We start from the raw sequence: 57,671 nt of genomic DNA, 5'->3' as shown, positions 1-57,671 counted from the left end.
AGTTCCCAGCCGATGCGCCAAGCCGCTCGACGTTGAAATTGGAAGAGGCGTTTCACGTGTTTATTCCTAAAGAAGAGTGGGATGAGCGCTTAGCATCAGGCATGTGGGGTGTTGACCTTGGTGCGTGTCCTGGTGGTTGGACATATCAGCTGGTTCGCCGCTCTATGTTCGTACATGCGATTGATAATGGTATGATGGCAGATAGCCTAATGGAAACCGGTCAGGTTAAGCACCACCAAGAAGATGGCTTTAAGTTTGAGCCACCACGTAAGAACGTCACTTGGTTGGTGTGCGACATGATTGAGAAACCGTCTCGCGTTGCGCAGCTAATGGGTGAGTGGTTGATTCGTGGCTGGGCGAAAGAGACTATCTTCAACCTTAAACTGCCAATGAAAGGCCGTTATGACGAGGTTCTGCAAGATATTGAGAACCTAAAGATCTTCCTGATTGAGAACAAGGTGAAGTTCAAGCTGCAAGCGAAGCACTTATACCATGACCGTGAAGAGATCACGGTGCACATTCAAGTGCTATCCAATATCTCGCCGCATTAATCTCGTCTAAAGCGTCTCTTAAAGGTCTAGGTGTTGCTGCCTAGACCTTCAAAACGAATATCCTGCAGGTTAAAACCAAGCTCAATATCTGTTTTGAGCGCCGATACTTGCTTTGATTTTCTCGCCATCTCAATGTGTTCATCGAGCTTCTTGCGATACTTAGCTGCAAGCTCATCAGAAGCATACGCAGACTCAATGTCGCTATACTCGGTCAAAATCTCTTTGGCAGCCTTAGGGCCAATACCTGCTACTCCCGGCACTTGAGAGGAGCTCACGCCCGTTAGTCCCCAATAGTCGGCAAGCTGCTCAGGTTTAACCCCAAATTCTTGTTCGATAAACGGAGCGTCGAGCCAGCGATGCTGAAAGTAGTCGCGAATTTGTAGCGTCGGAGAGAGCAGTTGGCAATAGCCTTTGTCAGTCGAAATAATGGTCACCTTTTCTCCATGACTCGCGACTTTCACCGCAAGGGTTGCTACTAAATCGTCCGCTTCATCCCCTTCTGATAGCAGCGAGTCAATGCCGAGTTGCCACCATGCATCTTGGATTTTATCGAGCCCATTGTAGAGCGGCTCAGGCATTGGCTTTCTGTTCTGTTTGTATTCAGGCAGGATGTCGCCACGCCAACCACGGTCTTGCTCGTGATGATCGAACACCGCAATGATATGAGTCGGCTGCGCTTCGTCGACGATACGACGTAAGGTGCGAGATGTGGTTTGAATGGTTCTTTCTATGTCATTTGGATCAGGTTGTACCGCATGTACACGGCGGATCAGGTTTAAAGCGTCGATGATAACAAGATGAATTGACATAAAAATAAAGCCACGGAGAAACGTGGCTTTATTGTAAATAAAACGCTACTGAGTTTCAGGTTTTATTCGCCATTAGCGATGCGATAACACGGAATGTACTCAGAGCCCGGCAGTTTCATGCGTTGCTGAGTCACAAAATCGCTCAGTAGTTTGTCCATTTTCTTCATCAAGGCTTTGTCACCATCAATGGTAAATGGACCATGTCTTTCGATTTCCCGAATGCCTTCGGCTTTCACATTACCTGCAACAATGCCGGAGAAGGCTTGGCGCAGCGCTGCCGCCAAGTCCTCTGGTCGTTGATTCATGTGCAGATCAAGCCCAGCCATGTTCTCATGAGTTGGGTCGAATGGTAGCTGGAATTCTGGCTCGATGTGCAGTGACCAGTTGTAGCTGTATGCATCGCCATTTTTCTTGCGGTGCTCTTTTACCGCTGGCATCGCCTGTTTCATTATCTTGGCGGCTTTTTCAGGGTCAGCTATGACTATCTCATAGTATTTAGTGGCTTCTTCACCCAGTGTTGCTCGAACAAACTCATCAATGGAGCGGAAGTATGCCTCACTCTCTTTAGGCCCCGTCAATACGATAGGCATTGGCTGTTCAGCGTTATTTGGGTGCATCATAATGCCCAAAATATAGAGCAGCTCTTCCGCGGTACCGGGACCTCCAGGGAAGATCACAATACCGTGAGCAATACGCACAAACGCCTCAAGACGCTTTTCAATGTCTGGCATGATGACCAATTCATTGACAATAGGGTTTGGCGGTTCAGCGGCGATAATAGAGGGTTCAGTTAGCCCTAAATAGCGCTGGTGGGTATAACGCTGCTTGGCGTGGCCAATGGCCGCCCCTTTCATTGGCCCTTCCATTGCGCCTGGTCCACAGCCGGTACAGATGTTTAGCTCACGAAGACCGAGTTCGTTGCCAACCTCCCGCGTGTATTGGTACTCGGTGGCGTTGATGGAGTGACCGCCCCAGCAGACGATCAGGTTTGGGTCGATCCCTGGGATCAGAGTACCTGCATTACGAAGAATACCAAATACCAGATTGGTGATGTGAGTCGAGTTGGTTAGGTTGAGACGTTGGTTATCAGCAAGGTGCATGTTGACGTAGACGATGTCACGTAGAACTGAAAACAGGTGCTCTTGAATACCCTTGATGATTTGACCGTCTACGAATGCATGCTCTGGCGGGTTAGTTAGCTCAAGCTTGATACCACGCTCACGGCGCATGACGTTGACGTCAAACGATTGGTGTTTATCCAGTAGCTCTTTTGAGTTGTCGGTGTGGCTACCGGAATTGAGTACCGCTAGCGTGCAGTTGCGATACAGTTGGTATAGGTCACTAGACGCGGTCTTTTTAAGGCGCTCAACCTCAAGTTGAGACAAAAGGTCCATACTGCCCGCGGGACTAATGTGAGTGATCATAAGCAAATTCCTTATCTAGAACCGAATGCCGCGACGTCCTGTGTTGGGCAAGGGAGAGTAGGGTGATGGAATGCCCACTGAAATGAGGTCGCAGGTTTTGTTTTGGGTTCGTTGTTATTGTTATTGGTCGAGTCTTTAATACGAGTTTTCTAAAGAGTTTAAAGTACACGACTATCTATTAGACTAGCAAATGTTAGCTATGTTGCTATAACTATTTGAAAAATATGATGAGATTATGGGTTCCAAGCCAGCTGGTTTGGACCAAGCTTTTGGGTATGAGACAGGGTTTTGTGAAGACGCTCTAGTACATCGTCAGGTGTATCGTTTTGTGTAAACACCGCGCTGGTCGCAGAGAGGGTAATGGTGATCAGTTGGTCGCGGAACTTAAACGGCAAGTTACTGATCTTAGTTTGAATTTCACGAACTTTAGCCAAGCTGGTCGCTTCGTTTTGCTCAGGCATGATCAGAATAAACTCTTCACCTGAGAATCGTGCTACGGTGTCGGTTTTGTCGACCGTGTTGGCAATGGTTTTCGCTATGATTTTCAGAGCCTTATCACCGGCACTGTAACCAAAGTTGTGGTTGATGCTTTTGAACTTGTCGATATCAAAGACGACAACCCATAGTGGGTGTTGGCTTTTTAGCCAGCGGCGATACTCAATCTCCAACTTATCGACAAGCGCCGTGCGGTTGTATACCTTGGTGAGTGGATCAAGCAGCATGCGCTGCGACTGATCTTCTAGTCGACGTCGGTAGTCTTGCGTGGTGTCGTATAACGACTCGAGCTGGTTCTTGTTATGAGCCATCTGATCCAGTAGAGCGGCTTCTCTCACCTCTGCATGTTGCAGCCGTTCAGTCAGAGAGGCCAGCTGGGCAAACAATGGATTCATTGCTCTTTTGGCTTCATCTAAATCTTTTACCGACTCAATGCCACGTTTGCCGCTCGATACTAGGGCGTGTAACTCCTGGCTCATGTTTTGGCGCTGTTCAAAGTAGATTTGGCTTTGGTCTAGATTTTGCGAGCTGCCTTTAAGAGAGGAGGAAAGTGAGCCGTTGACCTGCTCGAGGAACTGCTGAGAGGTTCTACGTTCATATTTGGTGGCATCAATCACCAGTCTCAGCACTTGCAGTGTGTGTTCTAAAAGCTGATTACCCGTCGAATCGGTGAGTAGCTTATAGCGGATCTCAAACAGCTGTTCACCCGGCTCGCCATCGAAATCTAGCTCGGTAATGAGGTTCTGTAGCTCGTCGTTCAAGCTCAGTAAAATACCACTGTTCTCACTCGGTTCTGGCTCTTTTGAAGCAAGCGCAGAGTTCGAGGTGATGATTTTTACTGCGCGCTCATAGATGGCGAGCAGCTTAACGGCGTTATCGGTAAGTTTGAGTGAGCTTTTGTCGTTGTAGGCTAGGACACTGCGAAGGTCACGTTTGATTTGAGCAGGCAGACCGCTGATGCGCTGCAGGGTCTCGCCACTGCGACGCGTCTGTTCCTCTAGTGAAACGTGTTGTTTTTCCATCGTGGCAGCCCTTTGACCAATCAAGCGCTCCAAGATGGCAAACTTGGGCACTAAAGAACTAATGTCTTTGTTATGCTCTAACTCTTGGCGGAGTTCAATCAGTTTGTCATCAATTCGCGAGTGGGAACCAATATGAGTGTTACTCAACGTCGAAATGAAACGTTTTAGGATAGTTTGTTCACGACGCGATTTGAGCGAAGCGTCGCGCTGAGCTAAACGTAATTGCTCCAACTGCACTTTCAGCTGATGGAGATGCTCTAATGTCTCGCTATCCTGTGAGCTCATAAATCCTATAAAAACAAACTAGATGGGAATCTTATTGATGTATTGATCGATAATATCAAAAAACATCACAACGTCACGTAATTCAATGTTCAAGTGCCGTTTTTTTACCCATTCATCAACGATTTTTTGAACCCGTCCTCATTCTGGGAAGAAGAATGAACTTTAATAAGCCCCTGTTTTATCGCTGTGCGACACGCTTGTCGGATATTGTCGGTCGCCAGACTCGCTGCTGGTGCATTGTCGATCGCTTTTAGATAGACCCAATGACTCTGACTCTCACGCATACTGACATCACGCGCCATATGCGTCGCTACCAATAGAATGTCGAGCAATTCTTTGTCATTGATAGCCGTGTAAGCGCGAGGCAGGAACGGGTAGTTGGCCATGCCAATACGTACGATGCGATTCATCTTGCGTTCTTGCTCAAACTCATTCACCCAACTTTGGATCTCATCAAAGAGGCTTTCAGCGGTCCTTGGCTTAATGCTTGGCTCGATGTAAAGCAGGTTGGCATCGGAAAAGTGATAAATACGAGCAGGTGATTCAACCTTGCTACGGATAAAGTCACCAAATGCGCGTTCGAGTTCGAGACCCGCCTTGTAACCGTTCTGCAGGTACATATTGCGTAGGAAAGGGAGGTCAATCATGACAAACCGCAGTCGGTCACTCAATGGTTCGTTGATAAGCTCACCCACCTGCCACTGCTCGAAGTAACGCTGAGTACGTTGCAGTGAGTTCGGTAGCTTGGCATTAAGTAGGCGCAAGTTTGGCAATCCAGAGCGAGCGTGTGTGAACAAGTTTTCGTTAAGCTCGTGAAGCTCAGTTTTGTTGCGGCGATACACGTAACTGAGGCGCATCACGATGAGCGCGAGTAACGCCGCAACACAGAACAGCCCCAAAGCGACTTTCTGGAACTTGTTTTGCTTTTCTGTCGCTTCACCTAACTCCTGCTCTTGAATATCGTAATGCAGGCCTTGCTCAACGAACTGTTTCTGCTTGCGGAAAGCTTCTTCGCTGATCTGGTTTAGCTGGTCTTGCTGGTAGATACGCAGCGAGTTGGCCTTTTTGATGTTGACCAAAGCATTCTTGAAATCCCCTTTTTGCTCATAACCGAGCGCAAGCAGTTGATAGGCTTGCTGTTCAAGAGAGGTTTGCTGCAGAGATTGGCTAAGCTCTAACGCTTTTTGTGCCTGTTCGAGTACTTTCTCGTTCTCTTGCTGATGATACGCAAGCCCTGCGTCAAGCAATGCTGCTCGTGCCTTTAACGCGGGTAAATCTGAGTAGTTAAGCAGCTTTTCTGCACGCACCAGGTATTGTTCTGCCAATGGGTAGTTGTAGAGCTGTAAATAAGTCGAAGCAAGGCTAAGGCGAATATCAATCACCTTTTGAATATTTTTACCGGTCGACTTGTGATCGATCACATTGAAGTAGTGGACCAGAGCCAGGTTGTATTTGCCTTGCAAGAAGTAGATGTCGCCCATCAATTTCAGGACATCGGCGAGGATTGGTGACTCTGGGTAATTACCGTAAAAGTCCGCTGCTTGAGATAGGTGTTCAAGTGCCTTATCGAGCACCTGCCTTTGCATGAAAAGCTGTGCCAGAAGCTGGTTGATATGGGCAAGTTGGTCACTGCTGTTGAGTTCAATTGCAGACCAGTAGGCAAGGAGCAGCTCGGACAGCGCTTCGTTGTAGCGTCGGTAACGAAGATAGTGGTTGCCATAAACGGTATGGAAGTCAATTTGCCATTTGGAGAGTTTCTCCTGTGGAACAAACGCTTTGGCTCTTTGATACATCTGCTCTGCGAGCTCATATTCATTCTCTGCAGAGGCAATCTCTGCTTGCAGAATCTTGATGCGATAGCTGGTGCGATTGGCGATGCTTTGCCCTTTGCGTATTGAATCTAGGTCGCGCTCTACGTCTTTTAGTGCGTTGAGTGCTTTTGCACCCTCACCAGTGGTTAGCCACTGCAATCGAGTTTTTAGGATGCGAACGTCCAGAGCCAGAAAGAGCAGCTGATACTTTTCTGTCATCGCTTGAGCAAGCTGCAAGGTTTGCAGCGCTGCTTGTTTATCACCGAGGTTAAACTGAGCCTGCGCTACGATAATGAGCGCGTTGACACTGCTAAGCGGTGTGCGAATACGTTGGTCGGTATCATCACGCGCCAGTTTCGGCAGCCTGTCATCGTTCGGCTCTGCAAATGTTCGATTGGTCAGGTAGTTGTTGGCGATCTCTAGGGCTTTCGCGGGCTCAATTTCGACCAGTTTGTCGGCCTCGACCAAGATTGGTGAGGTAAAGGTGGTGTTGGCATTGACCATGCCTGACATTACCGAGCAAACCAGCGCGAATACAATCCAAATTCTTGAGCCCATGAAGTCGTCCATTTTCCCTAATAGTGAGTGCTTATTGTCTTGCCATGCGCAAGTTGTGAGCTGGTGCGCTGTCTTGGTTTGAACGGTAAGGATTGATATCCAAACCGCCACGGCGCGTGTATCGCGCGTATACCGTCAGCTTGCTTGGCTTACAGTAGCTCATGATATCGGTAAAGATACGCTCAACACATTGCTCGTGGAACTCATTATGTTCACGGAACGAGACAAGGTAGCGTAGTAGGGCTTCACGGTCGATCTTTGCGCCGTGATATTGGATCTCGACACTGCCCCAATCAGGTTGATTAGTGATAAGACAGTTGGATTTTAGCAGGTGACTGTGCAGCGCTTCTTCAACCACTTCCTCTCCTGCAGCACCCTCAAGTAGCGCCGCGTCGAAGTCGTAGCTGTCGATACGAATATCTTGGTTGTCGATGCACTCGCCCTTCATGCCCACGATCTGAGTGTTTTCAAAGTCGCCCACTGGGATAAGTTTTACGGTTACGGTTTCACCAGCGCAGTTTGATAAGTCGCCAGCTATGGTGTTTTGTACTTCATCCCATGAATCAAATCGCGTTTGGTTGTAGCTATTGAGATACAGCTTAAATGACTTAGATTCGATAAGGTTGGCACTGGTTGCTGGGATGTAAGCTTCACCAACGGCGACCTGTGGCAAGCCATTGGCATTGAGCCAAGAAATCTCATACATAGTCCAAATATCACAGCCTTGGAATGGCAAGCTATCACCGAGTTCAAGGTCGTCACGGTTTAGGCTTCGTGGTACAGGTTGCAAAAGCGAAGCGTCATACTGGTTGGCATAATCGGTCTTTTGACCCAGAGTGAGCCCCGAAAGCTCTTTCGCGTTGGAATATTTGCTCATAATTGTGTGATATTTCGATTAGAATAAAACGAATTTTACGAGATCCCCGAATAGCTGTCATCCTTTGTGCTCGGAAATCGCCGAACAATTGAAGGATGAGTGGAGAGCATATGAATCAAAGTGTACAGCAAGCTTTAGAGGCGTTTTCACAGCGCTATCAACAAGCTTGGCAAGAAAAGCATCAAACACTACCGGCCAGCGAAGAGCTTCACGGTTTGGTATCCCCTTGTATTGACCGCAAAGATGACGAATCGGTGTATTGGCGTGCCTGCGTCCGTGACGTCCCTGAGCGCTTAGAAAACATTGAGCAAGGGATAGAGCTAACGTTACACGATGACATCAAAGCTTTCTATGGACACCAGTACAGCGCAGACATGAATGCCACATGGCAGGGCAACGAGCTGACGCTGTTGCAAGTGTGGAGCGATGATGATTTCACTCGTCTGCAAGAGAACATTTTGGGTCACCTGGTGACGCAGCGTCGCCTTAAACTCAAACCAACTGTATTTATTGCGGCCACTGATGCGGATATGGATGTGATTTCTATCTGTAACATCACCGGTAACGTGATTCTTGAGCGCCTAGGGACCGATCGCCGTGATGTGATTGCCGAAGATATCGAGACATTCCTTAACGGTCTGGAGCCTGACGTTTAATTATGTATGTGGTAGAGCTTCATTTTGAGTGTTTTGATAACACCACAATCAGCGCGGTAGAAAAGGGTATTAACGGCCTGATGGACGCGCTGCGCTATAACGGTCAAGTGTTAGGACGCGAGTTTCCGGTGGTGATGGGCGAGGGCGAGTTCTTTGTTCGTGCGGTATGCCCTGAGCAAGATAGCTTGCACCCAAGTAACCACTCAGATTTCGTAAAAGTGTGTTTAAAGCGCTTGTCGGATGCGTGTCTATTGGCACCCAAGGTTCGCCTTCTGGGGCGTGATATCAACTCAGAGCAAGCAGCAGAAGATGAAACGCCGAGCTGGCAAGTGCTGTACACCACCTATGTGCACACCTGTTCACCGCTTCGAAGTGGTGAAACCTTGTTGCCGATCCCGCTGTATCGTAACCCGCCAACACTCAATGGCGATCACAAGTCGGTGATTAAATGGCAAACAGAGTGGCAAGCGTGCGATGAAATTCAGATGGCGGGCGGTTGTAAAGCCGAGCACGCTGCGCTGCGAGAGCTGTCTGAGGTAGGCAGTGACCTGTTCCGTCGTGGCTGGGATATTCGCGGTCGTATCGAGTACATTACCCAAATCCCCACGTACTACTATTTGTACAAGGTAGGCGGTAAGAGTCTTGAGGAAGAAAAAGCACGTAAGTGCCCGAAATGTGGTGGAGAGTGGTTGCTTGATGAGCCGCTACACGACATCTTTTACTTCAAGTGCGACTCATGCCGAATCGTCTCCAATATTTCTTGGGATCATCTAAAGTAAACAGACTTATCGGGTGAAAATACAAAAGGGGTTGAAGCTAAGCTTCAACCCCTTTTTGATGCTTGGTGCAAAGGTGGTGAGATTACCAGCCTTTAACTACGCCACCTTTGAAGATATCAGAGGCTGCGTTGTACACATCTTCTGTTTGGTACGCTTTAACAAAGTTCTGAACGTTTTCTGCGTTCACATTGTCTTCACGCGCAACAATTAGGTTTACGTATGGAGATTCTTTGTCTTCTACGAATACACCGTCGCGTTGAGGTGTTAGGTCGATAGAGCTTGCGTAAGTTGTGTTGATGATAGATAGCGCTACGTCATCAAGAGAGCGTGGTAGCTGTGCAGCGTCTAGCTCAACGATAGTGATGTTCTTTGGATTTTCTTCGATATCACGAACTGTCGCCAGTAGACCAACACCTTCACGTAGAGTCAGTAGACCTTGCTGCTCAAGTAGTAGTAGAGAGCGACCTAGGTTTGTTGGGTCGTTTGGTACTGCGATACGCGCGCCGTCTTGGATTTCATCGACAGACTTCACTTGCTTCGAGTAGCCCGCGATTGGGTATACAAAGGTGTTACCTGCAATAGTCAGCTTGTAGTTACGATCCGCTACTTGTTGGTCTAGGTATGGCTTATGCTGGAATGCGTTGATATCGATAGAGCCATCATCAAGCGCTGCGTTTGGTGTTACGTAGTCAGTGAAGGTGACTAGCTCAACATCTAGACCGTATTGCTCTTTAGCAACTTTTGCCGCGACTTCTGCAACTTGTGCTTCCGCACCTGCCATCACACCGACTTTGATCTTGCTAGTGTCGACTTCTTTTTCACCACAGCCAGATAGAATAAGTGCTGATGCAGCGGCTGCAATTGCGAGTAAATTCTTAACGTTGAATTTCATGACTCTCTCCTTGTTATAAATCTTAAAATCTCGATTATCTGTGGTCTACGCGGCGGACAACGGCATCACCGATAGACTGAATAATTTGTACCAATACAATGAGCATCACCACAGTCACGGCCATAATGGTCACATCGTATCGGTGGAAACCATAGCGAATGGCTACGTCACCTAGACCGCCACCGCCGACGGTACCCGCCATTGCTGAGTAGCTTACTAGGGTCACTAGAGTGATTGTCACCGAATTGACAATCGTAGGTAATGCTTCTGGAAGCAGTACCTTAGTAATGATTTGGTATGGTGTTGCGCCCATTGATTGTGCCGCTTCTACCAGACCTGTTGGTACCTCAAGTAGTGCACCCTCAATAAGACGTGCCACAAATGGAATCGCGCCAACTGTTAGTGGAACGATTGCTGCTGTGGTACCGATAAAGGTGCCAATCAAAATCTTGGTCAGTGGAATGATCGCTACCATCAATACTAAGAATGGTACCGAGCGACCGACGTTAACAATGGCACCTAGCACACTGTTTAAACGCGTGTTTTCTAGCAAGCCACCTTTTTTAGTGGTATGCAGAATAACGCCCAGTGGAATACCCATGGCGAAGCCAACCACACCTGCTACTGCAACCATGTAAAGGGTTTCCCATGTTGCCCCTAATAGTAGGTTACTGTTTAGAGATAACCAGTCTGTGACAGTGTTAAAGGACATAACCAAGTACCTCTACTTTTACATTGTGGTCACGAAGATATTGAATCGCCGCGTTGTCGTCTTGCTCATTACCAAATAGTTCTGCCACCATCATGCCGAATTTTACACCGCCCGCGTAATCAAGATCGGAGCTTAGGATGCTGACATCAATATTGTATTTACGTGCAATTTGCGTCATTAGCGGCGCGTCTACAGTAGCACCGGTAAACTCTAAGCGAACAAGCGGGTAGCTGCCTTCAACACGCTCAGCTTGCAGCCTTGCTTGGTAGTCTTCTGGAATCGATAGGTCGAGTGTTGAACGAATGAATTCGTGTGCAAGCTCCGTTTTTGGATGAGCAAAGATTTCACCCACGGTGCCTTTTTCAACCAAGCGACCGTCGCCAATGATAGCGACCTCATGACAGATACTTTTTACCACGTCCATTTCGTGAGTAATCAGTAGCATGGTGATCTTTAGTTTGCGGTTGATTTCTTTCAGTAGTTCAAGAATCGATTGTGTCGTCGCAGGGTCAAGTGCGCTGGTGGCTTCATCACAAAGCAGCACCTTAGGGTCTGACGACAGTGCGCGAGCAATCGCAACACGCTGCTTTTGACCGCCACTTAGATTGGCAGGGTAGGTATCGCGCTTATCTGCCAGACCAACGAGCTTTAGAAGATCCGTCACTTTGGTTTCGATGTGCGAGCGCTCTTTGCCAGCAAGTTCAAGTGGCAGTGCGACGTTTTCAAATACGGTGCGAGATGAAAGCAAGTTAAAGTGCTGGAAAATCATGCCGATGTTGCGGCGCGCTTCTGACAGCTCTGATTTCGATAGCTTAGTCAGGTCAACACCATCAACGATGACTTCACCTGACGTTGGCGCTTCAAGCATGTTTACGCAGCGAATCAACGTACTCTTACCCGCACCAGAGGCGCCAATCACACCAAAGATGGTGCCTTCTGCAATATGCAGATTGATGTCTGCCAAGGCGTTGATTTCCTTAGCGCCTTGATAAAACACTTTGTTTACTTGATTAATTTCGATCATCTAAGCAACCTGAAGTCCGTGAGTAGCATAAAAGTTTGAACTACATCTCAATTGATAGAAGATGCTATGGTTTTCACCTTTTAGTGTCAATAGATATTTTTACGTCTAGACGTCTAAACGGCATTTTCATAGTGCCGTGACTATAAAAGCGTGTAATAATTCAGGTTATTAGCACCTATCTATAACAAGAGAGTGAACTGTGGCAAAACCAGCTGTTTTTTTGGATCGTGATGGCGTCATTAACGTTGATCACGGGTATGTGAGCGATGAACACGACTTTGAGTATGTTGAAGGCGTCTTTGAAGCGACGAAAAAACTGCAGGACATGGGCTATATGCTAGTGTTGGTGACCAACCAATCAGGCATTGCTCGCGGTATGTTCTCCGAAGATCGCTTCCTTTCTTTAACCCAATGGATGGATTGGAACTTCTCTGATAATGGCGTTGAGTTCGATGGTATCTATTACTGTCCACATCACCCAGAGCATGGTATTGGTGATTACAAGCAAGATTGTAACTGCCGTAAACCAAAGCCGGGCATGTTTATCTCTGCTCGTGACTTCCTAAAGATTGATATGGAAAACTCGGTCATGGTCGGTGATAAAGCCGAAGATATGATGGCAGCTGAAGCAGCTGGCGTTGGTACCAAGATCTTAGTTCGTACTGGCAAACCGGTGACTGAGCGCGGTGAGTCTGTCGCAACTGTGGTACTTGATAGTATCCGCGATGTGCCGCAATACTTAGCTAAGTAATCAGTCGACCCAAAAGGAGTCATTATGAATACTTACGTTAAATACGGATTGGTTGCCGCGTTGATGGTGGGTGGTTTGACAGCGTGCAGTAGCAAAGAACAGGCAGAGCCGCAAAACCCGTATCATGTTCTTCAGTATCAGTGCGATAACCAGAGTTTTCAGGTAACCCAGTTATCGAGCGAGCAGGTTCTGTTACTCATTGATGGCGAAGAGTATCACCTGCATCGTGTCCCTTCTGCATCTGGTACCAAATACTCACTCGATGGCCAGTCGCAAGCTGAGTCTGACATTGAGCTGTTTAGTAAAGGCAGAGAAGGTATGCTTACCATTGCCGGTGAAACCGATAAAAGCTGCATGATGACTACGCGAAGCGTACCAAAAAACGGATATTGAACCTTTAAGACACCCATGAGCAAAAAACTCACCATACTTGATATTGCCAAGCTGTCGGGAGTCGGTAAATCTACCGTCTCTCGAGTGCTGACTAACGATCCTAAAGTAAAACCCGAAACCCGCGAGAAAGTAGAGCGTGTGATTGCAGAGCATGGCTATGTGCCCTCTAAGTCGGCACAATCGATGCGTGGGGGCGGCGTGCAAAAGGTCATAGGTGTCATTATCTCTCGTCTCGACTCGCCTTCTGAGAACAAAGCGGTGAGCAGCATGCTTAATGTGCTTTACTCGGCAGGTTACGATGTGGTGATCATGGAGAGTCAGTTCGATCCCGAGAAAACCAACGAACACTTGAGCGTACTGCGTAAACGCAACGTTGAAGGTGTCATTGTGTTCGGTTTTACTGAGCTTGATATCGACAAGGTGTCCCAGTGGCAGGAGAAGGTTGTCGTCATCGCTATGGATACCGATCAAGTTTCTTCTATCAACTACGACAATCACGGATTAATCCGAGCGGTTTTGAATAAACTGCAGGCACAAGGCGTCAATCAGCTTGCTTACATTGGTGTGGATCCTAAGGATAAAACCACTGGCTTGGCTCGCCTCAACGCATTTCAAAAGTGGTGTGATGATAATGATCAGCATGCCGAGTATCGTACCGGTGAACTTCATCATGAGAGTGCCTACCAGCTTGTTGATGAGGTAGTGACGGACTCACTTCAAGCTATCGTGTGTGCCAGCGATACCTTAGCGCTTGGCACGATCAAACGCTTACAAGAGCTTGGCCGAGAAGATATTGTGGTGACGGGCGTTGGCGGTAATGAACTATTGTCTTTCCTGTTCCCTAATATCTACAGCATCGATCCTGGCTATCAGCAAGCGGGAGAGAAGGCAGCTAACCTATTGATAAGTCAGCTTACTGGTAATAGAACTATCTCTCATCTCACGCAAGAAGCGGTGTAATCACGGCTTCTTTTTCTTAGTAGCTCCCTTAATCAACTTGGTGTATTTATCAACAATTATTGTGATCACACTCAATTAATGGGACTGTTCCCATTTTTGTTTGAATCATTCCGTGGCACACTTTACGTAACTTTTGGGAATGTTCCCATTCGCATGTTGCGATATTATTAATACAACGAGACAAATGGACCTAGACGTCTTAACCCTACGTCTCTATATCAGTAAAAGGTGTACAAACGATGAGCAAAATAGCCCAGCAAGACATTGCAGCGATCATCGACGGTGTTGGCGGCGCTGACAACATTGCCAGTGTTAGCCACTGTTTAACTCGCTTAAGATTCGTTCTTAACGATACCGATAAAGCCGATAAGTCGGCATTAGAAAGCCTCAAGATTGTTAAAGGCTGCTTTACCAATGCCGGTCAGTTCCAAGTGGTAATTGGTACTGAGGTCGACGAAGTTTACAAAATGCTGATTGACTCAGCAGGTAAGAAGGCGGCGTCTAAAGACGATGCCAAGCTGGCCGCTCGTCAGAACATGAACTTTCTAGAGCGTGGTATTTCGCACCTAGCCGAAATTTTTGTTCCCCTTTTGCCGGCGATTATCACGGGTGGTTTGATTCTTGGTTTCCGCAACGTTATCGGCGACATCCGTATGTTCGATGGCAAAACCTTAGTGGAAATCAGCCAGTTCTGGGCAACCGTTCACTCGTTCTTGTGGCTAATTGGTGAGGCGATCTTCTTCTTCCTACCGGTTGGCGTGTGTTGGTCTACGGTGAAGAAGCTGGGCGGTACGCCAATTCTTGGTATCACGCTGGGTGTCACCTTGGTATCGCCTCAACTGATGAATGCCTATCTCATTGGTAAAGAAGTGCCAGAGGTTTGGGATTTCGGATTGTTTGTGATTGAGAAGGTGGGTTATCAGGCCCAGGTTATCCCGGCGATGCTCGCGGGTGTGGCATTGGCGCTTATTGAAACCAACCTAAAGCGCATTGTCCCAAGTTACCTGTATCTGGTTGTGGTGCCATTCGTTTCAATCATTCTGTCGGTCATTCTTGCTCACGCCTTCATCGGTCCGTTTGGTCGCGTGCTCGGTGATGGCGTTGCGTTTGCGGCTAAAGCGGCGATGACGGGTGATTTTGCAGTACTGGGTTCTATGGTGTTTGGCTTCTTGTACGCACCATTGGTGATTACTGGTATCCACCACACAACCAATGCTGTTGACCTTCAGCTTATGCAAGACCTAGGTGGCACGCCAATCTGGCCTCTGATTGCACTGTCTAATATCGCTCAAGCATCTGCGGTTGTTGGCATCATCATTATCAGTAAGCGTGAGGGTGAGCGTGATATCTCAGTTCCAGCCGCTATCTCGGCTTACTTAGGTGTCACAGAGCCAGCTATGTACGGCATTAACCTTAAGTACAAGTTCCCAATGCTCAGCGCAATGATTGGTAGCGCAATTGCAGCCGCTATCTGTGGCAGCGCTGGCGTGATGGCGAACGGTATCGGTGTGGGCGGTCTACCGGGCATCTTATCGATTCAGCCTCAATACTGGATGGTGTATCTCATGGCGATGTTAGTCGCAATGGCCGTGCCGATTATGCTTACTTTGTTCCTGTACAAACGCGCTCAATCAAAAGGTGAGCTAGAGCTTGCGAGCGCGTAACCCCCATTAGTGGCTCATCTTGAGCCACTTCTTTGCTTTTTATTTTGACGAATTTCCAAATTGGTAAGTGAGATTAAACCTATGAGTCAAACTGCTCAAAAAGACTGGTGGAAAACAGCCACGATTTATCAAATCTATCCGAAGAGTTTTTGCGATAGCGGTGATAAAGGGATGGGGGATATCAAAGGAATTACCTCGAAGCTTGATTACTTAGCGAAGTTAGGTGTAGACGCCATCTGGTTAACTCCAGTGTATGCCTCGCCAATGATAGATAATGGTTACGATATCTCCGATTACTACGCCATTAACCCTGACTTTGGCACCATGCAAGACTTTGATGAGCTGCTCGCAGCTGCCCATCAGAAAGGTATCCGCATCATTATGGATATCGTAGTCAACCACACCTCGACCGAGCATCAGTGGTTCCAGTCGGCATTGGGGGACAAACAAAGTCCGTACCGTGATTATTACATCTGGAAACCAAACGAAGGCAAACTACCTAATAACTGGCAGTCAAAGTTTGGTGGCTCTGCATGGGCATTGGACGAGGCCACCGATGAATACTATCTGCACCTATTTGCCAAAGAGCAGGCTGACCTTAACTGGGAAAACCCAAAAGTTCGCGAAGAAGTAAAACAGGTCATCGAGTTCTGGGCGCAGAAAGGGGTGGATGGCTTTAGGCTGGATGTGATCAACCTTATCTCAAAACAGCAAGACTTCGCTGATGATGATATTGGTGATGGCCGCCGTTTTTACACAGATGGTCCGCGCGTCCATGAGTATTTACAGGAAATCAGTGAAGCGGTATTCCAGAAGTACGGCTCGGTAACCGTTGGTGAAATGTCGTCTACGACGCTAGAGCATTGCCAGCAGTACAGTTCACTGGATGGCAAAGAGCTTTCGATGGTATTCAATTTCCACCACCTAAAAGTGGATTACCCTAATGGTGACAAGTGGACGAAGGCAGACTTCGACTTCCTGCAGCTAAAACAGATTTTCAACCACTGGCAAACAGGCCTAAATGGTCAAGGGTGGGGGGCGCTATTCTGGTGTAACCACGACCAACCTCGCGTAGTGAGTCGTCTTGGTAATGATCAGCAATACCGAAATGAGTCGGCAAAAATGTTGGCAGCCTCTGTCCATCTGATGCAAGGCACACCTTATATTTATCAAGGTGAAGAGATCGGCATGACCAATCCGGGCTTCACGGATATGAGCCAGTATCGTGATGTCGAAAGCCTTAATATGTATCAGCTGATGGTGGAACAGGGCGATACCTCTCATGAGGATATGATGGCTATCCTGAGACAGAAATCTCGAGATAACTCTCGCACCCCGATGCAGTGGAACGACAGCAAACACGCGGGCTTTACCCAAGGTACACCTTGGATTGGCGTTGCTGAAAACTATCCTCAGATCAACGCTGAGGCAGCGGTTGAAGATGAGCAGTCGGTATTCTACTTCTATCAAGAGCTTATCGCGCTTCGTAAGCAGTTAGCGGTGATTAATGATGGTAGCTATGTTGATTTGTTCCCAGAGCACTCTGAGGTTCATGGTTACTTGCGTGAGAGTGAGGATGCGATGCTGCTGTGTTTGAACAACTATTATGGTGAGGAGACTCGCGTGGTGTTGCCGGAGCAGTTTGATGGTTTGGTGAGTCGTGCTGTGTTGAGTAACTATGGGGTTGTTGGTGAGGTTGAGTTGATGGGTGAGGTGGTTTTGAGGCCTTATGAGGCGTTGGTGTTGTTGATTGGGAAAAACTAAGAGCAAGATCAAGAGCTTGACCCCCTCTAGCTCCCCCTTATAAAGGGGAGAACCAGTGCTCGTTACTTACGTAACATTGCACCTTTACATAAGGCGATGCGATAGCGAGCCAGTAGTTCCTCCCCTTTATAAGGGGAGGCTAGGAGGGGTAAACGAGCGAAGCGAGTAAAGCACCCACCTCACCCATAAGTCACCACATACCTCGTCGGCTTATGATTCATCGCCAGCACCAAATTCAACATCACCGCACCTAGTATCGAAATCCCAATAATCGATGGCGACACAAAGAAGAATGAAGCTACAAGAATGGCACAATCAATCGCCATCTGAGTTTTACCAACCGATATTCCAAACTTGTCCTGAATAAACAGACACAACACATTAAAGCCACCGAGGCTTGAGCGGTGCCTGAAGAGAATCAGCATACCAAGACCCATCAATAAGCCACCGGCGATCGCGCAGTAGATGGTATTGACGTTATCTAACGTGACCACTCGATGCATGTTGTCCGTAATAATAGACACCAAGGCACCAGAGATGGCGCTGCTGGCAGCAAAGCGTTTGCCAAAGCGTTTCCATGCAAGTAGGTAAAACGGGCTGTTTAGGGCGAAATAAAGCGTACCAAAAGAAATCGGTACAAACTGGCTCATAAGAAGGGCGAGACCTGTAGTTCCGCCAGTCAAAAGTTGAGCCGACTGAAGAAAGAATATTCCCTGAGCGACGATAAAGGTGCCAGTAAGAATCGCTATCCAGTCTTCTTTACGTGAGTGTTTTTGCATCAATTCTAAATTCTTCTAATCAATAAACGGCGCAATATTATTGAAAAGTTGATGTTTTCGGTAGCTTGAAGGGGAAATTTACGGTAAACCTATGTAATTCAATTTTTACACTGTGTAAATGGAATTATTGACACTTAGTGCCCGTGATAACGCCGATTTATCGGCGGATATGATGAAGCCTAAGGTTCACTATGAAAAAACTGCATGAGAAATTTCCAATTTTCTCTTTATGACCTAGATCAAATTATGTATGATGCAAGTCATCAAATGTGGTGACGAAAACGTTTGCTTTTGGTCATTGAGTGGTTTTTTTGAAACTTTCAGAACAATCTGAGTCAGGAGATACAGATGCTTAAGCGTGATATGAACATCGCTGATTACGATGCGGAGCTATTTGCAGCAATTCAAGAAGAGACACTACGTCAAGAAGAGCACATCGAGCTTATCGCTTCGGAAAACTACACTAGCCCTCGCGTAATGGAAGCGCAAGGCTCTCAGCTAACCAACAAGTATGCTGAAGGCTACCCAGGTAAGCGCTACTACGGTGGTTGTGAGTATGTTGATAAAGCGGAAGCACTAGCGATTGATCGTGCTTGTGAGCTATTTGGTTGTGAGTACGCGAACGTTCAGCCGCACTCTGGTTCTCAAGCGAACAGCGCAGTATACATGGCGCTACTTAACCCAGGCGACACAGTTCTAGGTATGAGCCTAGCGCACGGTGGTCACCTGACTCACGGTTCACCAGTAAACTTCTCTGGTAAGCACTACAACGTTATCCCTTACGGAATCGACGAAGCTGGCCAAATCAACTACGACGAGATGGAACAGCTTGCTGTTGAGCATAAGCCTAAGATGATCATCGGTGGTTTCTCTGCATACAGCCAAATTGTAGACTGGGCTCGCATGCGTGAGATCGCAGACAAGGTTGACGCTTACCTATTCGTTGATATGGCGCACGTAGCGGGTCTTATCGCTGCAGGTGTTTACCCAACGCCAGTGCCACACGCTCACGTGGTAACAACAACAACGCACAAGACTCTAGCAGGTCCGCGCGGTGGTCTTATCCTGTCTAACGCAGGTGAAGACATGTACAAGAAACTGAACTCTGCTGTATTCCCTGGTGGTCAGGGTGGTCCTCTAATGCACGTTATCGCTGGTAAAGCAGTGGCGTTCAAAGAAGCGATGGAGCCAGAGTTTAAAGAGTACCAAGCACGCGTTGTCAAGAATGCAAAAGCGATGGTTGCCCAGTTCCAAGAGCGCGGTTACAAGATCGTCTCTAACGGTACTGAAAACCACCTGTTCCTTGTTGACCTAATCGACAAAGACATCACTGGTAAAGAAGCAGATGCCGCGCTAGGTGCAGCAAACATCACTGTGAACAAGAACTCAGTACCAAATGACCCGCGTAGCCCATTCGTAACGTCTGGTATCCGTGTTGGTTCTCCTGCGATCACTCGCCGTGGCTTCACTGAAGCAGATGCGACTGAGCTTGCTAACTGGATGTGTGACGTTCTAGACAACATCAACGATGCATCAGTAATCGAAGCAACGAAAGCGAAAGTACTAGAGATCTGTAAGCGCCTACCTGTTTACGCGTAATTCTCTACTGCTGAAACGCAAAGAAAAAAGCGAGCTAAATGCTCGCTTTTTTAGTGCCTGAAACTTGAAGGTCACGGGGTATTACTTATTGATGTTAAGCAACGTGCCTGATTTGCATCGGAATGAGTAATACTTACGGCTCTCACTAAACTGACCCAAGCCTTCGCCATTACAGTAATCAATGTTGATATCACGCATGATATCCAATGTCTTCTCGCTGTTAAGGGCGAACTTAGCACCGTCCTTACAAACGATACGAACGCGACCATCGTCGCTGACCGAGTATAGGTTCACTTCAGTGTTACATAGCTCGAATGACGCTTCTAAATAGTTGTCTTGCTGAGTGTTTTGCGCACAACCTGCGATCACTGTTGCCGCTAGAATCGGCAAGCCAATTTTCAATAACTTCATGCTACATCCTTGATTGGGTGAAACTTTTTCTTTAAGCCTACCTAAAAATAGCAAAAATGCGAGTATGAGATTGTCATGTTGCATATTTTTCTCAAAAAAAACACGGATTGCTTCAACAGCGAACCCGTGTCTCTTGTTCCGAAAAAGGCAATGTTACTTCAAAGAAGCTATGTTCCTTCAAAAAGACAAAGCTATTTCACTTCTTCGCCTTTTGCTTGCAAGTCTGCATGGTAAGACGAGCGAACAAATGGACCACATGCTGCATGGGTAAAGCCCAGCTCTAATGCGATCTCTTTTAGCTCATCAAACTCTGATGGTGGCACGTAACGCTCTACGGGCAAGTGGTGACGACTTGGCGCTAGGTATTGGCCTAGAGTTAGCATGGTAACGCCGTGAGCGCGAAGATCTTTGAGTACTTCAACGATCTCTTCTTTGGTTTCACCTAGACCCATCATCAAGCCAGACTTGGTTGGTACGTCTGGATGCATCTCTTTAAATTTCTGAAGAAGTTGCAGTGACCATTTGTAGTTCGCACCTGGACGCGCTTTGCGATATAGGCGAGGCGCTGTCTCTAGGTTGTGGTTAAACACGTCTGGCGGGTTATCTTTTAGTGCCTCAAGCGCTACATCCATACGGCCGCGGAAGTCAGGTACCAAGGTCTCGATGCGGATCTCTGGGTTAAGTGCGCGGATTTCACGGTTACAGTCTGCAAAGTGCTGAGCGCCACCATCACGGAGGTCGTCACGGTCAACAGAGGTCACCACGACGTATTTAAGCTTCATATCTTTGATGGTTTGAGCAAGCTTTTGCGGCTCACCCGCTTCAGGTGCATTTGGACGGCCATGAGCTACATCGCAGAAAGGGCAACGACGAGTACAGATAGCACCAAGGATCATAAAAGTTGCCGTACCGTGGTTAAAACACTCAGCCAGGTTAGGGCATGATGCTTCCTCACATACCGAGTGAAGATCGTTTTTGCGCATCGCAGACTTGATGTCTTGAATACGTTGGCTGTCTGCTGGCAGCTTGATCTTCATCCATTCAGGTTTACGAAGGATTTCTTTTTGCTCGGTAGGCATGTTCTTTACGGGAATCAGTGCCATCTTGTCAGCGTCACGGTATTTGACGCCTTTTTCCATTTGGATAGGTTTGCTCATCGTCTTATGCTTCTTCGCTGAATTCTACTTGCTCGTAATCAAGTATTTCTAATAGTGCTTTGATCATTTGGTCTTCGACAGTCGAGACCTCTTTAGGACCACCCAGCTGGCTCACTTGAACCATTTCCATCCCAGCATAGCCACAAGGGTTGATACGAAGGAAAGGGGAGAGATCCATATTTATGTTGAGTGCCAGTCCGTGGAATGAGCACCCTTTACGGATACGCAGACCGAGCGAACAGACTTTTTTACCATCGACATACACTCCAGGGGCATCCGGTCGTGCTGCTGACTCAATATCATACGCGTTAAGTGTCTTGATAACGAGGTTTTCGATGTGCGTAACCAGCTCGCGAACGCCAAGCTTTTTACGACGTAAGTTGATAAGAAAGTAGGCCACGAGCTGACCAGGACCATGGTAGGTTACCTGACCGCCGCGATCGCTTTGAATGACGGGGATATCACCAGTATTGAGTAGGTGCTCTTCTTTTACCTGCTTGTCCCTGAGTAAAGACAGGGTTGTGTTCCACTAACCACACTTCGTCTCGTGTGTCGTCTGTTCGATTGTCAGTGAAATCATGCATGGCTTTCCAGACAGGTTCATAGTCTTTTCGCCCAAGCTTCCTTACAACTAGCTGATTTTCCACCAGTCACCTCGCTGCCACTTAATAAAGTATTCGCATTATAAACATGTTGATGGTTTTGAACTACCAATAAATAACGAATTCTTAACCAATGTATGATGCGGATTTTTTATCTTATTGATAAATAAAAAAGAAAGCAGCCTAAGCTGCTTTCAAAAAAAATTTAAAGTTTCAAATTTTTACAGAACCATGCGAACAATGTCGATCTCACCAAGTTCTTTATAAAGGGTCTCTACCTGCTCGATTGAGGTTGCTGTGATGTTGATAGATACAGCATGGTAGTTGCCTTTCGCACTTGGCTTAATGGTTGGGCTGTAGTCCCCTGGCGCGTGGCGTTGGATCACTTCCAACACTTTTTCAGGAAGTTCTGGTTTTGCGTAACCCATCACTTTGAAGGTAAAAGAGCAAGGGAACTCTAGTAGGTCTTTGAGTTTTGCATCAGAGTTGATGGTCAACATAATAGGGACTCCAAAAAATACCAATTCTTTATAACGGTGCGAATAGTAATGCCTTACGTGGACGATCTCAAGCCAATGAAAAAGTAAAGCCGCTTTAAGCGGCTTTACGATGACTCGATTACTTTTGCGTTAAACGCTAAGGCTTAGAAAAAGCTCTTGAAAAGTAATACGATGTAATCCCACAAGCGGCTGAACAGGCTACCTTCTTGAACATCTTCAAGAGCAAGCAGCGGGTATTCAGCTACGTCTTCGCCTTCTAGTTGATAGTATAGCTTACCAACTACATCGCCTTTAGATATTGGTGCTTCTAGCTGTTTTTCAAGTACGAAGCTGGCTTTTAGGTTTTTCGCTTGACCGCGTGGCAGCGTGACATAGGTGTCCTGATCGACGCCAAGTGCGACTGCGTCTTTGTCACCCATCCACACTTTTTCTTCAACGAAGGTTTCGTCTGCTTTGTGTGGATTTACCGTTTCGAAGAAGCGGAAGCCGTAGCTCAGTAGCTTTTTGCTTTCTGATTTACGAGCATTAGCGTTTTTAGTGCCCATCACTACTGCGACAAGACGCATCTTACCTTCAGTCGCAGAGCTCACTAGGCTGTAACCCGCTTTGCTTGTGTGACCGGTTTTGATGCCATCAACGTTCATGCTCTTGTCCCAAAGTAGACCGTTACGGTTGTATTGGGTGATGCCGTTGTAGGTAAATTTCTTCTCAGAGTAGACACGGTACTCGTCAGGCACATCTTTGATAAGTGCGCGGCCAAGCAAAGCCATGTCATACGGTGTTGAATACAGGTTTGGATTGTCTAGACCGTGTACGTTAGCAAAGTGTGAGTTGGTCATGCCAATCGACTTCGCCCAAGCGTTCATTAGGTCAACGAACGCGTCTTCTGAGCCCGCAATGTGCTCCGCCATTGCGACACAAGCATCGTTACCCGATTGAATGATGATGCCTTTGTTAAGCTCATCAACGGTGACTTTTGTGCCGACTTCGATGAACATTTTAGATGAATCTGGGAAGTTCTTAGCCCAAGCATTCTTGCTGATAGTCACTTCATCTTGTGGCGTAATATTACCACGCTTAAGCTCTTGACCGATGACGTAGCTGGTCATCATTTTTGTCAGGCTAGCTGGATGAAGCTGGGTGTTCATCTCTTTCTCAGCTAGAACTTTACCAGAGTTGTAGTCCATCAAAACAAAGCCTTTGGCTGCGATTTGAGGCGCATCAGGCATGACAACAGGTGCCGCAGTAGCAGAAGTGGCTGCCAAAGTTGCGGAAAGAGCAATAGTGGTTACAAATTTCATAGAAGACTTATTCTTATTCATTTCGAATGCGTTTTAGTAATAGTTCGTATAGTAACAGAATGTTTGCTACAAACTAGATAGCTTACACTAAGTAACAACAGTTATTTATGTCAATGATGTTTACAGTTTTTTGACGAAAGCTGAGGGATAACCAATCTTTTGCACCTGTTCTAGCACGTCCTGCGTCTGCTTGTAGTCTTTAAACGGACCTAACATCAAGCGGTAGTTACTGTTCACAGGGGTTAAGAAGGTCTCGACGGATAGCTTTTCTGCCAACTGCTTTGACAATTCATTGATGCGATCTTTGTGTGGCGATGCTGCCACTTGGATCGTGTATTCAGGGTGTTGGTCGAGTTTATGCTGACTCGACGGTTTTTCGACGATGATGACTTCAATTTCAACGTTTGCCGTGCCCGTTTTAATTACGTCGAGTTTGCTCGCCGCGGCATAGCTTAAGTCGATGATGCGTCCATCATGGAAAGGTCCGCGGTCATTAACCCGAACAATTGTCTCTTTGCCATTGTCGAGGTTTTTCACTTTAACGTAGCTCGGCAATGGCAGCGTTTTGTGCGCCGCGGACATGGAGTACATGTCATACACTTCGCCATTTGACGTTAAGTGACCGTGAAACTTCTTACCGTACCAAGATGCTTGGCCACTCTCTTTGAAACCCTCGGCATCTTTAACAACGGTATAGCTCTTGCCACGTAACGTATAGTTCTTGTTACCACCTAAACTGTATGGCTCATACTTTGGCTGAGCACCTTCAATATGGTCGACCGAAATTGGCGTTGAAGGTGCGACATCATCTTTGATGTCATAACGACTGTCCGATGATGATGAGCATCCCGCAAGAACGGCGACACCTAATGCTAGCCAAAGCCAGTTGAGTTGGGCACGCCATTGAAAGTTCCATTTGTTCATTAAGTCGCCTTTGAGAATGCTTTTCTGTGTGTATGTATGGACATTAAGATGCCAAAACCAGCCATCAGAGTCACCATGGAGGTTCCACCGTAACTAATGAGCGGCAATGGTACACCAACAACCGGTAATATACCGCTCACCATACCAATATTTACAAAAACATAAACGAAGAAGCTCAGTACGATACTGCCAGCCATCATTCGACCGAATGCAGTTTGAGCAGAGCTGGCGAGATACAAACCGCGCCCAATAATGAACAGGTAAAGTGCTAAAAGAATCAGAATGCCAACCATTCCCCATTCTTCAGCAATCACAGCAAAGATGAAGTCGGTATGGCGCTCTGGTAGGAATTCTAACTGAGACTGAGTTCCCTGCATCCAACCTTTACCGGCAATACCACCGGAGCCAATCGCGATCTTACTTTGGATAATATGATAGCCAGCACCAAGCGGATCAGACTCTGGGTCAAACAGCGTTCTTACACGAACCTTTTGGTATTCGCGCATGAGGAAGAACCACAGCACAGGCACAAAAGCGCCGAGAGCCATGGCGGCACCAAAGATAATCTTCCAACTGATACCTGCTAAGAAGATAACAAAGATGCCTGATGCTGCGATTAGAATAGAGGTCCCCAAATCGGGCTGTTTAGCGATCAAAACCGTCGGGACAAACACCATGACCAGGGATATGATCAAGGTTTGGAATGTAATTGGTAGTGAGCGTTTACCTATGTAGCGAGCGACCATAAGCGGCACGGCGAGTTTGAGAAGCTCCGAAGGCTGAAAGCGAACGAACCCTAGGTTTAGCCAGCGCTGAGCGCCTTTAGAGGCTTCACCGAAAAACAGTACCCCAAACAGAAGTAACACGCCGGCAAAGAACATCAGAGGCGCTAGGCTTTCGTAAGTCCGTGGTGAAATTTGAGCTAGCACGACCATTACAACCAGTGCCAGGACCATGCGCATCGCCTGTCTGTCCATCATTGCCATACTTTGCCCACTGGCACTGTACATGACGACTAAGCCAAATCCCATAAGGGCTAAAACGCCAAGCACAAGGGGGAGGTCGATGTGAAAGCGCTCAAACATCACTCGGCTTTGACCGGTGGAAGGATCAAATCTCATTCTTCTTCACTCTCTTCCTTTTCTGCCAATGCCAAATCGAACAGTTGTCGAGCCACTGGCGCACCGTTACTCGAACCACCACCGGCGTTCTCGAGAACGACGGTGACCACGACCTCAGGGTTTTCAAACGGGGCGAAGCCGGTAAACAACGCGTGGTCTTTCAGGTGTTCAGCTAGCTCTTCGGCATTATATTCTTCGTCTTCTGCCAAGCTAAATACCTGCGCTGTACCCGATTTACCACCACTTTGATAAGGCATATTGGCGAAAGCGCGTCGAGCCGTGCCTTTCACACCGTGGTTTACGCGGCGCATGCCTTCTAGAGCGATATCCCAATAGCGTTCTTGTACACCCGAAATAGGCGGCCTAGAGTCCACTTCACTCAATGTTTGATGATCAAAGCTGTCGCCATTTTCTATGGTTGCGCGCAGCAGGTGAGGTGAGAGCACTTCACCGCGATTCACGAGCACCGATGTTGCCTTCGCTATCTGCATTGGCGTTGCAGTCCAGTAGCCTTGCCCGATACCAACAGGGATTGTGTCACCTTGATACCATGGGGTGCGGTGTCTTGCCATTTTCCACTCACGTGTTGGCATGTTGGCCTTGCTCTCTTCATAGATATCAATACCCGTGTAGTCACCGAAGCCGAACATCATCATCCACTTGGATAGGCGATCAATACCCATATCGTAAGCAATTTGATAGTAGAAGGTATCAACCGACTCCTCGATCGCTTTTAGAATATCGACCTTACCATGTCCCCAACGCAGCCAGTCACGGAATGGGCGCGTTTTAGAGTTTGGAATACGCCAGTAGCCGGGGTCATTACGCGTCGTTTTAGTGGTAATCACACCTTCTTGAAGTGCACCAACAGCAATAAACGGTTTAACAGTTGACGCTGGTGGATAGATACCCAGTGTCGCACGGTTTACTAGTGGGCGGTTTTTGTCTTCCAGTAATGCTCGGTACCCTTTGCCTGAGATACCGTTTACAAAAGCGTTCGGGTCATAACTTGGGCTGGACACCATCGCCAGTACACCGTTATCACTCGGGTCAAGAATGATAGCCGATCCACGTCGACCATCGAGCAGTTTGTGTACCTTTAACTGGAGTACGATATCAAGGTTAAGGACAATATCTTTCCCCGGAACGGGCGGCACAAACTTAAGCGTGCGAAGGACTCGACCACGGCTGTTTACCTCAACTTCTTGATAGCCTGCCGTGCCATGCAAAATATCCTCATAGTAGCGCTCGATACCCAATTTACCGATATCACGAGTCGCCTGATAGTTGGCATCTTTTTCTTCGCGGATGAGGCGTCGCATGTCTCGGTCATTAATTCGAGACACATAACCAATCACGTGAGTGAGGACATCACCATACGGATAAAAACGTTTTAGATTGGCAGCAATCTCTACACCAGGGAATTTGTGCTGATGCACAGAAAAAACGGCGACTTGATCTTCCGTCAACTGCGTCAGTATCGGAATCGACTTAAAGCGGCGAGTTCGCTTGCGGTCTCGGTTGAAGGCTTCTTCACGCTCAGGCGAAATATCCAGATACTGTCGCAGCGCTTGGATGGTGGCATCCATGTCTTTGACTTTCTCTGGGGTGATTTCTAAGTTAAAAACCGGACGATTTTCTGCAAGCAAGATACCGTTTCGGTCATAGATGAGTCCACGGTTTGGTGCGATAGGCACGACTTTTATGCGGTTGTCGTTGGAGCGGGTTTTATAGTCTTGATACTGGTTGACTTGGATGTTGTAGAGGTTAGCGACGAGCACTAACACCATAGCAACGATAGCAACAAAAGCCACAATGGCGCGACTTTTGAAAAGTCGCGCTTCGGCCTGATGATCCCGTATCTGGCTGCGTTTACGTTTCATCGCTCGCTAAATTACTCTCTGTGATACGGATGGTTAGCGGTAATCGACCAAGCTCGGTATAAGCTTTCAGCCATTACAATGCGCACAAGCGGGTGAGGCAGTGTCAGTGCAGACAAAGACCAGCTTTGGTCTGCAGCAGCCTTACATGCTGGTGCTAGTCCCTCAGGGCCTCCAATTAAGATCGACACATCTCGACCGTCGAGCTTCCAACTCTCAAGCTGCTCAGCAAGCTGAGGCGTATCCCATTTCTTACCTGGGATATCCAACGTGACAATGCGGTTGCCTTTTGGAACCGCGGCAAGCATCGCTTCGCCTTCTTTTTGAAGGATGCGCGCGATATCCGCATTTTTGCCACGCTTACCTGCTGTTATTTCGATGAGCTCAAGTGGCATGTCGTGTGGGAAGCGTCGGCGATACTCTTGAAAGCCTTCCTCAACCCATTTGGGCATTTTGGTACCGACTGCGATCAGTTGTAGTTTCAAACCACTAGCTCCAAAGCTTTTCTAGTTGATACAGCTCGCGGTGCTCTTCTTGCATTACATGCAGCATGGTAGAGCCCATATCCAGCACGACCCATTCACCCTCGGTATCACCATCGATGCCCAAAGGCTCAAGTCCTACTTTTTTCACTTCTGAAGCAACATGATCGGCAATTGAAATGACGTGTCTTCTAGAGGTGCCGGTACAGACGATCATAAAGTCTGTGACGCTGGACTTACCTTCAACATCAATAGTGACAATGTCTTGGGCTTTCATATCGTCCGCTTTATCAGCTAGAAACAGTTTCAATTCTTCGCGTTGCAAAAGAGATTCCTCAGTGTTTTTTTGAATAGTGGAGTACGTGTACTCAATCGATCGCTAATTATATCACGATTTTATGGTTGTAAAGACAAGCTGTTGTCAGCGCTACTCAGGTTAAGCGTCAACTGCTGCAAGTAAGGCCAAGGACTCAGCTCATATTGGGTTTTAACCTGAATCTCGATGGCGGTGAGCAGTTGGATCGCTTGGTGCAGCTTTTCAGGCGTTAGGCGATTCAGTGCCGCACTATACAGCGGCTTCTTGTTTTGCCAAATCCTAAACTTATCAAACACTTCTCTAATCGATGACTGCTTAAGCATCTGCTGCATCTTAGAAAGCTGCGTCAGCTCTTTTTGGATGGTACGCAGCAAAATCGTCGCCTCAACGCCTTCAGATTCCAGTTGTGTCAGTATACGGTGCGCACGCTTTGGCTTGCCTTCAAGCAGCGCATCAACCCAGTGGAAGACGGTAAAATGATTGTGTCGACTTAACGATTCTTGCACTCGAATGAGATTGAGCTGTCCATCAGGGTAGAGTAGCCCTAGCTTCTCAAGACTCTGAGAAAGGGCAAAAAGATGGCCCTCGTGCCACTGGCAAAGCAGTTGCACAGCTTCACCGTCTGGAGTCAAATTGTTGGCTCGACAGCGTCTCATTACCCATTGCGGCAGTTGTTTGATGTCAGGCGTGTTACAGCTAACCAAGCAGGCATTGAGTGCTTTAAACCATTTAGCGGACTCTTGCGCTCTTGTGAGCTTTGTTCCGGTAATGATAAGTACGATGTCGTCATGCAATTGGGGCGCTATTTCTGCAAGATGCTTTGCCGTTCCCGCATTTATTCCCGATTCTGGTACCGAGAGTTCGATGATCTGCTTCGATGAAAACAGGCTTAGCGCCTGGGTGCAGTCATACACTTCGTTCCAGTCTAGGGAATTATCGATACTAAAACGATGGTGCTCCTCAAAACCGAGTTGTTTGGCGTGTTTGACAATGCCGTCACGGCTTTCTTGAACGAATAGTGGCTCGTTGCCAAATAGCATGAAGCAGTGATGCCACTGTTTCGCTAGGTGCTCAACAAGCCTGTCCGCAAATATTCTCACAGCGAACTACCTATTATGACTTAGCGTCGGCTGGCGTGTTTGTGTCTTCAAGGAGTTGCTGTTCTTCGTACTCCTCGATTTCTGTCTTAAGGCGAGCCATCTGGCGCATCATTTGCTGCGCGGAAAATTCGCGCATCTCATCTTCGATAAGCTTACGTTCAGCAGACTTCGCTAGTGCAGATAGCGGGTTATCAAGGTAGCTGCGGGTCATGGTCGCGGTAAAATCTTTAGAGCCGAGATTCGGTACGGTCACACGGTAGTTAACTTCGTAGACGACTTCTTTTTCTGCAGCACGCGTGTTTTGGTACAGCGAGAGGGTGCGATCGGTAATGGTTTCACCGGTAATATGGATATTTGGCACGTCTTTGCTCGGTGAAACGAGATCAATCTGATTCAAACGCAGTTGCTCTTTGATAAGACGAGTGATCTTGCTGTATTGGTCAAAACTGGTGACCGAAATGGCGGTAATGTCTTCAGGTACCGAGTACTCGCCACGCAACTGGAATCCACACGCTGTCAGTAAAGAAGAGAGAAGAATAATAAAACTGGCTTGTGTTAGTTTTTGTTTGAATCGAAACATAGCTACCGAAGACTCTCATTGAAAAGGCTTATGTAAGTCCCTGAACAGACACTTAGATAAGGCTTTGCTTAAAATGGACAAAAGAGCCGCAGTGGTAAACTGCGACTCTTAATATCATAAAGTGATGATGATTAGTTCGCTACAATATTCAGTAGCTTACCTGGTACATAGATCACTTTACGAACAGTTTTGCCATCTGTGAACTTAGTGACGTTCTCGTCGTTCAGACCAAGCTCTTCAACTTGCTCTTTAGAGGCGTCAGCAGCCACAGTCAGCTTAGCGCGCAGTTTGCCGTTTACTTGAACAACGATCAGCTTCTCGTCTTCAACAAGGGCTTTCTCGTCATGCGTTGGCCATACTGCGTTGTCAATGTCAGACTCACCCAGAGCAGCCCACATTTCAAATGAGATATGTGGAGTGATTGGGTAAAGCATTGCCACTACTGCTTTTAGCGCTTCATCTAGAATCGCACGATCTTGCGCTGACTCTTGAGGAGCCTTCGCTAGCTTGTTCATCAGTTCCATGATAGCTGCAATAGCAGTGTTGAACGTTTGACGGCGGTCGATATCGTCCGTTACTTTTGCGATAGTCTTGTGAACGTCGCGACGAAGTGCTTTTTGGTCACCAGAAAGCGCGGCTGTGTCGACTGCTTCTGCTGCGCCTTTCGATGAGTGTTCATTAACCAGTTTCCAAACACGTTTAAGGAAGCGGTTAGCACCTTCAACGCCAGACTCTTGCCACTCAAGCGTCATGTCTGCAGGTGATGCAAACATCATGAATAGACGTACTGTATCTGCACCGTACTTGTCTACCATCTCTTGAGGGTCGATACCGTTGTTCTTTGACTTAGACATCTTGATCATGCCTGAGTGCTCAACGTCACGGCCTTGGTTGTCTTTCGCAGAAGTGATGCGACCTTTACCGTCACGCTCAACCGCTACGTCTGTTGGTGCAACCCACTCTTTACCGCCTTTATCGTTCTCGTAGTAGAACGCGTCTGCTAGCACCATGCCTTGACATAGTAGCTGCTTGAACGGCTCGTCAGAGGTGACATAACCTGCGTCACGAAGCAGTTTGTGGAAGAAGCGAGAGTACAGTAGGTGCATACAAGCGTGCTCGATACCACCGATGTACTGGTCTACTGGTAGCCAGTAGTTTGCTTTTTCTGGATCTAGGATGTCGTCAGCTTGCGGTGAACAGTAACGTGCGTAGTACCAAGAAGACTCCATAAACGTATCGAACGTGTCCGTTTCACGAAGTGCAGGTTCGCCGTTAAATGTAGTCTTCGCCCATTCTTTATCTGCTTTGATTGGGCTAGTCACGCCGTCCATAACCACGTCTTCTGGAAGAATAACGGGTAGTTGGTCAGCAGGCACTGGGTGAACTTCACCATCTTCAGTCGTTACCATTGGGATTGGTGCGCCCCAGTAACGTTGACGAGATACACCCCAATCGCGTAGACGGAAGTTCACAGTCTTGTGACCTTTGCCTTCAGCTTCCAGTTTTGCTGCGATCGCATCGAATGCCGCTTGGAATTCAAGACCATCGAACTCACCAGAGTTAAACAGTACGCCTTTCTCAGTGTATGCTTCTTCAGAGATGTTCAGCTCGCTGCCATCATCAGGCTGAATGACAGGAAGAATATCTAGACCGTACTTAGTCGCAAACTCAAAGTCGCGTTGGTCGTGACCAGGAACCGCCATAACCGCGCCTGTGCCGTAGTCCATCAGTACGAAGTTAGCCACATAAACTGGCACCTCACGACCGTTTAATGGATGAATAGCAGTAAGGCCAGTCGCCATACCTTTCTTCTCCATTGTCGCAAGCTCAGCTTCCGCAACCTTGTTGTTTTTGCACTCTTCGATGAACGCTGCAAGCTCAGGGTTGTTCTCAGCTGCGATCGCCGCTAGAGGGTGACCTGCTGCAATACCCACGTAAGTCACACCCATTAGGGTATCTGGACGCGTTGTGTAGACTTCTAGATCTTGTTGACCGTTAACGGCAAATTTCAGTTCAACACCTTCAGAGCGACCAATCCAGTTGCGCTGCATGGTCTTAACCATGTCTGGCCAACCTTCAAGGTTGTCTAGGTCATCAAGAAGCTCTTGTGCGTACTCAGTGATCTTAATGAACCACTGTGGAATCTCTTTTTGCTCAACCGGAGTATCACAGCGCCAGCAGCAGCCGTCTTCAACCTGTTCGTTTGCAAGAACAGTTTGGTCATTTGGACACCAGTTTACCGAAGAGGTCTTCTTGTACACTAGGCCTTTTTCGTAAAGCTTAGTGAAGAACTCTTGCTCCCAGCGGTAGTACTCAGGCGTACAAGTAGCGAACTCACGGTTCCAGTCGTAGCCAAAACCAAGCAGTTTAAGCTGGTTTTTCATGTATTCGATGTTTTCGTAAGTCCATGGCGCAGGAGCTGTGTTGTTTTTAACTGCAGCGTTTTCTGCAGGTAGACCAAACGCATCCCAACCAATTGGTTGCATTACGTTTTTACCTTGCAGGCGTTGGAAACGAGATACCACATCACCGATCGTGTAGTTACGTACGTGACCCATGTGCAGTCGTCCACTTGGGTAAGGGAACATTGACAGGCAGTAGAATTTTTCTTTATTTGGGTCTTCACTTACAACAAAGGTTTCATTGTTGTCCCAATGCTGTTGAACTTTACGTTCAATGTCTTGTGGGTTGTATTGTTCTTGCATCGATGATGTCCGGTTATCTTGGAATTTGTGAGTTCTGTTAATACAGAGACTAATAGATCGTCATAGAATACCTAAAGGAAGCTCGGTCAACAATAGCCAATATAGCCTTCATCGTATTGGGGTAAATAGGGGGATGTATGCCTAAGCGTAAAACCAGTTATGAAGAAATGATCGAAGACGTGGTTGAGAATCTCAAACACAGCCCGGATGAGCTACAGCACGTGCTTGAAAAGTCAGGGCAAGTTGTCGAGGCAGCCAACGATATGACCAAGGACGAAATGGCACTGATCTCAGCGTATGTGAAGTCGGATCTGAAAGAGTTCGCTGACAACTATGAGGAGAGCAAAAGCGGTCCTTTTTATTTGATGATTGCGAACTCGATTTGGCAGGGATTATTGGACATTACCGACAAGACGAGAGTCGAGTGGGTCGAGTTGTTCCAAGACCTTGAACATCAAGGTGTGTACACCTCTGGAGAAATGATTGGCTTGGGTGTACTGGTTTGTGAAGAGTGTGGCCATAAGACCGAGTACAATCATCCAACGGTAATCAGCGATTGTGGTAAGTGTGGCAACAAAACCTTTAGTCGCCAGCCTTTAAAGCCTTAATGTTCCTGTTGCGATGTTCCTTACCATAAAATAAGGAACATCGACGTTTTATCTCGCGTCTACTTGTATTGGTCGCGGAATTCTTGCACCCACATTGCTGTCGCCCCACAAACCGATACAGGAACGATAAACAGGTTCAGAATTGGAATCGCGGTGAACAGTGACACCAACATTCCAAAACTATAGGCTTTGCCTTGCTTTTGCTTTAACGACAATCGCATGTCGTTAAACGGGACTTTGTGGTTATCAAACGGGTAGTCACAGTACTGAATAGCCAGCATCCACGCGGTAAAGATGAACCAAGCAAAAGGACCGATCGTTTGCCCAATGGCGGGTATCAGCAGCAAAAGAAACAGACCGATGGCTTTTGGCAAGGTGTACAGGAGTTTGCGCCATTCACGAGCCATTATTCTCGGCACATCTTTGACGACACTCATTAGGCCTTCATCATTGACCTTGTTTCCGGTTAACTGCTCTTCAACTTTCTCGGCAAGCAGGCCGTTGAACGGCGCCGCAATAAAGTTGGCTAAGGTACTAAAAAAGTAGGAAAAGGTCGCAAGGATAGTAAGCGCTAACAAAGGCCAAAGGATATAGCTAAGCCATGATAAAAATTCTGGTAGATAGCCTAGCCAACCTTCAATCCATGCATTTAAATTAGAGAAAAGGTAGTACATCGCAGAACCCACTAGAATGATGTTAGCGAGTAATGGTAACAACACGTAGCGTCGGATCCCAGGAGTGAAAGCGATTTGAAAACCTTGCATGAAGTAGCCAAACCCAGTGTTTGCTTTGTTCAAAATTGGTGTCCTTTCTTCGGTATTAGCGATGCGAATGCACCCGACTATAACAAAAAAGGCTTCATGAAATCACAAACTTCTTATACTTAGGTGTTCTAATCATCTATAGAGTTTTGGTAAAGTAGAGAAAGCTGAAGTGTGTAAGCGCTTCTTTAAGGACTATTTTTAACATTGAGAGCAAACAATGCAGGAATTGCGATTCGTACTCATTATTGTCGGTGCCTTGGCTATTGCGGCGCTACTGTTCCACGGTTTGTGGTCGAGCAAAAAGGAAGGCCAGAAGAAATTTGGCGATCGACCTCTAGGTAAGTTAGACGAAAATGACAACGCTGACGCTGACTACGTTGCTCCTGAAGATGATTTTGAGATTATCAGAAAGACACGCACAGAGCCGGATTTTGGATTAAATGAGCAGAAGCCTGCTTATGATCCACTGGATGATACGCTACCAGAAGAGACGCCAATCCAGCAGCAGGCGGAACAACCTGAACCAGAGTTACAGGAAGCGCCCGTTAGTATCCAAAGCGCGCCTGTAGAAGAACCAACGCCAACTGCAGTTGTTGAAACTCAAGAGGAAGAGCCTCTGCCATCGTTTTCTGCTAGTAAAGATGATGATATTGATGCAGTTGAGCCGAGAATCGATCTTGACGCGCTCAATGATGACATTGGCGAAGAACTTGAAGAGCCAGAAGCGCCAGTGAGTATCTCTGAGCCAGTAGCACCAGCAGTAGCCCAAGAGCCGGTGGAACCAAAAGAACCAGAGATGGAAGTCTTAGTGCTCAACGTACATTGCTCTGGTGATGCACCTTTTCAACGGAACAGAATTGTTCGACAGTATGCGTCAAAACGGTCTTATTTACGGTGAGATGGATATTTTCCACCGCCACGCTGATTTGTCGGGTACAGGTAAAGTGCTGTTTAGTGTCGCGAACATGATGCAACCAGGCACGCTTCAACATGACGACCCAGCAACCTTTACCACTAAAGGTATCTCATTCTTTATGACGCTACCTTGTTTTGGCGAAGCAGACCAAAATTTCAAGCTGATGTTACGTACAGCGCAGCAGATCTCTGACGATCTCGGTGGCAACGTATTGGATGACAGACGCAACCTTATTACGCCAACGAGACTGGACGCATACCGTCAACAGATCAAAGAATTTAACCTGGCAAAAGCCAGCGCGTAATCTGAATTAAATCGAAGCAAAAAAGGCTCCTATGGAGCCTTTTTTATCAGTACTATCAAGGTATAACATGTCGCAACAACGATTAAACGAACTCAAACAACAGCTTCATTATCACGGTGTGAAGTACTATGTTGAAGACAGCCCTGAAATCCCAGACGTTGAATATGATCGTCTTATGCAAGAGCTACTTAGTATTGAAGCTGAACACCCAGAATGGGTGACAGTGGACTCGCCAAGCCAGCGAGTGGGCGGTCTACCTCTTGATAGCTTCAGCCAAGTTCAACATGAAATACCAATGTTGTCGCTGGACAATGCGTTCTCAGATGAAGACTTAGATGGCTTTAACAAGCGCGTCTCAGAGCGACTGAATCGCACGGATGTTGGCGCCTATTGCTGTGAAGTGAAGCTTGACGGCTTGGCCGTAAGCCTTCTCTACGAAAATGGCACGCTAGTACAAGCCGCGACACGAGGTGATGGTACGACGGGCGAAAACATTACAGAAAACGTTCGTACTATCAGTGCAATACCTCTCAAGCTTCAAGGTGATGATATTCCGGCTCGTATCGAAGTTCGTGGTGAGGTCTTTATGCCGAAGGCGGGCTTTGAGAAACTCAACGAGCAAGCGGCGAAAAAAGGTGAGAAGGTATTCGTTAACCCAAGAAATGCCGCAGCTGGCAGTTTGCGTCAGCTAGATTCTCGTATCACAGCGAAGCGCCCACTTAGCTTTTACGCCTATAGCCTAGGGGTTGTCGAGGGCACCGAGCTTCCTGCCAGTCACTATGACCGCTTCTTGAAGCTAAAATCGCTTGGTTTCCCGATGGGCCCAGAAACTAAACGCGTCAATAGTATTGAGGAAGTCAAAGCCTACCACAAAGAAATCCAAGAAAAGCGTGAAGCACTTGCATACGAAATTGATGGCGTGGTGATTAAGGTCGATAATGTCGCTTTGCAAGAGCAGCTGGGTTTTGTTGCTCGCGCCCCACGTTGGGCGATTGCTTATAAGTTTCCGGCACAAGAAGAAATCACAGTCTTGAACTCTGTAGATTTTCAAGTAGGGCGCACTGGAGCCATCACCCCAGTAGCCAAACTTGAGCCAGTATTTGTTGGTGGAGTGACTGTCAGTAATGCAACGCTGCACAACGCCGATGAGATTGAGCGCTTGGGCGTAAAAGTGGGCGACAGCGTGATTATCCGCCGAGCGGGAGATGTTATTCCTCAGATCGTGTCTTTTGTACCTGAGCGCAGACCCGATGATGCAAAAAGACATCGAGTTTCCAACGCACTGCCCAGTGTGCTCTTCTTTAGTTGAGCGTATTGAAGGGGAAGCCGTTGCTCGATGTACTGGCGGTTTAGTGTGTCAGGCGCAGCGTAAAGAGGCGCTGAAACACTTCGTTTCTCGAAAAGCCCTAGATGTGGATGGGTTAGGTGAAAAGGTCATAGAGCAATTAGTCGATAAGGAAATGGTGGAAACACCGGCTGATCTATTCCGTTTATCTGCTGGTCAATTAACAATTCTAGAGCGAATGGGGCCAAAGTCTGCTCAGAATGTGGTGAATGCCCTGAACGTATCGAAAGAAACGACACTAGCGCGCTTCTTATATTCCCTCGGCATTCGTGAGGTTGGAGAGGCTACGGCAGCAAACTTGGCCGCGCATTTCAAAACACTGGATGCTATTAGTCAGGCCACACATGAACAGCTCATTGAAGTTCAAGATGTTGGTGAGATTGTTGCTAAGCATATTCAGTTCTTCTTTAAGGCTGAGCTTAATCAAAACGTGATTGCTGCCCTTATCGAAGCAGGTATTCACTGGCCTGATATTGAAGAGGTAGCAGCAGACACACCACAGCCATTGGAAGGCAAAACGGTGGTACTGACAGGTTCACTGTCTGTACTCAACCGAAATGATGCGAAAGCGGCGCTTCAGGCACTAGGGGCTAAAGTCACGGGTAGCGTATCTAAGAAGACAGATATATTATTCGCCGGAGACAACGCTGGGTCGAAACTTGCGAAAGCGCAAGAGCTAGGTATCGAAGTTAGAACCGAAGCGGATTTGATAGAGCTGATTCAATAGTCTTTTATTAATTTAATAAACAGCCCCGATTATATATCGGGGCTGTTTTTGCGAGTCACTTCAAATAATTGCTGTTTAGAATATTAATAGCCAAACAGCAAATGAATAACTCACTTATTTTTAATTTATTTTGATGAAAAAATATTGGTGCGAGTCACTTCACATTAATTGGTGTAGTTTTCGCGCTATTGCTTTTTATTAATGAATGTAAAGCATTTCATTAAAGTTAGGATTAAAAATAAGATCTCCATCAATAACTCACCCCAAACTTTGTAGTGCCTCCTATTTTTTTTACCAAAAATAAGTCTTAAATTGATATTTTTTCTCGCGAAGTTAGTCTTGTGAATATGGATACACACAGTGTAGACAGCAAAATTAATCGGAAGTTCTGGTTATAAATAAAAAGGAAGTAATTTGTTCTTCGGCGGCCAACTTAAGAGTGAATTATTGACAACAGCTATACCCATTTTTAGGAGTTTATTCCATGGAAAAAATGTTTAAACGCACTCTTCTAGGTGCAGCAGTGGCTTCATTAACAATGGCAGGTGCCGTTCAAGCGAAACCAGCAACAGATACAGTAGATCTATATGGTCAGATTGCTCTTTCTGTATGGCAATTTGGTGAAGATAAAATTGGTGGTGGTGACGCTCCAATTAAGCTAGAGAACGAATCTCGCTTCGGTTTGCGTGGTTCTCACGAACTGGCACGCGGTCCTAAATTTATCTGGCAGCTTGAAGGCGGTAACGTTGGTGACGATGGCGCTGGTAGTGGACTTGGTGTTCGTGATACCTACGGTGGTTTTGAGTTTGAAGACGCTGGTCGAATCCGTATCGGTCGTATGCTTACTCCACTTTATGAAGTGATTGACTGGCCTTACTCGGGTCAACGAGCTGGCGCTATCTTTGACTGGGGTGGTGATGTACTAGGTGGTGCACGCTACGATCGTCAATCAAATATGGTTCGCTATGATTCTGCAAACCTTGGCGGTTTCACTTTCAACCTAGCAGCGGGTCGCGGTGATGAAGCGAGTGCGGATTCGAACTTCTATGGACTAGGTGCACACTACAGCGTTGGCGTACTGACACTGCACGGTGGTTATGAGTATGGTAAGGACCGTAAGTTTGACACATTGAACTCTGCTTACCAAAACTTCTTGAAGCAAAACCCTGGTGCACCTCTTATTGGGGATAAAGACACAGTAAATGGTCGCTCAGATACACAAGCAGGATTACTAGGCTTTGAACTAAACTTCGATACGTTTGGCTTTAACGGCGCATGGAAGTACGAGGAAGCAGATTATAAAGAGCTCAAAGATAAAGATGACAACGATCTTCTTCAATATGGTTCTAAGATCTCTCAAAATAGCTACTCGCTGGGTGCCGTATTTAGCGGTGTTGAAAACTGGCAGTTCAAGCTAAATTATGCGGCAAACCTAGAGCCTAAAATTGATGATACCGATACGGATGGTTACGCAGACTATATTGTTTCGGCACAGGCTCTATATTTCCTAGATGATTCTGCCATTACATATGTACGTCCTTACATGATCTCTAAAGATAACTCTTCTGCAGAGTTTGGTTGGGGTCTAGGTCTAGAATACTACTTCTAATTAAATCTCAAACACTGTCATTTTGGCCCCATATAATGGGGCCGTTTTTGGTTTAGATTAAAATGTTTTGCTAAGATTAAGTGTCAGTAATAATAAAAAAGCCTGCTTTCGAGCAGGCTTTGTGTGTTTGGGTCATGATACTTTTGAACCGCTATTCTTCTAAGTTGCTAATTGCCCAAGTTAGGAACTTTTTACGTTCTTCATATGACGCGCTTTTAAATGATGACTTCATCTCTTGGTATGCATCACTATTGAGTTCTGTAGCCTGAACTTTTGAAGTTTGAGTAAATTGAGATAAGCTCGCTACTGCATTGGTCTGATTGTAGTCATTGACTTCTTGTGCCATATCAGCGGTTAAGCTGAAGGTGAGACCTAGTTGATCTTTTTTTACATCGGGAATCGGCTTTCCGTTCGTTGTAATATCAAACTCAGGTTTAGAATTGAACTCCATTCCTTGCTGTAAGGTTTGAACGTTCGGCACTGAGATAGAGATAGCTTTGTCAGAGGTTTCGAATGTTGCTACCAAGGGCTGAGATTTGAACTTGGTTTTATCGGAGCCTGTTTCCATGACTATTTTAGAAATGCGAAACACAAGTTGATTGACGCCGTTTTCTAAAACGATGTCGTCCTTTGAGTCAAAACCAAAATTCGAATAACCGGCATCCTTACCATTAACGGTCAGTAGTTGTAGGCCTTTGGGAACATCTAGCGTAACCGCAGAGTATGCCATGGTGGGGGCTAAAACTATGCCTGCAAGTAGTGTTTTTGCTATTTTCATTACCACTCCTTAGTACTTTGCCAACACGGCAATCTTGATGTAGGGTCTCACTAATACTAGTTATTTTACATCGCGAATAATACCGGCTTTTGCAAGAGAACTTGTTCTGTACAGAAAATTGCGAGTCACTTATCATTTGAGCAACAAGGCATAGGTATCGCGAAAGAGGGTGCTATGAATATTAGTGAAGTTGCAGCAAAAACGGGCCTAACCGCCAAGTCCATTCGTTTGTATGAAGAGAAAAAGTTGATTTCCCCTCCGTTACGCGGTGAAAACGGATACCGAACTTACACTGCAAAACACATTGAACAACTCAGTGTCGTAGCCAAAGCCAAGCGTGTAGGTTTTACTTTGGAAGAATGCCGAGATATGGTCGACTTGGCGTTTCGACCTGACAGAACTAGCGCAGAGGTCAAAACAAGAACAAGTGAGAAACTTGCTGAAGTAAAGTCTAAGATTGAAGAACTACGCTCAATAGAAGCTCAGCTCGAGACTTGGTTAGAACAGTGCCCAGGTGATGGTAGTGCTTCATGTCCAATCGTTGACGACCTTATTCAAGGCTGCAATACCAAAGCTTAGGCTCGAAGCCGGAACTCGCAGTAAAGCAGCCCATTATCAGTTTCTCTAAGTGTTAGAAACGTCGCTCTCCCCCTAGGAGTTTACAGCGTTCGATAGGAGTATAAGTCTGGCTGCCATCAGGTAGTTGGCATTCTACGTACGGACCCAATGCAGAACTGTTGGAGGCTACTGCGGGTAGTGAAAGAACACACCCTAGGACTAAAGCGGCAAAATATTTCATAACGATCCCTCATAACGATTAATAGAAAACATCTCACACTTCGAGATACAGCTAAGTATGAACAAGGGCTAATAAAGATCAAAAAAAATAGAGAAGATTAAAAAAATTTTTAATTCCAAAAAAAGTCGAACTTAATTGGAGTCGAAAATTAATAACGTTATGAAAATGATAGAAAAATTGAATATAGAGTTAAGCAACATCAGCCCTTAAATAGAGTTAAACAGTGCCCAACTACTTACTTTCTTTCTAACAAATTCTAACCGGTTTCTATCCAATTCATTGATTTAATTGAGTAAAATATAATCCAGACCTAAAAGGTAGTCATTTAAGTCATTGAGAGCCGTCGACCAGCCTACTTATCCTACATAAAGCTCATTTATCTCAGTTTCTTTTCTCACTGATAAGACAGTTTACATTGGGCATTACATAGAGCAGTCTGCTTCGCCTGGTAATGTTAAACGTTCAATGGTGTAGCCCCTTTTGGATAGTAACTCGATAACGCTATCATCACCGACCAAATGCAATGCACCTACAGCGACGAAGAATATGCCTTCTTTATAGCGTGCATCTTCGGCTAGGGTCGAGGCCCAGTTTCGATTACGTTCGTAGATAAATGCGTGATAAAAATGCTCGTTGAATGCTTCGGCCTGTAAGATGGCGTCAAGATTATTATCATCACCTGCTTGCCAGGAATCAATTAGGCAACGGATACTTGCCTGACTATTTGCCCATTCGTTTATTGTCTGTTTGAGCATGTCGAGGCCGTTGTCTGGCTGCTTAGCAATAAGATCTATTTGAAATTGTAATGACTCCAAACCTAGTGTCGATAGGTTGTTTACTTCGGCCCATGCCATGAGCTGTGCCTCGACCCCATATTCTGCCTCAAATCCAAGGGAAGCAAACTGCCATTGCTGAAGCGTGAGTGCTACCTGCCATGGCGGGAGCGATAATAGCTGCTTAGCACTGAGCTTTGTCACTGAAGCAATCGATTCAAGTTGGTTGATTTCATCGGGACTTAGTGCGGCGCGAGTAGTGGGTTGCGAGTTTGAATTCGGAAACGTAATAGGTTCATCTAGCTTGGCTTCGACGATTAGTGCATCAGCTTGGTTTAGCGCGTTCAACACAGGTTTGGACATTGTTGAGGTTTCTGGTGAGCCAAGGTGCACTGTACCCATTAAATACAAGGTCTGATTTGGGATCTTGGCCTTCCAAAGCATTGGCTGGGCCGATAAGTGTGAAGTGAACCCAGCAAGAAGCAGGGTTAATCCCAATGTCACACAAGTGTTGATGATCTGTCGCATTGTTTTTCTCTTTTCGTTGCTCACGATAAAGCTTAACACATTAATACCACCATACTTTTCATCTTACGGCTCGCAGTTATTAAAATTCTCATCGCGAATTAAATGGTGTTTTAAATAACTAAATTAGGACGAAAGTCACACTTTTTATGGTTGTTTAGTCGATGAATCTTGAGTTTTTGCGACAAAAACATCTCTAAAGCGACATTGATTGGTCGCTTATTGTGACGGTAATCAAGGTTAATTCTTTTCTAGAATTTTATATAAAATTACAGACTGAATTTAAGTGTTTGATTTTATTGGCTTTACATTTATTTTTAAATATCTAGTGTGATTTTTGTCACTTTACTGGGTTATTTATTTGTTGGTGCGAATTAATTGCGAGTACATTGAGTGCAAGCCAACTGGCAACGAAACAAGACGGCAATATAAGCCGCCCATATATCAACAAATATAGGTGTTTTTACCATGAAAAAAGTCCTCGCTCTTACCGCTTTAGCAGTAGCTTCAACAAGTGCATTCGCTGGTTCTTCTTATGTAACAGGTAACGTTCAATTCCACGATACTTACCTGCAAGGTTCAAAAGCGACATCAACGCTAGAAGCTGGTCATACGTTCGATTCAAACACGACACTTCTAGTAGAGTTTGATGCTATTCCTCTCGGTGATGTGAAAGATACTGACCGTCCTTTGCCTTTCACAACGCTGGGTGTAGAGCAGGTATTTAGCGTAACAGATAACTTCTGGTTGGCTGCAGGCTATCATCATCTAGTACAAGGTGGTGACACAGTACAGTACCGTCCACTAATCAAAATTGGTTATAACTTCGACAACGGACTTTCTTTGAGTAACCGTACTCGTATGCACATTAACAACCAACTAGATGGCCAAGCTCGTAAGTCTGATACTGATGTTCGTTTAGATAACAAAATTGCTTATCAATTTGCTGACCAACCGATCGCACTTTCATACAACAACGTTTATGTAGTGGCGGGTGATAAAGATGCGAGTGGTAATGATAAAGTAAACACGATGGACCACGAGCTACGTGCCACTTGGACTCGTGAAGGTGTTCAACCTTACTTTGAGTTCCGTAGCCAAGCACACGGTTTGAAAGACAGCAACGGTAGCAGCCTAGTGAATAACGCCTTTGTATTCGGTGCGTCTTACGGCTTCTAAACGTCGACAATTTCGTTTTAGAAAGGTCCCTTATGGGGCCTTTTTTTTTGCAAGAAATGTAACGATAGCGCGAAAAATGTTAGTGGTGACTCGCAAGGTTTGAGGCAGATAGCAATTGGCTGTGGTGACATCGTAGTGTTACGTGATAATGAACAAACTTATCGTATTGAGTTGCGAGTAAACGATTTTATCCACACTGATGTCTTGGAGGTATTATGCGAAACTTAACTCGGATTGCAGGGATATTGATTTTTCTATTGATTGCGGGGTGCTCCTCGACAAATTTTCCAACCGATGGCTCGGTAGATAGCTGGAACCAATTTGGTTATGTGGAAGCAAAAAAAGGATACTCAAAAAAGGATCAGGACCACCTACAGCTTTCTGAGCAAACACTTTTTGACGCTTACTCTAAAGGCTATGAAAAAGGGCGAGCTGAGTTCTGTGAGCAAGATGCCTACAAACTTGGGATTATGGGTAAACCTTATATTGGTATCTGTGATGAGTTAGATTGGCGATTTCGGATGCGCTATAACGATGGTCGCTCAAACCAAAGTCTTGGGAGATTGTAGTTTATCTTTAGGTGAATCACGCCGGCTAAAGTCGGCTCTCACATAGCTTTAATCTTTTTTGGAAAATTTTAAGTTTACTCAAACTGGTGATATTTAACGCAGTTGGGTCAATTGGGGGCGAGCTCTTCGGAGTGTCATGACATTTAGTTGACAGGTAGAATTAGATTTAAATTCAAGATTATGATTATTAATGATTTATCTAAATTTCTATTCATTATGACCTTTCAGTTTGATGACTTTGTCAAAACTTGTGTTTTACTCTGAGTAACTAAAGTATAGGCGCAAATTAGCCAATAAAAGGAAGCTACTTTGCGTCACCTAATTTTTGTGTTGCTTAGCCTCACTGCATTTTTTGCAAGCGCCGCCTCTTCATACATCGAAGGCAACATCCAATTTAATAGCACTTACCTTTACGACTCTAAAACTACTGCCAAAATGGAAGCGGGTCATACGTTTGATACGGATACGACGGTTCGTTTTATCGTAGAGGACATTCCCATTGGTAAGACGCCATACAGTCATCATAACCACCACGATAATGTTTACTATGGTCACTCCGCACGTGCGCCGCTGACTACACTAGGGGTTGAACAGAAGTTTCAGATGTCGAAAAACTTTTGGCTTGGGGCAGGCTATGAGCACTTGATGCAACTCGGTGAAACTGTGCAATATCGCCCATTGTTTAAGATTGGGTATGACTTTGATGAGGGGCTGTCACTGAGTCATCGCACGCGTGTTGAGGCCTATGCAAAGCATGACCGCTGGGGTTACAAGCCAGATATCGACTATCGTTTCGACAGCAAGGTGGAGTATCAACTAAAAACTCACCCGATAAAGCTGCACTATAACAACGTTTATCATATGAGTGGGGCTTACCATCCTTACTACCCATATACCGATAATGCGATGGACCATGAATTTAGGTTAACGCTGACTAAGTTCGCATTTCAGCCTTATTTTGAATACAAGAACCAAGGCACGTTTCGAACGCCTTATTACCCACGTGGCACGGCAAACTCAGCCATTGTCGTAGGTGGTACTTATCACTTCTAAAAAAACGCCCACTTCATGTGGGCGTTGTTGTCTACATGTTGTACGAACGGTAGGAAAAGACCTGCCCTTCTTCGTTGTAAGCATAGACATGATACGGGTCTTTTTGATCGCCATATTCCATACCAGGAGAGCCTACAGGCATCCCAGGTACGGCTAAGCCCTTCGCACCTTTTGGTGGGTTTTCTAGAAACGCCTTGATATCGTCAGCGGGAATATGCCCTTCAAACACATAGTCGCCGATAACAGCCGTATGACAGGAGGCCAGCTCCGGTTTGATACCAAGCTTTTGTTTTATTGGGTTCATATTCTTATGATCTTCGACGGTGACCGTGAAGCCTGCGTCTTCCATGTGCGTGACCCAGTCTTTACAGCATCCGCAGTATGGGGATTTATAGGTCAGTACATTGGTTGCAAACGCCGAGCCTGCTAGCATCGCCAGCGATAGCGTTGCCAGTTTTATAAATCGTTTTTGGTTCGACATAGTTCATCCTCTTTAACATTGCATTGTTATCAACAATCACCAAGTGCTTCATATAACCTTATTTTAGATTGTCGGTCATGCTGAGCACGGGTTAGTTTTTATAGTGAAACTTTCTTAATCGGTTAGCATTGGTTACGACCGTAATAGAAGAAAGTGCCATTGCTGCCCCTGCAAAAACAGGGCTAAGCAAAAATCCGAACAGTGGGTATAACACACCAGCAGCAATTGGGATGCCTAAGGTGTTGTAGATAAACGCACCGAACAAGTTCTGTTTAATGTTCTTAACCGTCGCTTTGGAGAGAGCGATCGCGTGAGCCACACTGGCAGGGTTGCTGTTTAGTAGCGTCATTGGGGCGCTTTCTATCGCGACATCGCTACCCGAGCCCATGGCGATACCCACATCTGCGAGCGCTAATGCCGGTGCATCATTGATGCCGTCACCCACCATGGCGACATGTTGATACTGTTTTCTAAGCGCTTCGATATGCGCGGCTTTTTCATCTGGTAATACTTCAGAGAACACCTCATCAACACCAACTTGCTCTCCAATGACTTTTGCAACGTGGCGATTGTCACCGGTTAGCATAATGGTCTTTATACCTTGATTTTGGAGGGCTTCAATCGCTTGTTTTGCCTCTGGTTTGATTTGATCGGCAATGGTGATTAAGCCCGCAGGTTTAGAGTCAACTAGGATAACGATAGGGGTTAAAGCCTTGGTCGCAGCGTCTGAAATTGATGCATCTAGCTCAGCTATATCCACTTGTAACGCTTTGATATGATTTAGAGAAGCAACGAGCACGTGGCGACCTTCCACCACTCCTTGAACGCCTCTACCTTTGAGGTTCTCAAACTCGGTTGGCTCATTGACCTCTGTTTCAGCCCAATAATCGGTGACGGCTTTGGCGAGAGGATGTTCAGAGCGTTTCTCTAATGGCAACACCAATCTAGCAAGCTCCATTTCAGATAGACCAACGGTTTGGACGCCTTGTACTTTAGGTTGCCCTAACGTGAGCGTTCCCGTCTTATCAAATACGACAGCGTTGATCTTGCTAAGCTTCTGTAGTGCATCCGCATCTTTAATCAGAATCCCAGCTTGCGCGGCTTTACCTATGCCAACGGTGATAGACAGCGGGGTAGCAAGACCCAGAGCGCAAGGGCAGGCGATGATAAGTACGGTTGTCGTGACCACAAGCATGTAGCTTGCCTTTGGCTCTGGGCCTACTAAGAACCAAACCGCCGCAGCGCCTAAGGCAATGAGCACAACAACAGGGACAAACACTGCAGAGATGGAATCTGCGAGCTTCGCAATAGCGGGTTTGCTGCTCTGTGCGTCTCGAACCAGATTAATAATGCGTGACAGCATGGTATTGGCGCCGACGCCCGTTGCGTCGATGACTAAGCTGCCGTCGGTATTCACAGTGCCTGCTGACACCTTGTCGCCAACCCCTTTAAGTGCGGCAATCGGTTCGCCAGTGAGCATAGACTCATCAACATAGCTGTGACCCTCAGAAACCTGTCCGTCGACGGGGACCTTTTCACCCGGCTTAATTCGCAGTCTCATGCCAAGCTGAATGTCGGAAACGGCCAATTCGACGTCTTTGCCATCGATGATCGCCGTCGCCACTTGAGGTTGAAGGTTCATCAGCGCCTGTAAGGATTGATTGGTCTTGGCTTTCGCTTTGGCTTCTATGTAGTGACCGAGCGAGATCAGTCCGATGATCATCGCGCTTGCCTCAAAATACACATGACGTGATGATTCAGGGAACCAGCTCGGAGCGATGACGACGAGCATCGAGTAGAACCATGCTGCGCCAGTGCCCAGAGCAACCAAGGTGTCCATGGTGGCACGACCGTGCGTTAGCGATTTGTAAGCGTTGGTATAGAAATCACGACCTGCCGTCGCGAGAAGCCATAAGCAGAGTATGCCGACAGCGCCCCAAGCCATTTGATCGCCAGAGTGACGGATCATCATACTGCCGCCAAGCACGCCCCACAGCATCAACGGCGCTCCGACCGCTAGCGCGACAATCGTATTCTTTTTTTGCTGCGCTTGATGAGCAAGCAAGGCTTGCTGCTGTTGCTGCTGGCTGGTCGCTAGGTCCTCGACCAGCTCGCCTTGGTAACCGGCATTGCTAATCGCTTTTAATAGCGGTGTCTGGATATCATCTATCGGCAAGGTGGTGCTGACCATGGCGCTTTGCTCGGCAAGGTTTACGCGAGCAATGTCGACACCAGGCACGGAGAGAAGTGCTTTCTCTACTGACGAGACACAGCTCGCGCAGGTCATGCCTTGAATCAGCAAATGAATACTTGGTGGGTGGGTGTTTTGTGAAGCTTCGACGGGCTGTTGGATTTCAGGTTCTTTATCTTGATACTCCGAATGTTCAATGGCGGTGTCTGTAGGGAGGACATTAGATGACTCCGTCACTTGTTCCGTCAATACAGTAGCGTGATATCCAACCTCTTCGATTGCATCAACGATGCTATTTACACTCAGTGTTGATTCCAGTGTTAGTGATTGCTTACTGATCTCAATGATGTCGCTATCTTCGAGCGATCGCAGTTTTTCACGCAGCTTTGCTACACACTTACCGCAGTTTAGCCCCGCGAGTTCAAATACCCATACAGGCTTAGCTTGGTAACCAAAGCCTTCAACAATCTCAATCACTGTACTCACATCACTTTGTGTTGAGACCTTAAGTGTTTGCTTATCGATATGGTCGATATGGATGTCATTGGTCGATGCTTCGACAGCATTTCTGACTTTATTCACGCAACCCATACAGGATAAACCCGATAAATTAAGCGTATAACTGACCATAACCCACCTCAAAATTCGTTCGTTGTTGTTAACCATAAACCTTCCCTCAAGGGTAAGGTCAAGAGATTTGATCACATTGACTTTGGTTGATGAGGTTATTGGGTATAGTGATTGTAGAATTAGCGCAAGGTGATAAAATAGCGCCCAAAATTTGCAACGCATAATGATGAGCATTGTGCGACGTTGACAACAAGGTACTTTCGATGACGGTTAAAACACGTTTTGCTCCAAGCCCTACAGGCTATCTTCACGTCGGTGGTGCGCGTACTGCACTGTATTCTTGGCTATTTGCTAAAAACCAAGGCGGTGAATTCGTTCTACGTATTGAAGATACAGATCTTGAGCGTAACTCTCAGGAAGCAGTAGATGCGATCCTAGAAGGCATGCAGTGGATGGGTCTTGAGTGGGACGAGGGTCCGTACTACCAATCTAAGCGTTTTGACCGCTACAACGAAATGGTAGAGAAACTACTTGCTGAAGACAAAGCCTACAAATGCTATGCACCAAAAGAACTTCTAGAAGAGATCCGTGCAGAGCAAGAAGCGAACAAAGAGATCCCTCGCTACGATGCGAACCATCCGAAGATTGTTGCGGCGAACGCAGCAGCGAAAGAGGGTGATCCGTGTGTGATTCGTTTCCGCAACCCGAAAGAGGGCAGCGTAGTATTTGACGATCAAATCCGTGGCCGTATCGAGATCGCAAATAGCCAAATGGATGATCTGATCATTCGTCGTACTGATGGTGCGCCAACATACAACTTCGTTGTTGTGGTTGATGACTGGGATATGGGTATCACTCACGTGGTGCGCGGTGAAGACCACATCAATAACACACCACGTCAAATCAACATCTATGAAGCACTTGGTGCGCCAGTGCCGACATTCGCACACTGTGCAATGATTCTAGGCGATGACGGCGCTAAGCTATCTAAGCGTCACGGCGCTGTGTCAGTGATGCAATATCGTGATGAAGGTTACCTACCAAACGCACTAAACAACTATTTAGTACGTCTAGGTTGGTCTCACGGTGACCAAGAAATCTTCTCTCAAGAAGAGATGATCAACTTGTTCTCTCTAGATGCGATCTCTAAGTCAGCATCAGCGTTTAATACAGATAAACTGAACTGGTTGAACAACCACTACATCAAAACCTCTGAACCAGAATATGTAGCGAAGTACCTTCAATGGCACCTTGATGAGCAAAAGCTGAACACAGAAAATGGTCCAGCGATCACTGAGGTGATCAAGCTCGTTGGCGAGCGCTGCAATACCTTGGTTGAGCTTGCAGAGCAAATCCGTTACTTCTACGAAGATTTCTCTGAGTTTGAAGCGGGTGCAGCTAAGAAACACCTACGTGGTGTTGCGAAGCAGCCTCTAGAAGCAGCGCTAGCGAAAGTAGAAGCGCTACAAGAGTGGACAACGGCAAACATTAAAGAGCAAGTGATTGCGGCAGTTTGCGAAGAGCTAGAAATCGGCATGGGCAAAATTGGCATGCCACTTCGCGTAGCGGTAACGGGTGGTGGTCAATCTCCGTCAGTGGACGCTGTGATGGAACTTGTAGGTAAAGAGCGCGTGATTGCTCGCATTAAGATGGCGCTAGAGTTTATCGCTGAGCGTGAAGCAAACGCATAATTGCCATCCAATTGGATTTGAAAAGCCGCAACCTAGGTTGCGGCTTTTTTGTGTCCGTAAGTTATCCGAATGAGAAAAAGTGGCATTAAAAAAGCGACCATAAGGTCGCTTTAGCTTTCTCTAACCAGAAATATCTCTATTTAGAGATGTAATCACGAATAGACGCTTCGATACCCGCAGCATCAAGACCAAGCTCTGTATGTAGCTCATCCTGCGTGCCTTGTGCGATAAACCGGTCTGGAAGACCAAGGTTTAGTACTGGCTTCATTAGCTTCTCTTGCATCATGAATTCTATGACACCAGCACCTGCGCCGCCAGCGATAGCGTTCTCTTCAAGAGTCACAATCACATCGTGGCTATCGCACAGCTCCTTGATAAGCGCCTCATCGAGCGGCTTAACAAATCGCATATCTGCCACTGTCGCGTTGAGGTTTTCTGCTGCAACCAGCGCGTTGTCTAGGAAGGTACCGAATGACAAGATGGCTACTTTCTCACCTTCGCGAACAACACGGCCTTTACCAATCTCTAAGGCGGTAAACTCAGCTTCAGGTGTTGTGCCGTTACCGCTGCCACGAGGGTAGCGAACCGCACTTGGACCAGTGTGCATGTGACCAGTGTAGAGCATCTGACGACACTCGTTCTCATCGCTTGGCGCCATGATCACCATGTTTGGAATACAACGCATAAAGCTGAGATCGAACGCACCTTGGTGGGTTTGACCATCGGCTCCAACCAGACCAGCACGGTCGATGGCAAACATCACCGGCAGATCCATAATGGCGACATCATGGATTAGCTGATCGTAGCCACGCTGCAAGAAGGTTGAGTAGATCGCTACAATCGGTCTGTTACCAGCAATCGCCATGCCCGTTGCAAGTGTCACCGCATGCTGCTCAGCAATCGCGACATCAAAGTACTGACTAGGATACTCTTTCGAAAAGCGAACCATACCAGAGCCTTCACGCATTGCTGGCGTGATTGCCATTAGTGACGGGTCTTTCGCTGCCATATCACACAGGAAGTCACCAAAGATCTTCGAGTAAGTCGGCTTGCTTGAACTGCTTTTTGGCAGGCAAGAGTGTGAAGGGTCAAACTTCGGTACACCGTGGTAGCCGATAGGATCCTTCTCAGCAGGCTCATAGCCCTTGCCTTTCTTGGTCATAATATGCAGGAACTGTGGGCCTTTTAGCTCACGCATATTCTTGAGCGTTTTAACCAACTCATTAACATCATGACCATCGATAGGACCAATGTAGTTAAAGCCTAACTCTTCGAATAGCGTTCCTGGGACAATCATGCCCTTGATATGCTCTTCGGTACGCTTGACCAGTTCCTTAATTGGAGGAAGTCCAGACAGCGCTTTTTTGCCACCCTCACGAATGGAGGTATACAAGCTACCAGACAACACTTGAGCAAGGTGGTTGTTCAGGGCACCAACGTTCTCAGAGATGGACATCTCGTTGTCGTTAAGGATGACCAGCATGTCAGGGTGAACATCACCTGCGTGGTTCAGTGCTTCAAACGCCATACCTGCCGTGATAGCGCCATCACCGATAACGCTAACGACTTTGCGGTCTTTGCCTTCTTTAGCGGCGGAAATCGCCATGCCAAGACCCGCACTGATCGACGTTGATGAGTGACCAACAGACAGTGTGTCGTACTCACTTTCTTCGCGCCATGGGAAAGGGTGTAACCCGTCTTTTTGACGGATAGTCGATAATTGCTCACGACGGCCAGTTAAGATCTTATGAGGGTAGGCTTGATGGCCTACGTCCCAGATAAGCTGGTCGAAAGGTGTATTGTAGACGTAATGCAGAGCAACTGTGAGTTCCACAGTGCCTAGTCCGGAAGCCAAGTGTCCACTAGACTGGCTCACTGAATTTAGCAAATACGTCCTTAGCTCCTCACACAGCTTAGGTAAAGATTCCTTCGGCATCAGACGAAGTTCTTCTGGCGTGTTTGCTAATGTCAGTGTCGGATACTTTGAAATATCAAGTGTCATAGTTATTTAGCGCTTTAATATAGTCTAGTTGTTGCGCTCGATGACATATCGTGCGAAGTCTTCGAGTAATTGCGTATTGTAGGGTATCGCTTGCAAAGCACAAAGTGCTTCTTCAAATAGTTGCGTAGCTTTTTGCTGCGCGCCTTCCAGCCCAAGTAAGGCAGGATAGGTACTCTTATTGAGTTCGACATCGGAACCTTGAGGTTTCCCTAGTGTTTCCGTGTCGCTAACAATGTCTAGAATGTCGTCTTGCACCTGAAACGCAAGACCAATAGCCTCAGCGTAGTTCTCAAGCTGAGGAAGATACTCACGCCCTTTCTCTCCAGCGGCTAACGCGCCGAGCTGAACCGCGCATTTGATAAGCGCACCAGTTTTGTGGCGGTGTATCTGCTCAAGCTCTTCTAGGCCTACCGAGCGATTTTCCGCTTCCAAGTCCAGTGCTTGGCCAATACACATACCAGCGGCACCAGACGCGTTCGCGAGTTCTTTCACCATATTGATACGTTGAGACTCGGCAAATGACGCTAATGGGCCTTCAGATAGTATCGTAAATGCCAATGTTTGAAGTGCGTCGCCTGTCAAAATAGCGGTCGCTTCATCAAACTCAATGTGGCAGGTCGGCTTACCGCGACGAAGTTCATCGTCGTCCATCGCAGGGAGATCGTCGTGGATGAGCGAATAAGCATGAATACATTCGATGGCTGCAGCAGGGGTGTCGAGCTCCTCTTCAGTGCATCCAAAGATAGAACCTGTGGCATAAACTAGAAAAGGCCTTGCGCGTTTGCCGCCAAGAAGTAGGGCGTAGCGCATTGCCTCAATGAGTCTTTGCTGTTGAAACGGGTAGCGGTCCAACCAAGCATCCAGTTGCTCGTTGTTGCGCGTTTGATAAGACTTCAAAGCCTCAATCATGGGGATACTCACTTTTGAAATTATTCTGACTGTTGAGCGAAGTCTTGCAGGTCCGCGTCGTCATCCTTAGCTAGGAGAATACTCACTTTTTGCTCCGCTTCTGTCAGCTTTTGCTGTCCAGCTCTTGCTAAGGCGATGCCTCGCTCAAACTTTTTCAGCGCGTCGTCAAGCGCTAGGTCGCCATTTTCTAATTGTTCTACCAGCGTATCGAGCTCATCGACTGTCGCTTCGAAAGACATGTTTTCAGGTTTCTTAGTCGCCATAACGTACTTATTTTTTATGAAATGATCGAACGTTACATGAGCGGCTAGCGATGGTCAAACTTAAGGTGCTAAAAATGCCGTGAAGATACGTCGCAGGCTTTTTGATTGCTAAAAAAAGCGCCAATATCGTGCCTCAAAACAATGAGTTTAAGGGCTTTTCTATCTGATAAAAGAGGAGAAGTGATCACTGGTCACGCAATTTTGTGATTTTGTGGTCATAAATCACTTAAAGATATCGTCACTTGGTCGATAACCTTAGAGCAACGAGATAGACTCGGTGAGCTCGAATAGCTCACCAGAGTTTCTAAGACGTCAAATTTTTCATGGAGTGTTGAGTGGATTTAGCAACGCTGATAGGCCTCATTGGTGGGGTCGCTTCGATAGTTATCGCAATGGTGCTGGGTGGCAGCATCATGACTTACTTCGATACAACCTCGGTATTTATCGTAATCGGGGGCTCGACCTTTGTCGTCTTGATGAAGTTCACCTTGGGGCAGTTTTTTGGGGCAACCAAAATTGCCAGTAAGGCGTTCATGTTCAAGACCGACGAACCAGAAGATCTCATCGCTAAAATTGTGGAAATGGCAGACGCGGCTCGTAAGGGCGGCTTCCTAGCGCTTGAAGAAATGGATATCCAAAACAGCTTTATGCAAAAGGGCATCGATCTTCTTGTAGATGGACACGATGCAGAGGTTGTACGTAATGCAATGCAAAAAGACATCGCGTTAACAGACGAGCGCCATGAAAAAGGCGCAGCGGTGTTTCGATCATACGGTGATGTGGCACCGGCCATGGGTATGATTGGTACGCTGGTGGGGCTAGTTGCGATGCTATCCAACATGGATGACCCAAAGTCCATCGGTCCTGCGATGGCGATTGCACTTTTGACCACTCTTTATGGTGCCATGCTTGCGAACATGCTGTTTTTCCCTATCGCTGACAAACTGACGCTGCGCCGAGAGCAAGAAAACCTTAATCGCCGCTTGATTATGGATGGCGTATTAGCGATTCAAGATGGTCAAAACCCGCGTGTCATTGATGGGTACCTGAAGAACTACATCAACGAGAGTAAACGAGCCTTCGACCTCGATGGTGAGTAGTACCGTGTCCGTAATGAATTGCAACGGGATTAAATGATGGAAGAGAAAGCAAAATGTAAATGCCCACCTCCTGGGGCGCCCGCTTGGATGGCGACTTTCTCTGATCTCATGTCGCTGTTAATGTGCTTCTTCGTACTCTTGCTATCGTTCTCTGAGATGGATGTACTGAAGTTTAAACAGATAGCAGGTTCAATGAAGTTTGCGTTTGGTGTTCAGAACCGATTGGAAGTGAAAGATATCCCTAAGGGCACCAGTATTATCGCGCAGGAGTTTCGCCCTGGTCGTCCAGAGCCAACGCCTATTGATGTGATCATGCAGCAGACCATTGATATCACTCAGCAAACTCTCGAGTTTCAAGAAGGGGACTCAGACAGAGCGGGTGGCAATCAGCGTGATGATGGCAAGATCACTGGCGGACAAACCGCAGACCGAACGCAGAAGAATCAAATAGGCACAGCCTCGGCAGAGAATGAGCAGCAGAATGAAGATCTTGAGAAGTTAGAAGAGCTTATCAAACAAGCGTTACAACAAGAGATCAATCAAGGGGCTGTAGAGGTGGAAAACCTTGGGCAGCAGTTGGTGATTCGAATTCAAGAGAAGGGGGCTTTCCCTGAGGGTTCGGCGTTCCTGCAACCCAAATTTAGGCCTCTGGTGCGTCAAGTTGCCGACTTAGTGAAAGACATCCCGGGTCAAGTACGAGTATCGGGCCATACCGATAATCTGCCGTTGGACTCAGAGCTGTATCGTTCGAACTGGGATCTAACATCGCAGCGCGCGGTATCCGTGGCGCAAGAGATGGAAAAAGTGAAGGGCTTCTCACACCTTAGACTCAGAGTCATAGGTGTTGCTGATACCGAGCCACTTGGACCAAATGATACAGAAAGGCAGCGAGCTCGAAATCGCCGCGTCGAGATCAGTATTATGCAGGGCGAGCCAGTCTACACCGACGAAGTCTCCGCAGACGGAAATTAGTGACTTTCAAGTTGATGAAATACCAGAGCCATGCTCTGGTATTTTTGTTTGTGGACCAAAGAAATGCGTGCAGATTTGAATTAAGTCGATTACTCGCATCTTATCGGGCTTGCGGGTATACTTGCGCCCCTGATGAACAATCGCTCAGTCGAGTCTTAGTTTTTAAGCACGCAGAATTGAGCGAATTTGTACTACAGTTGATATGTGTTTCCCTATACTGTCGCGCTCAGACAGCATTGCAACGAGATGTGAAAAGACTATGAGATTTATCGTAAAGCCCCATCCAGAGATTTTTGTAAAAAGCGATTCAGTGCGTAAGCGCTTTACAAGGATCCTTGAGTGCAACCTGCGAATCATTATCCAGCGCCGTACGGAATCGGTGGCGGTGTTTAACCGTCGTGACCACATTGAAGTGAGTGCAAGTTCAGACCAATACTACAAAGAGGTATTGGAGATTCTGACTCAGACCCCTGGTATCCACCACGTGCTTGAGGTTCAGCAATCTGATTTTGCTGACATGCACGATATCTATGAGCAAGTTCTAGAACTTAACGGCAAGCGTATCGAAGGCAAAACCTTCGTCGTGCGTGCGAAGCGTCGCGGTAAGCATGACTTTACCTCGATTGAGCTTGAGCGCTACGTTGGCGGCGGTCTGAATCAAGCGGTCGAAAGTGCGCGTGTTAAGCTTTCTAAGCCGGATGTGACGGTAAACATCGAGGTTGCGAACGACAAGCTTAACCAAGTTATCGCACGTCACAAAGGCCTTGGCGGTTTCCCTCTAGGTACTCAAGAAGATGTACTCAGCCTGATCTCTGGCGGTTTCGACTCTGGTGTATCGAGTTACCTGCATATCAAACGTGGCTCAAAGACGCATTACTGCTTCTTCAACCTAGGCGGCCCTGCTCACGAGATTGGTGTTAAGCAGGTAGCACACTTCCTGTGGAACAAGTACGGCTCGTCAGCGAAGGTGAAGTTCATCTCTGTCGATTTCGAACCGGTTGTTGCTGAGATCCTAGAAAAAGTAGAAGACGGCCAAATGGGCGTCATCCTCAAGCGTATGTTTATGCGTGCTGGTGGTATGCTTGCTGAGAAATTTGGTATTGAAGCACTCGTGACAGGTGAAGCACTGGGTCAGGTATCTAGTCAAACACTGACTAACCTGCGCCATATCGATGGCGTAACAGATACTCTGATTCTTCGTCCTCTTATCAACTGGGATAAAGAAGACATCATCGACCTAGCGCGTGAAATCGGCACCGAAGATTTTGCTAAAACCATGCCAGAATACTGTGGTGTGATTTCTCGCAAGCCGACGGTTAAAGCGGTGAAGTCTAAGCTAGAAGCGGAAGAAGAGAAATTTGATTTCTCTGTGCTTGAACAAGTGGTGCGTGACGCTCGTATGATCGATATCCGTGATATCGAGAAAGAGAGCCAAGAGCAGGCACCGGAGGTAGAGCAAGTGGAAGCAGTTGAAAACGATGCTATCGTACTCGACATTCGCAGTGCGGAAGAAGAAGACGAAAATCCATTGGAGTTGGATGGCGTTGAAGTTAAACACCTACCGTTCTTCAAGCTTGGTACTAAGTTTGGTGATCTTGACCAGTCTAAGACTTACCTACTTTATTGTGACCGCGGTGTGATGAGTCGACTGCAAGCGCTTTATCTTCAAGAGCAAGGCTACAGCAACGTTAAGGTTTACCGCCCATAACGTAAAGTACTCTGAAAAACGCCAAGCTTTCATGCTTGGCGTTTTTTTATTGTCTGACCGATAGAAATTGGTATCGGTGCTAGATTCCAGCCATAAAAAAACCAGTCTCAAGACTGGTTTTTATTACTGTGAAAGTCACTATGCGCTTGTCTTGGTGACATCCACATATAACTTCAGCTTCTGCCCCGGCTTCAGATACTTGTTCTTTTGCAGGCTGTTCCATTTAACGACGTCGTTAGTACGAACCTTGAACTTCTGTGCGATACCACTAATGGTGTCGCCACTGCGTACCGAATAGAAAACTGTGCGAATGACTGCACCGTCGCTGGCATTTTTCCAGATAACCAGCTCTTGTCCGATACGCAAGGTATCGCGAGGACCCATGCCGTTCCATTTTGCTAGTGACTGATGAGAGACCTTATTCGCTTTCGCGATAGACCACAGACTGTCACCACTTTTCACCTGATGAGTGACTTTGTAGTTGCCACGAGATGTTGACTGCGTTTTCGCTAAACGGTTTGAAGCGCTTAAGCTGTAGGTTGAGTCATCTTTTGTCGAGGTAGGTACAAGCAGGTACTGACCAGCACGGATGTTGTTGTTCTTCAGGCCGTTCGCATTGCGAACTACGTTTGTCGTGGTTTGGTGGCGCTGAGCGATGACACTCAGTGAGTCGCCTGACTTAACCTTATAACGCACTAAACGCATGCCTTTACCGCGGTTTTTCTCAAGCTCAGTATTGAACTGCTCGACGCTATCGATTGGTAGCAATAGAGTTTGAGGACCGTCAGGCGCAGTTGCCCATTGGTTGTAAGCTGGGTTATAGCTTTGTAGCTCCTTGACCGAGATACCCGCGTATTTTGCTGCGATCGCAAGATCAAGCTGCTCGTTCGGGTCGATCAGCTCCAATACTGGCTTGTTCGCAATGGGTGGGATCTCTACGCCGTACTTCTC

The 57,671-nt window shown here is 46.8% G+C and carries 49 protein-coding genes and 3 pseudogenes (2 of these 52 only partly in view); 21 read left to right on the top strand and 31 right to left on the bottom strand.

What is annotated here, in order from left to right:
• A protein-coding gene (gene rlmM / locus AC6I8Y_RS13165) for a 23S rRNA (cytidine(2498)-2'-O)-methyltransferase RlmM (RefSeq protein ID WP_394150764.1) crosses the window boundary here: on the top strand, positions 1–551 show its 3' portion. It extends 541 nt beyond the left edge of the window; the window shows 551 of its 1,092 coding nt (coding positions 542–1,092); the start codon falls outside the window, past its left edge; it ends in the stop codon at positions 549–551.
• Positions 552–577: 26 nt separating this feature from the next.
• Here rlmM and xni read toward each other — a convergent pair whose 3' ends face one another.
• The 5 genes from xni to queF form a co-directional block, all read right to left on the bottom strand.
• Entirely contained in the window at positions 578–1,360 is a 783-nt protein-coding gene (gene xni, locus AC6I8Y_RS13160) for a flap endonuclease Xni (protein ID WP_498020317.1), read from the bottom strand.
• A gap of 62 nt (positions 1,361–1,422) precedes the next feature.
• Positions 1,423–2,784 carry a nucleotide 5'-monophosphate nucleosidase PpnN gene (gene ppnN / locus AC6I8Y_RS13155; RefSeq protein WP_498020316.1) on the bottom strand — a complete coding sequence of 454 codons (1,362 nt, stop codon included), beginning with the start codon at positions 2,782–2,784 and terminating at the stop codon, positions 1,423–1,425.
• 233 nt (positions 2,785–3,017) lie between these two features.
• Positions 3,018–4,586 (bottom strand): GGDEF domain-containing protein, encoded by a 1,569-nt coding sequence (locus tag AC6I8Y_RS13150; RefSeq protein WP_252012290.1) that lies wholly within the window; start codon positions 4,584–4,586, stop codon positions 3,018–3,020.
• A gap of 104 nt (positions 4,587–4,690) precedes the next feature.
• Positions 4,691–6,955, bottom strand: coding sequence for a tetratricopeptide repeat protein (locus AC6I8Y_RS13145; RefSeq protein ID WP_252012281.1), 2,265 nt, complete (start codon positions 6,953–6,955; stop codon positions 4,691–4,693).
• Positions 6,956–6,986: 31 nt separating this feature from the next.
• Positions 6,987–7,832 carry an NADPH-dependent 7-cyano-7-deazaguanine reductase QueF gene (gene queF, locus AC6I8Y_RS13140; protein WP_394150760.1) on the bottom strand — a complete coding sequence of 282 codons (846 nt, stop codon included), beginning with the start codon at positions 7,830–7,832 and terminating at the stop codon, positions 6,987–6,989.
• Between the two features lie 110 nt (positions 7,833–7,942).
• Between queF and syd the strand changes: the two genes are divergently transcribed.
• The gene (gene syd, locus AC6I8Y_RS13135) at positions 7,943–8,488 is read left to right on the top strand and encodes a SecY-interacting protein (protein WP_394150759.1); all 546 of its coding nucleotides are present in this window, start codon (positions 7,943–7,945) and stop codon (positions 8,486–8,488) included.
• A 2-nt stretch (positions 8,489–8,490) separates the two neighbouring features.
• Positions 8,491–9,267 (top strand): Zn-ribbon-containing protein, encoded by a 777-nt coding sequence (locus AC6I8Y_RS13130; protein ID WP_112459632.1) that lies wholly within the window; start codon positions 8,491–8,493, stop codon positions 9,265–9,267.
• A gap of 82 nt (positions 9,268–9,349) precedes the next feature.
• Here AC6I8Y_RS13130 and metQ read toward each other — a convergent pair whose 3' ends face one another.
• From metQ to metN, 3 genes are read right to left on the bottom strand one after another with little or no spacing between them, the layout of a single operon-like run.
• Entirely contained in the window at positions 9,350–10,159 is an 810-nt protein-coding gene (metQ, locus tag AC6I8Y_RS13125) for a methionine ABC transporter substrate-binding lipoprotein MetQ (RefSeq protein WP_112480668.1), read from the bottom strand.
• A gap of 34 nt (positions 10,160–10,193) precedes the next feature.
• Entirely contained in the window at positions 10,194–10,871 is a 678-nt protein-coding gene (locus tag AC6I8Y_RS13120) for a methionine ABC transporter permease (protein ID WP_498020315.1), read from the bottom strand.
• The gene (metN, locus tag AC6I8Y_RS13115; RefSeq protein WP_042473684.1) at positions 10,861–11,895 is read right to left on the bottom strand and encodes a methionine ABC transporter ATP-binding protein MetN; all 1,035 of its coding nucleotides are present in this window, start codon (positions 11,893–11,895) and stop codon (positions 10,861–10,863) included. The genes AC6I8Y_RS13120 and metN overlap by 11 nt, the downstream gene beginning before the upstream one ends.
• 199 nt (positions 11,896–12,094) lie before the next feature.
• On the opposite strand from metN, the gene gmhB reads away from it, so the two are divergent.
• From gmhB to treC, 5 genes are all read left to right on the top strand, one after another.
• Positions 12,095–12,646, top strand: coding sequence for a D-glycero-beta-D-manno-heptose 1,7-bisphosphate 7-phosphatase (gene gmhB, locus AC6I8Y_RS13110; protein WP_112480665.1), 552 nt, complete (start codon positions 12,095–12,097; stop codon positions 12,644–12,646).
• A 24-nt stretch (positions 12,647–12,670) separates the two neighbouring features.
• The gene (locus tag AC6I8Y_RS13105; protein ID WP_498020314.1) at positions 12,671–13,039 is read left to right on the top strand and encodes an MliC family protein; all 369 of its coding nucleotides are present in this window, start codon (positions 12,671–12,673) and stop codon (positions 13,037–13,039) included.
• Between the two features lie 15 nt (positions 13,040–13,054).
• Positions 13,055–13,999 (top strand): trehalose operon repressor TreR, encoded by a 945-nt coding sequence (treR, locus tag AC6I8Y_RS13100; protein ID WP_498020313.1) that lies wholly within the window; start codon positions 13,055–13,057, stop codon positions 13,997–13,999.
• Between the two features lie 239 nt (positions 14,000–14,238).
• A complete protein-coding gene (gene treB, locus AC6I8Y_RS13095; protein WP_234495299.1) occupies positions 14,239–15,663 on the top strand; it encodes a PTS trehalose transporter subunit IIBC in 1,425 nt (474 codons plus the stop codon).
• 81 nt (positions 15,664–15,744) lie between these two features.
• Positions 15,745–17,427, top strand: coding sequence for an alpha,alpha-phosphotrehalase (gene treC / locus AC6I8Y_RS13090; RefSeq protein WP_498020312.1), 1,683 nt, complete (start codon positions 15,745–15,747; stop codon positions 17,425–17,427).
• A gap of 179 nt (positions 17,428–17,606) precedes the next feature.
• On the opposite strand, the gene AC6I8Y_RS13085 is transcribed toward treC, so the two are convergent.
• Positions 17,607–18,206, bottom strand: a complete 600-nt coding sequence (locus AC6I8Y_RS13085) for a YitT family protein (protein WP_042473693.1) — start codon at positions 18,204–18,206, stop codon at positions 17,607–17,609.
• Between the two features lie 348 nt (positions 18,207–18,554).
• Between AC6I8Y_RS13085 and glyA the strand changes: the two genes are divergently transcribed.
• A complete protein-coding gene (gene glyA / locus AC6I8Y_RS13080) occupies positions 18,555–19,805 on the top strand; it encodes a serine hydroxymethyltransferase (RefSeq protein WP_042496689.1) in 1,251 nt (416 codons plus the stop codon).
• An 81-nt stretch (positions 19,806–19,886) separates the two neighbouring features.
• Here glyA and AC6I8Y_RS13075 read toward each other — a convergent pair whose 3' ends face one another.
• The 13 genes and pseudogenes from AC6I8Y_RS13075 to leuS form a co-directional block, all read right to left on the bottom strand.
• A complete protein-coding gene (locus AC6I8Y_RS13075) occupies positions 19,887–20,216 on the bottom strand; it encodes a hypothetical protein (RefSeq protein ID WP_042496692.1) in 330 nt (109 codons plus the stop codon).
• Between the two features lie 191 nt (positions 20,217–20,407).
• Complete coding sequence (gene lipA / locus AC6I8Y_RS13070; protein ID WP_446567887.1) at positions 20,408–21,373, bottom strand: lipoyl synthase; 966 nt, start codon at positions 21,371–21,373, stop codon at positions 20,408–20,410.
• Positions 21,374–21,377: 4 nt separating this feature from the next.
• A pseudogene (lipB, locus tag AC6I8Y_RS13065) lies at positions 21,378–22,020 on the bottom strand (lipoyl(octanoyl) transferase LipB).
• A gap of 176 nt (positions 22,021–22,196) precedes the next feature.
• Positions 22,197–22,475 (bottom strand): DUF493 family protein YbeD, encoded by a 279-nt coding sequence (ybeD, locus tag AC6I8Y_RS13060; RefSeq protein WP_042473702.1) that lies wholly within the window; start codon positions 22,473–22,475, stop codon positions 22,197–22,199.
• A 143-nt stretch (positions 22,476–22,618) separates the two neighbouring features.
• Positions 22,619–23,797 (bottom strand): serine hydrolase, encoded by a 1,179-nt coding sequence (locus AC6I8Y_RS13055; RefSeq protein WP_394150752.1) that lies wholly within the window; start codon positions 23,795–23,797, stop codon positions 22,619–22,621.
• 99 nt (positions 23,798–23,896) lie between these two features.
• Positions 23,897–24,700, bottom strand: coding sequence for a septal ring lytic transglycosylase RlpA family protein (locus AC6I8Y_RS13050; protein WP_498020311.1), 804 nt, complete (start codon positions 24,698–24,700; stop codon positions 23,897–23,899).
• Positions 24,700–25,821, bottom strand: a complete 1,122-nt coding sequence (rodA, locus tag AC6I8Y_RS13045; RefSeq protein ID WP_234495303.1) for a rod shape-determining protein RodA — start codon at positions 25,819–25,821, stop codon at positions 24,700–24,702. Before rodA ends, AC6I8Y_RS13050 begins: the two co-directional genes overlap by 1 nt.
• On the bottom strand, positions 25,818–27,704 hold the full coding sequence (mrdA, locus tag AC6I8Y_RS13040) for a penicillin-binding protein 2 (protein WP_498017764.1): 1,887 nt from the start codon (positions 27,702–27,704) through the stop codon (positions 25,818–25,820). The genes rodA and mrdA overlap by 4 nt, the downstream gene beginning before the upstream one ends.
• 11 nt (positions 27,705–27,715) lie before the next feature.
• Positions 27,716–28,186 carry a 23S rRNA (pseudouridine(1915)-N(3))-methyltransferase RlmH gene (gene rlmH / locus AC6I8Y_RS13035; protein ID WP_042473711.1) on the bottom strand — a complete coding sequence of 157 codons (471 nt, stop codon included), beginning with the start codon at positions 28,184–28,186 and terminating at the stop codon, positions 27,716–27,718.
• A 4-nt stretch (positions 28,187–28,190) separates the two neighbouring features.
• Entirely contained in the window at positions 28,191–28,508 is a 318-nt protein-coding gene (gene rsfS, locus AC6I8Y_RS13030) for a ribosome silencing factor (RefSeq protein WP_042473714.1), read from the bottom strand.
• A 71-nt stretch (positions 28,509–28,579) separates the two neighbouring features.
• Entirely contained in the window at positions 28,580–29,599 is a 1,020-nt protein-coding gene (gene holA, locus AC6I8Y_RS13025; RefSeq protein ID WP_394150749.1) for a DNA polymerase III subunit delta, read from the bottom strand.
• Between the two features lie 13 nt (positions 29,600–29,612).
• On the bottom strand, positions 29,613–30,179 hold the full coding sequence (locus AC6I8Y_RS13020) for an LPS-assembly lipoprotein LptE (RefSeq protein WP_234495306.1): 567 nt from the start codon (positions 30,177–30,179) through the stop codon (positions 29,613–29,615).
• Between the two features lie 131 nt (positions 30,180–30,310).
• Positions 30,311–32,884 carry a leucine--tRNA ligase gene (gene leuS / locus AC6I8Y_RS13015; protein WP_498020310.1) on the bottom strand — a complete coding sequence of 858 codons (2,574 nt, stop codon included), beginning with the start codon at positions 32,882–32,884 and terminating at the stop codon, positions 30,311–30,313.
• A gap of 137 nt (positions 32,885–33,021) precedes the next feature.
• Between leuS and AC6I8Y_RS13010 the strand changes: the two genes are divergently transcribed.
• Positions 33,022–33,492, top strand: coding sequence for a zinc ribbon-containing protein (locus AC6I8Y_RS13010; protein WP_128648982.1), 471 nt, complete (start codon positions 33,022–33,024; stop codon positions 33,490–33,492).
• Positions 33,493–33,551: 59 nt separating this feature from the next.
• On the opposite strand, the gene cysZ is transcribed toward AC6I8Y_RS13010, so the two are convergent.
• A complete protein-coding gene (gene cysZ, locus AC6I8Y_RS13005; protein WP_498021514.1) occupies positions 33,552–34,256 on the bottom strand; it encodes a sulfate transporter CysZ in 705 nt (234 codons plus the stop codon).
• A 217-nt stretch (positions 34,257–34,473) separates the two neighbouring features.
• On the opposite strand from cysZ, the pseudogene zipA reads away from it, so the two are divergent.
• The 3 genes and pseudogenes from zipA (at position 34,474) to AC6I8Y_RS12990 (ending at position 39,157) form a co-directional block, all read left to right on the top strand.
• Positions 34,474–35,476: pseudogene (gene zipA / locus AC6I8Y_RS13000) on the top strand (cell division protein ZipA).
• 67 nt (positions 35,477–35,543) lie between these two features.
• Positions 35,544–37,548, top strand: a pseudogene (gene ligA, locus AC6I8Y_RS12995) (NAD-dependent DNA ligase LigA).
• 484 nt (positions 37,549–38,032) lie between these two features.
• Positions 38,033–39,157, top strand: coding sequence for a porin (locus tag AC6I8Y_RS12990; protein WP_234495310.1), 1,125 nt, complete (start codon positions 38,033–38,035; stop codon positions 39,155–39,157).
• 151 nt (positions 39,158–39,308) lie between these two features.
• Here the strand turns inward: AC6I8Y_RS12990 and AC6I8Y_RS12985 are convergent, their stop codons facing one another.
• Entirely contained in the window at positions 39,309–39,935 is a 627-nt protein-coding gene (locus AC6I8Y_RS12985; protein WP_128648979.1) for a YccT family protein, read from the bottom strand.
• A 174-nt stretch (positions 39,936–40,109) separates the two neighbouring features.
• Here AC6I8Y_RS12985 and cueR point away from each other — a divergent pair, with 174 nt between their 5' ends.
• Positions 40,110–40,514, top strand: coding sequence for a Cu(I)-responsive transcriptional regulator (gene cueR / locus AC6I8Y_RS12980; protein WP_234495311.1), 405 nt, complete (start codon positions 40,110–40,112; stop codon positions 40,512–40,514).
• 642 nt (positions 40,515–41,156) lie between these two features.
• On the opposite strand, the gene AC6I8Y_RS12975 is transcribed toward cueR, so the two are convergent.
• A complete protein-coding gene (locus tag AC6I8Y_RS12975; RefSeq protein ID WP_498020309.1) occupies positions 41,157–42,035 on the bottom strand; it encodes a TraB/GumN family protein in 879 nt (292 codons plus the stop codon).
• Between the two features lie 465 nt (positions 42,036–42,500).
• Here AC6I8Y_RS12975 and AC6I8Y_RS12970 point away from each other — a divergent pair, with 465 nt between their 5' ends.
• The 3 genes from AC6I8Y_RS12970 (at position 42,501) to AC6I8Y_RS12960 (ending at position 44,833) form a co-directional block, all read left to right on the top strand.
• A complete protein-coding gene (locus AC6I8Y_RS12970; RefSeq protein ID WP_128648975.1) occupies positions 42,501–43,211 on the top strand; it encodes an oligogalacturonate-specific porin KdgM family protein in 711 nt (236 codons plus the stop codon).
• 215 nt (positions 43,212–43,426) lie between these two features.
• Complete coding sequence (locus AC6I8Y_RS12965) at positions 43,427–43,780, top strand: DUF2799 domain-containing protein (protein ID WP_498020308.1); 354 nt, start codon at positions 43,427–43,429, stop codon at positions 43,778–43,780.
• A gap of 309 nt (positions 43,781–44,089) precedes the next feature.
• Positions 44,090–44,833 carry an oligogalacturonate-specific porin KdgM family protein gene (locus tag AC6I8Y_RS12960; RefSeq protein ID WP_498020307.1) on the top strand — a complete coding sequence of 248 codons (744 nt, stop codon included), beginning with the start codon at positions 44,090–44,092 and terminating at the stop codon, positions 44,831–44,833.
• Between the two features lie 31 nt (positions 44,834–44,864).
• Here AC6I8Y_RS12960 and AC6I8Y_RS12955 read toward each other — a convergent pair whose 3' ends face one another.
• Positions 44,865–45,314 (bottom strand): DUF411 domain-containing protein, encoded by a 450-nt coding sequence (locus tag AC6I8Y_RS12955; RefSeq protein ID WP_234495315.1) that lies wholly within the window; start codon positions 45,312–45,314, stop codon positions 44,865–44,867.
• 91 nt (positions 45,315–45,405) lie between these two features.
• On the bottom strand, positions 45,406–48,135 hold the full coding sequence (locus tag AC6I8Y_RS12950) for a heavy metal translocating P-type ATPase (protein ID WP_498021512.1): 2,730 nt from the start codon (positions 48,133–48,135) through the stop codon (positions 45,406–45,408).
• A gap of 203 nt (positions 48,136–48,338) precedes the next feature.
• Between AC6I8Y_RS12950 and gltX the strand changes: the two genes are divergently transcribed.
• Positions 48,339–49,766 carry a glutamate--tRNA ligase gene (gltX, locus tag AC6I8Y_RS12945; protein WP_498020306.1) on the top strand — a complete coding sequence of 476 codons (1,428 nt, stop codon included), beginning with the start codon at positions 48,339–48,341 and terminating at the stop codon, positions 49,764–49,766.
• 136 nt (positions 49,767–49,902) lie between these two features.
• On the opposite strand, the gene dxs is transcribed toward gltX, so the two are convergent.
• Genes dxs through xseB form a run of 3 tightly spaced genes read right to left on the bottom strand, consistent with a single transcriptional unit; the run spans position 49,903 to position 52,940 of the window.
• On the bottom strand, positions 49,903–51,768 hold the full coding sequence (gene dxs, locus AC6I8Y_RS12940) for a 1-deoxy-D-xylulose-5-phosphate synthase (RefSeq protein ID WP_394150739.1): 1,866 nt from the start codon (positions 51,766–51,768) through the stop codon (positions 49,903–49,905).
• 24 nt (positions 51,769–51,792) lie between these two features.
• Positions 51,793–52,677: a (2E,6E)-farnesyl diphosphate synthase gene (gene ispA, locus AC6I8Y_RS12935; protein WP_234495318.1), complete on the bottom strand. Its 885-nt coding sequence runs from the start codon at positions 52,675–52,677 to the stop codon at positions 51,793–51,795.
• Positions 52,678–52,697: 20 nt separating this feature from the next.
• Positions 52,698–52,940: an exodeoxyribonuclease VII small subunit gene (xseB, locus tag AC6I8Y_RS12930; protein WP_042473750.1), complete on the bottom strand. Its 243-nt coding sequence runs from the start codon at positions 52,938–52,940 to the stop codon at positions 52,698–52,700.
• 335 nt (positions 52,941–53,275) lie between these two features.
• Here xseB and pomA point away from each other — a divergent pair, with 335 nt between their 5' ends.
• The 3 genes from pomA to thiI all read left to right on the top strand — a co-directional run bounded on the left by pomA (position 53,276) and on the right by thiI (position 56,720).
• Positions 53,276–54,040, top strand: coding sequence for a flagellar motor protein PomA (gene pomA / locus AC6I8Y_RS12925; RefSeq protein WP_394150738.1), 765 nt, complete (start codon positions 53,276–53,278; stop codon positions 54,038–54,040).
• Between the two features lie 33 nt (positions 54,041–54,073).
• Positions 54,074–55,012 (top strand): flagellar motor protein MotB, encoded by a 939-nt coding sequence (locus tag AC6I8Y_RS12920; RefSeq protein ID WP_394150737.1) that lies wholly within the window; start codon positions 54,074–54,076, stop codon positions 55,010–55,012.
• Between the two features lie 259 nt (positions 55,013–55,271).
• Positions 55,272–56,720 carry a tRNA uracil 4-sulfurtransferase ThiI gene (gene thiI / locus AC6I8Y_RS12915; protein WP_394150736.1) on the top strand — a complete coding sequence of 483 codons (1,449 nt, stop codon included), beginning with the start codon at positions 55,272–55,274 and terminating at the stop codon, positions 56,718–56,720.
• 138 nt (positions 56,721–56,858) lie between these two features.
• Here thiI and AC6I8Y_RS12910 read toward each other — a convergent pair whose 3' ends face one another.
• Positions 56,859–57,671: the 3' portion of a LysM peptidoglycan-binding domain-containing protein gene (locus tag AC6I8Y_RS12910; RefSeq protein ID WP_394150735.1), read on the bottom strand. Its footprint extends 756 nt past the window's final position; 813 of the gene's 1,569 nt are visible here — the last part of the coding sequence; its start codon lies off the right edge, out of view; its stop codon occupies positions 56,859–56,861.

It is taken from the genome of Vibrio sp. KUL78, assembly GCF_059725505.1.
The sequence above is the reverse complement of the archived record's forward strand: the minus strand, read 5'-3'. Positions and strand labels throughout refer to the sequence as shown.

Excerpts from the sequence above, each read along its gene's own strand:
- AC6I8Y_RS12985 (WP_128648979.1), bottom strand. The coding sequence starts at position 39,935 with ATGAAAATAGCAAAAACACTACTTGCAGGCATAGTTTTAGCCCCCACC.
- AC6I8Y_RS12975 (WP_498020309.1), bottom strand. The coding sequence starts at position 42,035 with ATGCGACAGATCATCAACACTTGTGTGACATTGGGATTAACCCTGCTT.
- AC6I8Y_RS13050 (WP_498020311.1), bottom strand. The coding sequence starts at position 24,700 with ATGAACAAATGGAACTTTCAATGGCGTGCCCAACTCAACTGGCTTTGG.
- treR (WP_498020313.1), top strand. The coding sequence starts at position 13,055 with ATGAGCAAAAAACTCACCATACTTGATATTGCCAAGCTGTCGGGAGTC.
- AC6I8Y_RS13085 (WP_042473693.1), bottom strand. The coding sequence starts at position 18,206 with ATGCAAAAACACTCACGTAAAGAAGACTGGATAGCGATTCTTACTGGC.
- glyA (WP_042496689.1), top strand. The coding sequence starts at position 18,555 with ATGCTTAAGCGTGATATGAACATCGCTGATTACGATGCGGAGCTATTT.
- AC6I8Y_RS13055 (WP_394150752.1), bottom strand. The coding sequence starts at position 23,797 with ATGAATAAGAATAAGTCTTCTATGAAATTTGTAACCACTATTGCTCTT.
- cysZ (WP_498021514.1), bottom strand. The coding sequence starts at position 34,256 with ATGCAAGGTTTTCAAATCGCTTTCACTCCTGGGATCCGACGCTACGTG.
- queF (WP_394150760.1), bottom strand. The coding sequence starts at position 7,832 with ATGAGCAAATATTCCAACGCGAAAGAGCTTTCGGGGCTCACTCTGGGT.
- xseB (WP_042473750.1), bottom strand. The coding sequence starts at position 52,940 with ATGGCGACTAAGAAACCTGAAAACATGTCTTTCGAAGCGACAGTCGAT.
- ybeD (WP_042473702.1), bottom strand. The coding sequence starts at position 22,475 with ATGTTGACCATCAACTCTGATGCAAAACTCAAAGACCTACTAGAGTTC.
- rodA (WP_234495303.1), bottom strand. The coding sequence starts at position 25,821 with ATGAGATTTGATCCTTCCACCGGTCAAAGCCGAGTGATGTTTGAGCGC.
- AC6I8Y_RS12950 (WP_498021512.1), bottom strand. The coding sequence starts at position 48,135 with ATGGTCAGTTATACGCTTAATTTATCGGGTTTATCCTGTATGGGTTGC.
- AC6I8Y_RS13130 (WP_112459632.1), top strand. The coding sequence starts at position 8,491 with ATGTATGTGGTAGAGCTTCATTTTGAGTGTTTTGATAACACCACAATC.
- AC6I8Y_RS13075 (WP_042496692.1), bottom strand. The coding sequence starts at position 20,216 with ATGAAGTTATTGAAAATTGGCTTGCCGATTCTAGCGGCAACAGTGATC.
- ppnN (WP_498020316.1), bottom strand. The coding sequence starts at position 2,784 with ATGATCACTCACATTAGTCCCGCGGGCAGTATGGACCTTTTGTCTCAA.
- metN (WP_042473684.1), bottom strand. The coding sequence starts at position 11,895 with ATGATCGAAATTAATCAAGTAAACAAAGTGTTTTATCAAGGCGCTAAG.
- AC6I8Y_RS13120 (WP_498020315.1), bottom strand. The coding sequence starts at position 10,871 with ATGTCCTTTAACACTGTCACAGACTGGTTATCTCTAAACAGTAACCTA.
- xni (WP_498020317.1), bottom strand. The coding sequence starts at position 1,360 with ATGTCAATTCATCTTGTTATCATCGACGCTTTAAACCTGATCCGCCGT.
- gltX (WP_498020306.1), top strand. The coding sequence starts at position 48,339 with ATGACGGTTAAAACACGTTTTGCTCCAAGCCCTACAGGCTATCTTCAC.
- mrdA (WP_498017764.1), bottom strand. The coding sequence starts at position 27,704 with ATGAAACGTAAACGCAGCCAGATACGGGATCATCAGGCCGAAGCGCGA.
- lipA (WP_446567887.1), bottom strand. The coding sequence starts at position 21,373 with ATGAGCAAACCTATCCAAATGGAAAAAGGCGTCAAATACCGTGACGCT.
- metQ (WP_112480668.1), bottom strand. The coding sequence starts at position 10,159 with ATGAAATTCAACGTTAAGAATTTACTCGCAATTGCAGCCGCTGCATCA.
- AC6I8Y_RS12920 (WP_394150737.1), top strand. The coding sequence starts at position 54,074 with ATGATGGAAGAGAAAGCAAAATGTAAATGCCCACCTCCTGGGGCGCCC.
- AC6I8Y_RS13105 (WP_498020314.1), top strand. The coding sequence starts at position 12,671 with ATGAATACTTACGTTAAATACGGATTGGTTGCCGCGTTGATGGTGGGT.
- thiI (WP_394150736.1), top strand. The coding sequence starts at position 55,272 with ATGAGATTTATCGTAAAGCCCCATCCAGAGATTTTTGTAAAAAGCGAT.
- AC6I8Y_RS12965 (WP_498020308.1), top strand. The coding sequence starts at position 43,427 with ATGCGAAACTTAACTCGGATTGCAGGGATATTGATTTTTCTATTGATT.
- AC6I8Y_RS13020 (WP_234495306.1), bottom strand. The coding sequence starts at position 30,179 with ATGTTTCGATTCAAACAAAAACTAACACAAGCCAGTTTTATTATTCTT.
- AC6I8Y_RS13145 (WP_252012281.1), bottom strand. The coding sequence starts at position 6,955 with ATGGGCTCAAGAATTTGGATTGTATTCGCGCTGGTTTGCTCGGTAATG.
- leuS (WP_498020310.1), bottom strand. The coding sequence starts at position 32,884 with ATGCAAGAACAATACAACCCACAAGACATTGAACGTAAAGTTCAACAG.
- AC6I8Y_RS12970 (WP_128648975.1), top strand. The coding sequence starts at position 42,501 with ATGAAAAAAGTCCTCGCTCTTACCGCTTTAGCAGTAGCTTCAACAAGT.
- treB (WP_234495299.1), top strand. The coding sequence starts at position 14,239 with ATGAGCAAAATAGCCCAGCAAGACATTGCAGCGATCATCGACGGTGTT.
- ispA (WP_234495318.1), bottom strand. The coding sequence starts at position 52,677 with ATGATTGAGGCTTTGAAGTCTTATCAAACGCGCAACAACGAGCAACTG.
- dxs (WP_394150739.1), bottom strand. The coding sequence starts at position 51,768 with ATGACACTTGATATTTCAAAGTATCCGACACTGACATTAGCAAACACG.
- AC6I8Y_RS13150 (WP_252012290.1), bottom strand. The coding sequence starts at position 4,586 with ATGAGCTCACAGGATAGCGAGACATTAGAGCATCTCCATCAGCTGAAA.
- cueR (WP_234495311.1), top strand. The coding sequence starts at position 40,110 with ATGAATATTAGTGAAGTTGCAGCAAAAACGGGCCTAACCGCCAAGTCC.
- AC6I8Y_RS12990 (WP_234495310.1), top strand. The coding sequence starts at position 38,033 with ATGGAAAAAATGTTTAAACGCACTCTTCTAGGTGCAGCAGTGGCTTCA.
- AC6I8Y_RS13010 (WP_128648982.1), top strand. The coding sequence starts at position 33,022 with ATGCCTAAGCGTAAAACCAGTTATGAAGAAATGATCGAAGACGTGGTT.
- treC (WP_498020312.1), top strand. The coding sequence starts at position 15,745 with ATGAGTCAAACTGCTCAAAAAGACTGGTGGAAAACAGCCACGATTTAT.
- syd (WP_394150759.1), top strand. The coding sequence starts at position 7,943 with ATGAATCAAAGTGTACAGCAAGCTTTAGAGGCGTTTTCACAGCGCTAT.
- AC6I8Y_RS12955 (WP_234495315.1), bottom strand. The coding sequence starts at position 45,314 with ATGTCGAACCAAAAACGATTTATAAAACTGGCAACGCTATCGCTGGCG.